At 73.0% G+C, this 44,176-nt stretch carries 31 protein-coding genes; 18 read left to right on the forward strand and 13 right to left on the reverse strand.

Translation table 11 applies throughout. The features are described 5' to 3' along the window. Nucleotides 1-1,396: NF041680 family putative transposase (locus ACZ53N_RS07520; RefSeq protein WP_469139988.1), on the forward strand; the 1,396-nt coding region annotated here is incomplete at its 5' end. A 46-nt stretch (nucleotides 1,397-1,442) separates the two neighbouring features. Continuing rightward, nucleotides 1,443-2,123 (forward strand): hypothetical protein, encoded by a 681-nt coding sequence (locus tag ACZ53N_RS07525; protein ID WP_469139989.1) that lies wholly within the window; start codon nucleotides 1,443-1,445, stop codon nucleotides 2,121-2,123. A gap of 41 nt (nucleotides 2,124-2,164) precedes the next feature. Here the strand turns inward: ACZ53N_RS07525 and ACZ53N_RS07530 are convergent, their stop codons facing one another. Both ACZ53N_RS07530 and ACZ53N_RS07535 read right to left on the reverse strand, forming a co-directional pair. Continuing rightward, nucleotides 2,165-3,223 (reverse strand): polyprenyl synthetase family protein, encoded by a 1,059-nt coding sequence (locus ACZ53N_RS07530; protein WP_469139990.1) that lies wholly within the window; start codon nucleotides 3,221-3,223, stop codon nucleotides 2,165-2,167. 47 nt (nucleotides 3,224-3,270) lie between these two features. Then, the gene (locus tag ACZ53N_RS07535) at nucleotides 3,271-4,317 is read right to left on the reverse strand and encodes a tetratricopeptide repeat protein (RefSeq protein ID WP_469139991.1); all 1,047 of its coding nucleotides are present in this window, start codon (nucleotides 4,315-4,317) and stop codon (nucleotides 3,271-3,273) included. Nucleotides 4,318-4,828: 511 nt separating this feature from the next. Between ACZ53N_RS07535 and ACZ53N_RS07540 the strand changes: the two genes are divergently transcribed. From ACZ53N_RS07540 to ACZ53N_RS07570, 7 genes are all read left to right on the forward strand, one after another. Then, a complete protein-coding gene (locus ACZ53N_RS07540) occupies nucleotides 4,829-5,533 on the forward strand; it encodes an SDR family NAD(P)-dependent oxidoreductase (protein WP_469139992.1) in 705 nt (234 codons plus the stop codon). A gap of 289 nt (nucleotides 5,534-5,822) precedes the next feature. Then, entirely contained in the window at nucleotides 5,823-7,088 is a 1,266-nt protein-coding gene (locus ACZ53N_RS07545; protein ID WP_469139993.1) for an MFS transporter, read from the forward strand. Continuing rightward, a complete protein-coding gene (locus ACZ53N_RS07550; RefSeq protein WP_469139994.1) occupies nucleotides 7,085-8,902 on the forward strand; it encodes a S9 family peptidase in 1,818 nt (605 codons plus the stop codon). The genes ACZ53N_RS07545 and ACZ53N_RS07550 overlap by 4 nt, the downstream gene beginning before the upstream one ends. 264 nt (nucleotides 8,903-9,166) lie before the next feature. After that, nucleotides 9,167-11,092 (forward strand): RiPP maturation radical SAM C-methyltransferase, encoded by a 1,926-nt coding sequence (locus ACZ53N_RS07555; protein WP_469139995.1) that lies wholly within the window; start codon nucleotides 9,167-9,169, stop codon nucleotides 11,090-11,092. Between the two features lie 88 nt (nucleotides 11,093-11,180). After that, nucleotides 11,181-11,855, forward strand: a complete 675-nt coding sequence (locus ACZ53N_RS07560) for a DUF5825 family protein (RefSeq protein WP_469139996.1) — start codon at nucleotides 11,181-11,183, stop codon at nucleotides 11,853-11,855. A gap of 243 nt (nucleotides 11,856-12,098) precedes the next feature. After that, nucleotides 12,099-13,712 (forward strand): phospholipase D-like domain-containing protein, encoded by a 1,614-nt coding sequence (locus tag ACZ53N_RS07565; protein WP_469139997.1) that lies wholly within the window; start codon nucleotides 12,099-12,101, stop codon nucleotides 13,710-13,712. 243 nt (nucleotides 13,713-13,955) lie between these two features. Beyond that, nucleotides 13,956-14,879: a D-alanyl-D-alanine carboxypeptidase family protein gene (locus ACZ53N_RS07570; protein WP_469139998.1), complete on the forward strand. Its 924-nt coding sequence runs from the start codon at nucleotides 13,956-13,958 to the stop codon at nucleotides 14,877-14,879. On the opposite strand, the gene ACZ53N_RS07575 is transcribed toward ACZ53N_RS07570, so the two are convergent. The 5 genes from ACZ53N_RS07575 to ACZ53N_RS07595 all read right to left on the reverse strand — a co-directional run bounded on the left by ACZ53N_RS07575 (nucleotide 14,849) and on the right by ACZ53N_RS07595 (nucleotide 21,363). Continuing rightward, nucleotides 14,849-15,808, reverse strand: a complete 960-nt coding sequence (locus ACZ53N_RS07575) for an alpha/beta fold hydrolase (RefSeq protein WP_469139999.1) — start codon at nucleotides 15,806-15,808, stop codon at nucleotides 14,849-14,851. The two genes, ACZ53N_RS07570 and ACZ53N_RS07575, sit on opposite strands and share 31 nt — an antisense overlap. 197 nt (nucleotides 15,809-16,005) lie before the next feature. Further along, nucleotides 16,006-17,361, reverse strand: a complete 1,356-nt coding sequence (locus ACZ53N_RS07580; RefSeq protein WP_469140000.1) for a wax ester/triacylglycerol synthase domain-containing protein — start codon at nucleotides 17,359-17,361, stop codon at nucleotides 16,006-16,008. A gap of 95 nt (nucleotides 17,362-17,456) precedes the next feature. After that, nucleotides 17,457-18,701 (reverse strand): glycosyltransferase, encoded by a 1,245-nt coding sequence (locus tag ACZ53N_RS07585; RefSeq protein ID WP_469140001.1) that lies wholly within the window; start codon nucleotides 18,699-18,701, stop codon nucleotides 17,457-17,459. A gap of 139 nt (nucleotides 18,702-18,840) precedes the next feature. Continuing rightward, nucleotides 18,841-20,004 (reverse strand): amidohydrolase family protein, encoded by a 1,164-nt coding sequence (locus ACZ53N_RS07590; RefSeq protein ID WP_469140002.1) that lies wholly within the window; start codon nucleotides 20,002-20,004, stop codon nucleotides 18,841-18,843. Further along, nucleotides 20,005-21,363, reverse strand: coding sequence for a glutamine synthetase family protein (locus ACZ53N_RS07595; RefSeq protein WP_469140003.1), 1,359 nt, complete (start codon nucleotides 21,361-21,363; stop codon nucleotides 20,005-20,007). 230 nt (nucleotides 21,364-21,593) lie between these two features. Here ACZ53N_RS07595 and ACZ53N_RS07600 point away from each other — a divergent pair, with 230 nt between their 5' ends. The 4 genes from ACZ53N_RS07600 to ACZ53N_RS07615 all read left to right on the forward strand — a co-directional run bounded on the left by ACZ53N_RS07600 (nucleotide 21,594) and on the right by ACZ53N_RS07615 (nucleotide 24,316). After that, nucleotides 21,594-22,616, forward strand: a complete 1,023-nt coding sequence (locus ACZ53N_RS07600) for a TIGR04222 domain-containing membrane protein (protein ID WP_469140004.1) — start codon at nucleotides 21,594-21,596, stop codon at nucleotides 22,614-22,616. Nucleotides 22,617-22,720: 104 nt separating this feature from the next. Then, nucleotides 22,721-23,389, forward strand: coding sequence for a lysophospholipid acyltransferase family protein (locus ACZ53N_RS07605; protein ID WP_469140005.1), 669 nt, complete (start codon nucleotides 22,721-22,723; stop codon nucleotides 23,387-23,389). Nucleotides 23,390-23,506: 117 nt separating this feature from the next. Beyond that, a complete protein-coding gene (locus tag ACZ53N_RS07610) occupies nucleotides 23,507-23,875 on the forward strand; it encodes a hypothetical protein (RefSeq protein WP_469140006.1) in 369 nt (122 codons plus the stop codon). A gap of 93 nt (nucleotides 23,876-23,968) precedes the next feature. Continuing rightward, nucleotides 23,969-24,316 (forward strand): hypothetical protein, encoded by a 348-nt coding sequence (locus ACZ53N_RS07615; RefSeq protein WP_469140007.1) that lies wholly within the window; start codon nucleotides 23,969-23,971, stop codon nucleotides 24,314-24,316. 29 nt (nucleotides 24,317-24,345) lie between these two features. Here ACZ53N_RS07615 and ACZ53N_RS07620 read toward each other — a convergent pair whose 3' ends face one another. Beyond that, nucleotides 24,346-25,158 carry an ABC transporter ATP-binding protein gene (locus ACZ53N_RS07620; protein WP_469140008.1) on the reverse strand — a complete coding sequence of 271 codons (813 nt, stop codon included), beginning with the start codon at nucleotides 25,156-25,158 and terminating at the stop codon, nucleotides 24,346-24,348. Nucleotides 25,159-25,338: 180 nt separating this feature from the next. Here ACZ53N_RS07620 and ACZ53N_RS07625 point away from each other — a divergent pair, with 180 nt between their 5' ends. Beyond that, complete coding sequence (locus ACZ53N_RS07625) at nucleotides 25,339-26,340, forward strand: ABC transporter substrate-binding protein (RefSeq protein WP_469140009.1); 1,002 nt, start codon at nucleotides 25,339-25,341, stop codon at nucleotides 26,338-26,340. A 122-nt stretch (nucleotides 26,341-26,462) separates the two neighbouring features. Here ACZ53N_RS07625 and ACZ53N_RS07630 read toward each other — a convergent pair whose 3' ends face one another. Further along, on the reverse strand, nucleotides 26,463-27,608 hold the full coding sequence (locus ACZ53N_RS07630) for a M20 family metallopeptidase (RefSeq protein ID WP_469140010.1): 1,146 nt from the start codon (nucleotides 27,606-27,608) through the stop codon (nucleotides 26,463-26,465). Nucleotides 27,609-27,776: 168 nt separating this feature from the next. On the opposite strand from ACZ53N_RS07630, the gene ACZ53N_RS07635 reads away from it, so the two are divergent. Genes ACZ53N_RS07635 through ACZ53N_RS07645 form a run of 3 tightly spaced genes read left to right on the forward strand, consistent with a single transcriptional unit; the run spans nucleotide 27,777 to nucleotide 36,644 of the window. Continuing rightward, on the forward strand, nucleotides 27,777-35,012 hold the full coding sequence (locus ACZ53N_RS07635; RefSeq protein ID WP_469140011.1) for an amino acid adenylation domain-containing protein: 7,236 nt from the start codon (nucleotides 27,777-27,779) through the stop codon (nucleotides 35,010-35,012). A 4-nt stretch (nucleotides 35,013-35,016) separates the two neighbouring features. Next, nucleotides 35,017-35,217: an MbtH family protein gene (locus ACZ53N_RS07640; RefSeq protein ID WP_469140012.1), complete on the forward strand. Its 201-nt coding sequence runs from the start codon at nucleotides 35,017-35,019 to the stop codon at nucleotides 35,215-35,217. Beyond that, nucleotides 35,214-36,644: a DHA2 family efflux MFS transporter permease subunit gene (locus ACZ53N_RS07645; RefSeq protein WP_469140013.1), complete on the forward strand. Its 1,431-nt coding sequence runs from the start codon at nucleotides 35,214-35,216 to the stop codon at nucleotides 36,642-36,644. The genes ACZ53N_RS07640 and ACZ53N_RS07645 overlap by 4 nt, the downstream gene beginning before the upstream one ends. 224 nt (nucleotides 36,645-36,868) lie before the next feature. Here ACZ53N_RS07645 and fes read toward each other — a convergent pair whose 3' ends face one another. Further along, nucleotides 36,869-38,092: an enterochelin esterase gene (fes, locus tag ACZ53N_RS07650; RefSeq protein WP_469140014.1), complete on the reverse strand. Its 1,224-nt coding sequence runs from the start codon at nucleotides 38,090-38,092 to the stop codon at nucleotides 36,869-36,871. A 182-nt stretch (nucleotides 38,093-38,274) separates the two neighbouring features. Further along, nucleotides 38,275-40,542, reverse strand: a complete 2,268-nt coding sequence (gene fhuB, locus ACZ53N_RS07655) for a Fe(3+)-hydroxamate ABC transporter permease FhuB (protein WP_469140015.1) — start codon at nucleotides 40,540-40,542, stop codon at nucleotides 38,275-38,277. 337 nt (nucleotides 40,543-40,879) lie between these two features. Here fhuB and ACZ53N_RS07660 point away from each other — a divergent pair, with 337 nt between their 5' ends. Continuing rightward, nucleotides 40,880-41,812, forward strand: coding sequence for an esterase/lipase family protein (locus ACZ53N_RS07660; protein ID WP_469140016.1), 933 nt, complete (start codon nucleotides 40,880-40,882; stop codon nucleotides 41,810-41,812). A 71-nt stretch (nucleotides 41,813-41,883) separates the two neighbouring features. On the opposite strand, the gene ACZ53N_RS07665 is transcribed toward ACZ53N_RS07660, so the two are convergent. After that, nucleotides 41,884-42,540: a hypothetical protein gene (locus ACZ53N_RS07665; RefSeq protein ID WP_469140173.1), complete on the reverse strand. Its 657-nt coding sequence runs from the start codon at nucleotides 42,538-42,540 to the stop codon at nucleotides 41,884-41,886. Nucleotides 42,541-42,591: 51 nt separating this feature from the next. Then, complete coding sequence (locus tag ACZ53N_RS07670; RefSeq protein WP_469140017.1) at nucleotides 42,592-44,034, reverse strand: APC family permease; 1,443 nt, start codon at nucleotides 44,032-44,034, stop codon at nucleotides 42,592-42,594. Between the last annotated feature and the right edge of the window lie 142 nt (nucleotides 44,035-44,176).

The following is a 44,176-nucleotide window of genomic DNA, read 5'->3' on the forward strand; positions in this document are numbered from 1 at the left end:
GTACGCGTCGCTGCCCGCGCGTGCGGACGCGCTGTTCGAGCTTACCGACGCGATGCTGTGTGCCGACGGACCGGTGAAGACACTCGTCGGGCTAGCCCTGGCTCCCGAACACCGCCGCGGTCACGGCGCCCTGTACGCAGGGCTGAACCAAGGCAGGGTGGATGTAGTCCGGCTGCGGCGAGCCCTGGTCTCCGTGGCGTTACCGAGGGCGGCCGACGGCCGCCTGGTCCTGGCGGTCGACGTCTCGCCGTGGCTCCGCCCGGATGCCGACACTGCTCCTGACCGGTGCTTCTGCCACACCTACGGCTACGGCGACAACAAGCATCTGATGATCCCCGGCTGGCCGTACTCGATCGTGGCCGCGCTGGAGACCGGCCGGACCTCGTGGACCGCGATCCTCGACGCCGTCCGGCTCCAGCCCGGCGCCGACGTCGCTGCGGTCACCACCGCGCAGATCCGCGAGGTCGTCGAGCGGCTGATCGCCGCCGGCCAGTGGAACGACGGCGACCCGGATGTCCTGGTCGTGGTCGACGCCGGATACGATGCCCCGCGGCTCGCGCACCTGCTGGCCGACCTACCCGTCGAGATCCTCGGCCGGACCCGCTCGGACCGGGTGATGCGCCGGCCGACACCACCACGCGCCTACGACCCCAAAGGCGGTCGACCGCCCAAGCACGGCAGCGAGTTCGTCTTCGGCCAGCCCGACACCTGGGGCACCGAACACGTGCTGACCGTCACCGACACACGCCGCTACGGGAAGGCCATCGCCCGGGCCTGGGACCGGCTCCACCCGCGGCTCACCCGCCGAGCCGCCTGGATCGACCACACAGCCGAACTGCCTCTTATCGAGGGCACCGTGATCCGGCTGAAGGTTTCCTGCCTGCCGTCCGGCGCCGACCCGAAACCGTTGTGGCTGTGGTGGTCCAAGACCGGTGCCACCGCCCTGGACATCGACCGCTGCTGGCAGGCGTTCCTGCGGCGTTTCGACGTCGAGCACACGTTCCGCATGATGAAGCAGACCCTGGGCTGGACCGCCCCCAGGTTCCGCAGCCCCGAGGCCGCCGACCGATGGACGTGGCTCGTCATCGCCGCCCACACCCAACTTCGGCTCGCCCGCCCCCTCGTCCAGGACCTCCGTCACCCCTGGGAGAAACCGGCCCCGCCCGAACGACTCACCCCCGCTCGGGTCCGGCGGGGGTTCAGGAACATCCGTGCGGCAGCGGACTCTCCAGCCAGCGCACCGAAACCCTCCCGGCCTGGCCCCGGCCGGCCGCCGGGGGCCACGAACCGACAGCGGGCACCTCGTCACGACGTGGGCAGAGTCCTCGCCACCGGCCAACCGTTCCAACGGCCCACCCACCACAAAGTCGGCACCAAGCCCCGGCGAATCGGTTAAAAGACAAGCTCAAGCCGTCGCCGGGCAGGCGCAGCATGCTGGGGGCATGGTCACGTCTCCTCCCGTCGGCCCGCCGCCGTATCCGCCCGGCCCCGCCCACCTGTCGCCCGGCCCCGCCGCACCGGCGCGCAATCGCCGGGCGGTGGTGGCCGGGGTCATCGCGGTGTTGGTTCTCGCGCTGGTGTGCGGGACCGCCGTGGCGTGGGTCATGACGCGGGAGGACGGTGGCCCGCTGGCAGGACGGCCGCGGGTGCGGGACGGTGCGGCAGGCATCTCGTACGCGATCCCGGAGGGCTGGGAGCGTAACGACAAGGGCGGCCTGATCAATGCCTTCACCTCATCGGTGGCCGTGAAGCGCACGGCCTCCGACACCCGGACCGGCGCGGAGGAAGGGGGCCGGACCGTCCTCGCCGGTCGGGCGGGCGGCATACCGCAGCCCTCCCTGCGGCCTCAGACGGAGCGCGCCGCCCGGTCGAACGCGGAGTTCTTCTATCCGGACGGGCGGTCGACGATCGAGGAGTCCCGGGCGACGACGGTGAGCGACCGCCCCGCGCATACCGTGGTGCTGAAGGTGAAGGATCGTCAGGGGCACACGGTTCACCTGCGTATGACCCTCGTCTCGGTGGACGACAGCCGCTCGGCCTTCCTCCTCGGCATCACCCAGCCGGCCGGGCCGGCCGAGCGGCGGGAAGTCGACTCGGTGCTGGAGAGCGCTTCCCTGTTGTAACGGTCATCAGAAGCGGACATCCGGTGACGCGCGGCCCGTCGCTACAGCCGACGGTCGATCAGGAATTCCGACAGGGCGCGGAGTTCGGCCGCCGCGCACGGTACGAGCGGCACGCTGTCGAGGCAGTCGTGTGCGGCCGCCACATGGCGGCGGGCCTCCGCCAAGGTGAAGGCGCGGCCGCCTGCCTCCTCGACGAGTCCGGCCGCGCAGTACGCGTCCGCGGCGTCCAAAGGCGCGTCGGAGTCGAGCAGCAACGCCAGCCGACGGCCCGCCGTGGTGTCCGAGGCGAGGGCCGCGAGGACGGGCAGTGTCTTCTTCCTGCGGTGCAGATCGTTGTGGACGGGCTTGCCGGTGGACCCGGGGTCGCCCCAGATCCCCAGCAGGTCGTCGACGGCCTGGAAGGCGGCGCCCAGCTGCCGGCCCGCCTCCGCGAGCGCCCCCGACAGCAGTGGCGAGGCGCCGGCCAGCACGGGTCCCACCGCCATGGCGCAGCCGAGCAGCGACCCCGTCTTGCGCAGGGCCATGGCCCGGTAGGCGGGTATGTCCACCGCTTGCGGACCCGTCCACGGGCGGTTCTCGAAGAGGAGGTCGTCGGCCTGGCCGTGCACCAGCTCCCGCAGGGCGCCGGACAGATGACGGACGGCCTCGGCCCCGCTCTCGCCCCCGGCGCCGGCCAGCGTCTCGACCGCGAGGGCGAACAGGGCGTCGCCGGCCAGGACCGCAGGCCCCGTACCGAACGCCTTCCACGCGCTGTCCCGGTGCCGGCGCCGCTCGTCGCCGTCCATGATGTCGTCGTGCACCAGCGAGAAGGTGTGCACCAGCTCGACGGCGACCGCACCCGCGACGGCGGCCTCGCCGGGCGCGCCCACGGCCTCGGCGCCGAGGACGGCCAGCGCCTGGCGGACGCCCTTGCCGCCGCTGTTCCCCGGGCCGGGGTCGGGCAGACCGTCGGCGTCGCACCAGCCGAGGGAGAACGAGGCCATCCGCCGCGGCCAGGGGTGCAGCGTCCGCACGGCCGCTCTCAGCGCCGGTTCGACCAGCTCCCGGCAGCGGTCCAGGGCGGGCGGCGGGGGTGCCTGGAGGCCGGTACGAGACGTCATGGGTTTCTCTCTTCGTTCGGGGAGCGTGCGGGGTACGGCGGCCGGGGTCAGCCGGTCGGCACCGCCCCGGCGGTCACGATTCCCAGCTCGGTCCGCGCCTTGTCGACCATGTCCCGGGCGTGCAGCAGCCCGATCCGGCCGAGGGTGTCGTGCAGCTCGTCGAGGTCGGCGGCGGTTTCCGCGAGGTCCCGTCCCAGACGGGCGCGTGACTTGACCAGACCGAGCCGGGAGAGCGCCTCGCCCCGGGGCTCGCCCATGGCCCGGAACTCCTCCAGGGCGCCGCTGTAGCACGCGCGGGCCTCCTCGTAACGGGCGGCGCGGAAGAGGACGTTGCCGCGCATCTTGTGGTTGTACGCCAACGCCCCGGCCAGCCGCATCTCCCGGCAGGCGCCCTCCGCCTCGGAGAGCAGCTCCAGCGCCCGCTCGGTATCGCCCCGCACGGACAGCACGTCGGCTATGCCGCGCAGGGCCCAGGCGCGGCCGCGGTCGTCGTCCGCCTTCCCGGCTATCTCCGCCGCCTCCTCGAAGAGGGCGAGGGCGGTGTCGTACGAGCCGGAGTTGCGGTGCATCTGCGCGATGCCCTCCAGCGCCCACACCGTGTGCCGGGCCTCACCGCGCCGTCTGGCCTCGGCGAGCAGTTTCTCGTGCAGCTCCCCGACCGCCTCGTAATCCCCTTGGATCCGTCCGGTCTCGGCCAATCCGGCGAGCGAGTAGCCGCGGGCGACGATGTCCCCACCGCGCTCGGCGAGTTGGGCCGCCGCGGCCAGCCAGCGCCGGGCCAGGGCGAGGTCACCCCGCTGCCGGGCCAGGGTGCCGCCGCTCCACACCGCCCATGCCATCGCCCCCTCGTCCTCGGCCTGCCGCGCGGCCCGGTAGCTCGCCTTCCAGGCCTGTTCGGCCTCCTCCACCCGGCCCAGACGCCGGCTCGCCTCGGCGACGGCGAGCCCCGCGTGGGCCGATTCCAGCGCACTGCCCGAGAGTTCGGCCCGCCGCCGCTGTTCCAGCGCCTGCTCGAGAACGTCCTCGAGGGAGGAGTTCACCGAGAGCGCGCCGAGAGCACCCCGGTACTCCGGGGCGAATGCCTTGCCGTACATGCATGCCTCACTTCACGACCGATCGGCGGGCATGGCGTCGCACCACCGATGATCAAGAAACTAGGCCCTCGCCCAGGCGCCTGGAATCCACCCGTGAGGCGGCTTTCCGTACATCTGCAGACCGGCTCGCGAGGCCGATGTCATCCCGAAGTTGTACGGGACAGGCACCTGGGCCGGTGTGGAACCGGGGCCCCTTGCGCGCGTGCCGGGCGCCGGCGGGCCCCGGCCTCACGGGGGAGTCGGCGGGCCGGAGACCCGCGTCGGACGGACAACCGCGCAGGCCCCTGGCCGGAAACGATCGGGGCCACGCCTCCACGCGGCGTAGTCACCGGAGGTGGGACGGCAGACGCCTTCCTCGGCGCCCACGACCTCAATTCTTCATACGAGTCCCGGGGCCGGGCGCGGGTGTCGGCCTGGGAGCATGGGGCGACCGCCGAAAGTCCTCTCTTCACCCTGCCCGCACTCCGACGGCATCCGTCGGAGTGCTTCGCGACGCGAAGGACGGATCGACATGCTGTTGGAGAACAAGGTCGCCGTGATCTACGGGGCGGGTGGTCGGGTCGGCCGCGCCGTGGCCCGTACCTTCGCCCGTGAGGGAGCCGAGGTCTTCCTGGTCGGCCGTACGCGCGCCACGCTCGACGCCGTCGCCGACGAGATCCGCGCGACGGGCGGGACGGCCGTGACGACGCGGCTCGACGCCCGCGACGAGAACGACGTCAACGCCTTCGTCGACGGGGTGGCAGGGCGGGCCGGGCGGGTCGACATCTCGTTCAACCTCATCGGTTACGACGCCGCCCGGACGCTTCCGAAGCCGTCGGCGGGCCTCCCCGCGCAGGGGTGCGCGCGGCCGGTCCCCACGGCCGCGACGTGGAGTCACTTCCTGACCACCGGTGCGGCCGCGCGGCACATGGCCGCGCGCGGGTCCGGGGTGATCCTGGGGTTGGGAGGCCCGAGCACCGGCTCGCCCGCCGGGGCCGTTGGGTTCGATGTCGCCCTGGACGCGTTGGAGGGGCTTCGCCGGCAGTGGGCCTGCGAACTGGGCCGGTACGGCATCCGCGTCGTCACGCTCAAAGCGGCCGCCGGGGAGACGCGGGCGCCGATCCGCACGGCGACGCCGGCCGACCTCGCCGCCGCCGCAGCCCTCGTGGCGTCGGAGCACGCCCGCGCGATGGCTTCCACCGTGAACGTCTCCCGCGGTGCGCTGGTGGACTTCTAGGGCTTTTCCGTGTGCACCCGGTGCGTTCCGCACCGGATATGGAACCGGCCGCTTCCATTCCATCACCGGGCCATTGCGGCCGAACGGCCCTACCGCCCCGGAATCATTGGTGGAAGCGTTGCGCACCGTGAATCCCTCGGTTACGCTCCCCCTCGCTCACCGAATTGCTCGCACGTCCTCCCTTCCGTACCTCTCGCGGCGAAGGAAGTAGGTCGTCCATGCCCGTGTGCCCGCTCCCGAAGTGTGCGTACCGGAATTCCCCGTCCGGGAAATCCGAGGCTGTGGAGAGATGAGTGGCAAGGAGAGCGAATTACGCACGACCGATGTCCGAACAGGCGCCGCACCAAGAGATTTTCTGTATTTCTGGACGGCCGGTGCTGTCGACGGACTCGGCACCTACGCGTCCGCGCTCTTCCTCCCGCTGATTCTCCTGGCGTCGGGCAGCTCACCGGGGGCCGTCGGGCTCGTGGCCTCCGTCTCCCTCGTCGGCGGGCTTCTCGCCTCGCCGTTCGCCGGGGTGCTGGCGGACCGCGGGTGCCGCCGCACCCTGATGGTCCGGTCCGCCCTCGTGGCCGCCGGGGCCATGGGCTCGGTCTTCGCCGCGGTGGCCTGGGACCGGCTCACCCCCGCCCATGTACTGCTCGCCGCGCTCGTCGAACGCGTCGCCTGCTCCCTCTACGCCGCGGCGGCGCAGGGCACGGTCCGGGCCCTCGTGCCACCCGAGCGGTACACGACCGCCATCAGCCGCCTGCAATCGCGTGACCAGGCCGTACAAATCGTCGGCCCGTCCCTGGGCGGTGCCCTGTTCCAACTCGCCCGCTGGGTGCCCGTACTCGCCGACGCGCTCTCCTTCCTCTGCGTCGCCGCCCTCACCCGCGCGATCCGCGCCGACCTGACCCCCTCGCGCCCCGCGCGCCGCGAACGCTTCACCCGCGAACTGGCCGAAGGGCTCACGTTCGTCCGCCACCAGCCGTTCCTGCGGTTCGTGACGCTGTGGACCGCGGGGCTCAACGCCGTGCTCGGCGTGCTGTACTTCCACGCCGTACTCGCCTCCCACGGCCGCGGCGCCGGGGCGGCCGCCATCGGGCTGATCCTCACCGTCAGCGGCCTGTGCGGGCTGGTCGGCGCGCTGACCGGCCCCTGGGTGATCCGACGGCTGGGACCGGCCCGTGTCGTCGTGGCCGCTTCCTGGCTCATGGTCCCGGCCGCGGCCGGGCTCGGGTTCGTGACGCACACCTGGGCGTACGGGCTGCTCCTCGGCACCGTGAGCCTCGCCGCACCCGCCGTGGGCATCGTGCTCCACGCGCGCGTGGTGTTCCTGACCCCCGACCGGCTCCAGGGCCGGGTGGGCACCGTCCTCGGCACGGCGGGCGAGACCGTGGCCGCGCTCGCCCCGGCGGCCGCGGGCGCCCTCGTGGCCTGGACGGGCGGCCGGGCGGTCGCCTTCGGCAGCGCCGGCGCGCTGGTGGGGCTGGCCGGTTACTGCACCGCGCGGCGCGGCCTCGTACACGGGGCCGGTGACACGGCGCGGCGGCCCGAGGGTGTGATCGGGTGACCGCCACGCGCGCGTGGGGCGTCTACCGGCCGGTCCTGCCGGAGGTGTGCCCCACCCGGCCCGACCGGATGGTGTACGTCGGCGACGCCGGCGGCCGCTGCGAGGTGTTCACCTGGGACCGGGCCACCGGGCGCTCCCGGCAGGTGACCACGAGCCCCCACGGCACCCTGCTCTGCGCCGTGGACGCCGACTGCGTCGTCTGGTGGTTCGCGGAGGAACAGGACGGGAGCGGCGTCTGGTACACCCAGGGCTTCGACGGCGGCCCGCGCACTCCCGCGTTCCCGGACGTGCCGCCCGGGCACTTCGCCGGGCTGGCCTTCGCCGAGGACGGCACGGTCGCACTGGGCCTGCGACGGCCCGACGGCACGACCGTCCACCTCGGCCGACGCGGCGACCGACCGCGCGCCCTGCCGGGCCACGAGGGAGCCGTCCGGCTGTGCGACGTGGCCCCGGGCGGTGGCCTGCTGGCCCTGGCCCGGTCGGCCCGCGCGCCCGAGGCCGTCACCGTCGTCTCGGCCGACGGCACTTCGGTGGCCGCCCTGGCGGGCGGGGAGAGACCGCTGTGGGCGCGGGGCTTCGCGCCCGGCGACGGTGCGCCGCGCCTGTTGCTGATCCAGCAGTACGAGAGCCACTACCGCCTCGCCACCTGGACGGCTGCCCAGGGCCTGTGCCCGCACCCCTGGTCGGCGCGCGACACCGAATTCACCGCCCGCTGGTTCCCCGACGGCGAACGGGTCCTGGTCCGGCAGGAACGGCACGGCCGGACGCTCGTAGCCGTCGCCGACCTCGTTCGAGGGACGCTCAGCCCGCTGGCCACCCCGCCCGGCAGCCTCCTCGACGCCGCGCCCGCCCCCGACGGCGACATCCACTTCGTCTTCACGGACGCGGTGACCCCCGCCCGGCCCATGACCCTCTCCGGGGCACCACTGCCCGGGGGCGACGCCACCCGGCTGCCCAGCTTCGGCACCAGCGAGGAGCTGTGGACGGACGGCGGCCCCGACGGACCGGTGCACACCTTCCTCTCCCGCCCCACCGGCAGCCGTGGCGCCCAGCCGCTGGTCCTGCTCGTCCATGGCGGACCGGCCGACCACGACCGCGATGTCTACGACCCCATGGTGCAGTCCCTGGTCGGTTCGGGGCTGGCCGTGGCCCGGGTCAACTACCGCGGTTCCACGGGGTACGGGGCCCGCTGGCGCTCGGCGTGGAGCGAGGGCGTCGGGCACACCCAGGTGGCCGACCTGGTCCGGGTGCGGGCCGACCTCGTACGCCGCGGCGTCGCCCGGCCGGACGCGGTCGGGCTGTGCGGCACCTCCTGGGGCGGCTATCTGACCCTGCTGGCCGCGGGCACGCACCCCGGCCTGTGGGCGGCCGCGGTGGCGGTCAAGCCGCTCGCGGACTGCGCCACCGCCTACCACCACTCCACCCCGGCCCTGCAGGCGTTGGACCGGGCACTGTTCGGGGGCACACCCGAGCAGGTGCCGGAGCGCTACGCGCACTCCTCGCCGCTCACCCACGCCACGGCCATCCGTGCCCCGCTTCTGCTGGTGGCCGCCCGGCACGACACCAAGTGCCCGCCTCAGCAGGTCGAGGTGTTCCTGGCGGCGCTGGAGGCGGCCGGGGTCCCGCACGACGTCGGCTGGCTGGACTCCGGCCACGACGGCTATGACGGCGCCGAGCACGCCGCCGTCACGGAACGGTCGGTGCGCTTCCTCCTGCGGAGGCTGACGCGCCCGGCCGCTCCGCCCACAGACGCCCGGACGCCGCACGGTGTCCGGTCGGCCCCATCGGCACCTGCCACCACACCGAGGAGGTGAACGCCATGCAGAAGGACGTCATCAACAACGACCCGCTCGAGGGCGACGAGGAGAGCCGCAAGCCCAGCGTGGGCATCAGCATCACCGTGCCCTTCCGTTCCGCCGAGGAGCCCGAGGAGTAGCCGCACCCGGGGGCCGGGCCGCCGCGGCGGCCCGGCCCTTCGCGCCGACGGCCCTGACGGCGCTGAATTCGGGATTCCCGCAGCGGTGACGAAGGCCCGGCGGATGAGAAGTTCGGACGGGATCCGATAAGAGAGGCCAATTGTGCGCGTAACCCTGGTCAACATGCCCTGGGCCCCCATCGATCTGCCCTCGCTGGCTCTGGGAATCCTGAAACGCAGCATCGACGAAGGAGTGCCGGGGGCGCACGCCGAGGTGCTGCACGCGAATATCGACTATGTCGACTGGATCGCCGAACGGCGCGACGATTTCTCGCTCGCCGACTATGAATACTATTCACTGGCCTCCTACTTCCTCGGCTGCGGCGACTGGGTGTTCTCCTCCGCGCTCTACGACGACGACACCTGGCGGGTGACGGAGTTCGCGGACGCGATGGGCGGGAAGATCGGCGCCCGGCGCCTGGAGACCACCGTGGAGCTCCACGCGAGCGCGACCGCGTTCATACGGACCGTCGCCGAGCGCATCGTGGCGGCGGAACCCGATGTCGTCGGCTTCACCTCGACGTTCCAGCAGAACACCGCCGCCCTGGCCGCCGCCAAATACGTCAAGCGGCTCAATCCGGCCATCAAGACCGTCATGGGCGGCGCCAACTGCGACGGCAAGCAGGGCGAGGCCGTCCACCGCAACTTCCCCTTCGTGGACTACGTCGTCCGCGGTGAGGGCGAGGAGTCCTTCCCCGCGCTGGTCACCGCGCTGCGCGACGGCTCGGACCTCGACGCCGTCACCGGGCTGTGCCGACGTGACGCGGACGGCGCCTCGCACGCCAATCCGATGAGTACGAGGCCCCTGCCGCCCGCGGCGATCCTGCCGCCCGACTACACGGGCTACTTCGAGCGGCTGGCGGCCTCCGCGGCCCACGCGTGGGTCGAGCCCAAGCTGGTGGTGGAGGGCGCGCGGGGCTGCTGGTGGGGGGAGAAGCACCACTGCACCTTCTGCGGGCTCAACGGGTCGTTCATGCAGTTCCGCAGCAAGAGCCCCACGGTGTTCTTCGAGGAGATCATCGCTCTCGCGGCCCGGCACCGGGTGCTCGACATGTACGTCGTCGACAACATCCTCGACATGGGATACGTGAAGTCGCTGCTGCCCCGCATCATCGACAGCGGCTACGACCTGCGACTGCACTACGAGATCAAGGCGAACATGCGCAGCGGCCAATTGCAGACCCTCGCCGACGCCGGTCTCATCTACGTCCAGCCGGGCATCGAGAGCCTCAGCAGCAAGGTCCTCGGCCTCATGGACAAGGGCGTCACCGGCTGCCAGAACGTCCGCATGCTCCGCGACGGCGCGGCCGCCGGGCTCTCGGTGGCCTGGAACTACCTGCACGGGTTCCCCGGCGAGGAAGCGGCGGACTACGACGACATCACCTCCCAGCTGCCCGCCCTCGAGCACCTCAACCCGCCCGTCGACCAGTCCGCGCGCATCGCCATCGAGCGGTTCAGCCCGTACTTCAACAACCCCGGCATGGGCTTTTCCGACCTGCGGCCCGCCGAGCCGTACCGCATCACCTACGACCTGCCGGAAGCGGAGATGTTCGACCTGGCGTATGTCTTCGACGTACCGCCGCGCGGCGTCGGCGACGAGGTGGTGCGCAGGCTCAACGACGCCCTGACGGCATGGAAGGGGACCTTCGCCACCAGCCGGCTGACGCACTGCGACCTGGGCGAGCGGATCGTGCTGGTGAGCCGCCGCCGGGGCTTCGACTGGCGGACGCTGGAGCTGACCGACCCCGTGGACGTAGCGCTCTTCCGGCTGCTCGACCAGCCGCACACCCTCGTCGCGGCGGCGCGCAAACTGCGCGAGCAGCACCCCGGCTCGGACGCGGGCACGATCGAGGCGACCCTGCGCCGCTGGCGGGAGCTCGGTCTGGTCTTCGCGGACGGCGGCCAGTACGTGCACGTGGCGCCGCCCGCGGTGAACGAGGAACTGCTGCGGCTGGACCACATGCGGCGGACCGAGGCGGAAGACGCCGCGGCGGAGACGGAACCGGCGCTGCAGAGCACGGGAGCCTGATCCGCGGGCCGGGCCTGCCCGGCGCCGGCCCAGTACGCACGTCGGCACCGGGCCGGCACTCGACTCGGCACTCACAAAGGGGATTTCCATGACGGCAGCCGCCGCGTCCACGACGCCGGACGCTCTGACGGTGACGCTGTGGCGCGATTACGACCGGGCCGCCTGTGCCGTGCCCGGCATGCTGATCGGTACAGCCCACCTCGACGGGCCGGGCGCGGGGCACGCGCGCCGCCTCTTCGACGCGGGCGCCCGACGGGTGGTCGTGGCGGACCCCGTCGATCTGACCGGCCCGATGGACGATGCGCGAGCCGCCCGGACGGTCCGGACGCTGAGCCTCATCGGTGATCTCACCAGCCTCGCCCTCGCCGTCGACTGGACCGTGCGGCCGGGGCCCGACCCGCACGACTGGCGCCGGCTCGGCCATCTGTACCCGCCCACCGCCGTCCTCGGCGTCCCGGACCCCCAAGGCGTGCTGAGCGAGTGGCGTCGGGGGTACTACATCTGCAAGTGCGTGTACCGGCGCGGGCCGGGCTTCCTCCAGGTACGGGACCGGCGCTACCGCGAGCTGCGGCGCTTCACCATCGACGAGCCCCATTACCAGGAGGCCATCGAGGCGCTGGCGGACGGCGCCCACGCCGAGGACCTGCCGGCCGACGCGGTGGAGGACTTCCTGCGGGAGGACCTCGCGGTGCGGTTCGGCGATCACCTCTGGTGGGCACCGTACCGGGTGGGCCGCTGGCCGCACGCCCAGATGGTCATCTGACCGCCCACCCCGGGGCTCGCGCCTACCTGTCGGGCCGTCAGCGACGCGCTGGTCCTCTGCGTCCGCGCTGTCCGGAACCCGTCGGTCCGGGGGTGGACCCGGACACCGGACGAGTCATTCACCTGGTAGCTTCCAAGAGTTGATCATCTGTACACCTTGTCATGGGATGTACATGGGCCATGCATGGTCCAAATGTGTTATGTCGTTCAACTCTTTACTTCGCACTTTGTTAAGGAAGCAACAGTGGTCAGACTCAGCCGTGTCCGTCGTCTCGCGGGCTCCGTCACGGTCTCGGCGGTGGCCCTCGCCGTCCTGCCCGCCACCCCGGCCTTCGCCGCCGACCCGGCCACCCCGCACCTCGACGCCATCGAGCAGACGCTGCGTCAGGTCTCGCCCGGCCTCGAAGGCGATGTGTGGGAGCGCACCAGCGGCAACGCGCTGGACGGCTCGACCGCGGACCCCGCCGACTGGCTGCTCCAGACCCCCGGCTGCTGGGGCGACGACAAGTGCGCCGACCGCGTCGGCACCAAGCGGCTGCTCGCGAAGATGACCGAGAACATAGGGAAGGCGACGCGCACGGTCGACATATCCACCCTCGCGCCCTTCCCGAACGGCGGGTTCCAGGACGCGATCGTCGCCGGGCTCAAGGAGTCGGTCGGCAAGGGCAACAAGCTGAAGGTCCGCATCCTCGTCGGGGCCGCGCCGGTCTACCACATGAACGTGATCCCGTCGAAGTACCGCGACGAGCTGACGGCCAAGCTCGGCAAGGCCGCCGAGAACATCACGCTGAACGTCGCGTCGATGACCACGTCGAAGACCGCGTTCTCCTGGAACCACTCCAAGATCCTCGTCGTCGACGGCCAGTCGGCCATCACCGGCGGCATCAACAGCTGGAAGGACGACTACCTCGACACCGCGCACCCGGTGTCGGACGTCGACCTCGCCCTGACCGGCCCCGCCGCCGGCTCGGCGGGCCGCTACCTGGACACGCTCTGGACCTGGACGTGCCAGAACAAGAGCAACATCGCCAGCGTCTGGTTCGCCGCCTCGGGCAACGCCGGCTGCATGCCGACGATGCACAAGGACACCAACCCCAAGGCGTCCCCGGCCACCGGCAACGTACCGGTGATCGCCGTCGGCGGGCTGGGCGTCGGCATCAAGGACGTCGACCCGAAGTCGACGTTCCGCCCCGACCTGCCGACCGCCTCCGACACCAAGTGCGGGGTGGGACTGCACGACAACACCAACACCGACCGTGACTACGACACGGTCAACCCCGAGGAGAGCGCGCTGCGGGCGCTGGTCGCCAGCGCGAAGGGCCACATCGAGATCTCCCAGCAGGACCTCAACGCCACCTGCCCGCCGCTTCCCCGGTACGACATCCGGCTCTACGACGCCCTCGCCGCCAAGATGGCCGCGGGCGTGAAGGTCCGCATCGTCGTCAGCGACCCGGCCAACCGCGGCGCGGTGGGCAGCGGCGGCTACTCGCAGATCAAGTCGCTGTCCGAGATCAGTGACACGCTCCGCAACCGCCTCGCGAACATCACCGGCGGCCAGCAGGCCGCCAGGACGGCGATGTGCTCCACCCTCCAGCTCGCGACCTTCCGCAGCTCCCCGAACGGCAAGTGGGCCGACGGGCACCCGTACGCGCAGCACCACAAGCTGGTCTCCGTCGACAGCTCCACGTTCTACATCGGCTCCAAGAACCTGTACCCCTCGTGGCTGCAGGACTTCGGCTACATCGTGGAGAGCCCGGAGGCGGCCGAACAGCTCGACGCGAAGCTGCTCGACCCGCAGTGGAAGTACTCGCAGGAGACCGCCACGTTCGACTACGCGCGCGGGATCTGCAACGCCTGATCCTTCGCCCGGCTCCCCACGGGGGCACCCCGCACCACTCCCGGTGCGGGGTGCCCCCGCGGCGTTCTCCGGGCGGTGCCCGGCCATGCGCCACAGCAGCATGGCACGGCCGCGGGGGCCACCCGATGCCGTCCCGGCACGGTCACCCATTAGTGATCTGCGATTTCGCCGCCCCCGGCACCGGGTGCGAGCATGCGGCCCGCGACCCGACCCCGGGTCCCAACGCGAGGAATTGGAGCGTCAATGCAGCGATGTGGGGGAAGCCCGGCCCGTCGGTGGACCGTGGCCCTGACCGCGACGACGGCTGCCTTCGCCGTCGCACTTCCGACGGCCACCGCCGAGGCGGCGGGCGGCCCGAAGGGGATCGGTGCGAAGGGCGCCTATCTGCTCGACGGCAGCGGCGGCAAGCTCTGGGAGGGCAAGGCCGCGGACATCGAACGACAGATGGCCAGCACGACCAAGGTCATGACCGCCGTCGTGGTCCTGGAGACGCCGGGCGTCGACCTGAACAAGCCCGTCGCCATCAAGCAGTCCTACCGCGACTACGTCGCACGGACGGGCGCCAGCACCGCGGACCTGCGCGTCGGCGACAAACTGACCGTGCGCCAACTGCTGTACGGACTGATGCTGCCGTCCGGGTGCGACGCCGCGTACGCGCTCGCGGACACCGTCGGCAGCGGTGGCAGCGAGAAGGCGCGCACGGCGTCCTTCATCGGGAAGATGAACGCCAAGGCGGCCCGGCTCGGGCTGCGTGGCACGCACTACGACTCGTTCGACGGCATCTCCGCCCACGGCCGCAACCACACCACCCCGCGCGACCTGGCCGAGCTCGCCCGGCACGCCCTGCGCAACGCCACCTTCGACGCGGTCACCCGGTCGACCAGCACCCGGCAGAAGGCGACCAACGTCAACCGGACCTACACCTGGTACAACACCAACCAGCTGCTCGGCGCGTACCCCGGCGTGATCGGCATCAAGACCGGCACCGGCAGCGCCGCCGGACCCTGCCTGGTCTTCGCCGCGAAGCGCGGCAAGCGGACCGTCGTGGGTGTCCTGCTCAACGACGCCAACCGCTACCCGGACGCCTGGAAGATGCTGGACTACGCCTATCACACACGCACCCCGATGAAGCTGCGTCAACTCCCCTCGGGCGCACACGAGGACTGACGCTTCCCGCCCGCCCGGGGCGCCGGGACGGGGCTCCGGCGGCCGATGTGCTCCACGGGATGGCAGTAGTCCAGCCCGCCGAGGGACTCGCCGGCGAAGAACCGGGTCAACAGGTCCACGATCTCCGCCGGCCGCTCCAGGTGCACGAGGTGGTCCGCGTCCTTGAGCGTCGTGAAGCGGGCGTCGGCGCACTGGTACGCGGCCTCCCGGCTCAGGGCCGGGGTGGTCAGCGGATCGTGCTCACCGGTCGCGACGAGGACCGGCACCCGCACCGTCGGGCCCCCGGGCGTGCCCGGGTGGTCGAGCAGCCGCCGGGTGTTGTCGAGGAACTTGGTGATGTCGTGCGCGGACAGCTCGCTCAGCGCACGGGACAGGGCCCTGATGACGGTGGGCCGGCGGGTGACCGTGACGAGCGGGGAGGAACACACCATGGAATCCAGGACCCCGCTCTCGAACTCGGCGCGCCGGCCCTGTTCCCCCAGCCTCAGCAGACGCTCCACCCGCGACCGGACGTGATCGGTCAGATGCGCCATGGTGCCGACGAGCGCCAGCCGCTCGACCCGCTCGGGGTGTGTTTGCACCCACTGGTAGGCGATGGCGCTGCCGTACGAGGTGCCCAGGATGTTGACCGGTGCCGGGGCGACCTCGGACAGGAAGCGGTCGAGGGCGCGGGTGAGGAAGTCGAAGCCGTAGCGGGCCGGCAGCGGGTCGGCGGCTCCCCAGCCCGGGAGATCCACCGTGATCACGCTGGCTGCCTCCAGGAAGGACTGTTCCACCCGCCCCCAGGCGTCCTGGTGTTGGAACGCCCCGCCGACGAGGACGATGGGCGCCATCCGCGCGTTGGGCTGGTGCACGATGCGCCCGCTGTACGCGTAGCCGTCGCAGCTGAGCGGAATGACCTCTTCGCGGAAGGCGGTGTGCGTCGTCACGGCGATCTCCGTTTCACGGTCGGGCGTCGCGTCCGGACGCTGCTCGCGGCAGCTCGCGGCAATGCGTACGACCGGGAATCTCGTGGGGGGTTTCACCAGGGGCAACGAGAGGTCATGCCCGCGCGTTACTGGCCGCCCGCCCGACAGGCGCGAGCGGTCACCCAACGTCGCCCCGTGCGCCCCGGGAGCCCGACGCCTCACAACCGCAACGCGTGGATCTCGTCGTGGATGAGGCCGGACAGCCGCGGGGCCAGATTCCGGTGCTGGTGGTCGGTCACGACCGTCACCACCGCGTTCGCGTCGTGCAGGGACAGAGTCACCGCCACGGGGTGGCCGGCGCTGAGCGTGGGCAGGGCCGACACGGCCACCAGCGGCGCGGCACCCAGAGCGAGCGGACCGGCGTAGGTCGCCAGGCTGCTGCACAGCAGGGAGGAATAGAGGGGGGAGGCCACATAACGGCCGAGGGCGTCGGTCAGGCGGCCGGACCGGTGCCGGGTCCGGGACACCAGCAGAGCCTGCGCCTGCGCCCGGCCCTGCAGCGCGGCACGCCGGGTGAAGCTGTCCACCGCCGCGAGCCGCCGCGCGGGACGCCGGTGGGTGGGGAGCGGGACTCTGATTGTGGCGTAGTGGTTCCCGAGGACGTCGGCGTCCTCGGGAGTGCGCACGTCGACGGGGACCATCGCGCAGACCCCCGGGAGCCGCGGCCAGCGCCCGGCCAGGCCGGCGGTCCGCAGGGCGGCGGCGGTCGCGGCGAGGAAGACGGCGTTGGTGGAGGCCCGGCCCGAGGGCAGGGCGTCGCGGGCGGCGCTCAGGGTCGCCCGCGGCACCCGCTCGAAGGACAGCACCCGCCGGGCGTCCACGGGCCCGTGGAACGGCAGCGGGCGGGCCTTGGGCAGCACATCGGTGAGCGCCCGGGTCAGTGCGCGGCGCGTCGGCGCGTCGGACGGCGCGTGCGCGGCCCGCCGCGCCCCGCTCCCCGGCAGCGGCGCCGCCGGCGCGTCGAGCAGGGTCCGCAACAGCGTGACCATCGACTTGCCGTCGAGCAGGGCGTGGTGGACGCGGATCAGGAGCGCGAAGCCGCCGGGCGAGGGCAGCAGATGAAGCTGCCACGGCGGCCGTACGGGCGCGAACGGGCGGGCCAGCAACAGCGCCGTGTCCGCCTCCGGCGTCGTGCGTCCGCCTTCCGGCCCGGCGGTCACGTGCGTCGCGGTGTCGAACTCCGGGCCGGGCGTCCACCGCGGCCACGCCGACGCCGGGGCGGCCGCGGGCGGCATGAGCCGCAGCCGGGGGAACGCCCCCCAGCGCCGACGGGCCCGCTCCCGCAGCTCCGACAGCGGCGGCGGAGGGCCTTGGAACCAGGCGAGCAGCCCGGCCGTCATGCAGAGGTGTTCGGTGCTCTGCTGCCCGTGGAACCAGGCGTCCAGCGGCGGCATGGCGATGCCCGCCGCATACGGCGTCGGTTGCGGGCCACTGGTGTCGCGGCGCGGCCGTGGCAGATCGGTGGTGTGGTCGGCGAGGGCGTCCGGGGAGGTGTCCTGGGTGCGTTCCGTCACGAGGGGTCCTGATTCTGACTGGGCGTCGACGTCGTGGGTGCGTGGCCGTCGGACCGGCGGCGAGGAAACCGGCGGGGGAGGAGAGCGGGGCGTGGTCAGGAGGCCAGTGCGGCGGCCGCCCGGGCGACGGCTCCCGCGCCGTCCTCCTGTGCCAGCCGCTTGGCGAACGCGGTGGCCCGCTCGGCGAAGCCCGGCTCCCCGGTCGCCCGCCGCATCGCGTCCGCCAGCCGGCTCGCGGTCAGCTCCCGGTGCGGCAACACCCGTGGACTCACGCCCAGTTGCACCAGCCGGGCGGCCCACCAGGGCTGGTCGGTCAGCACCGGCACCGGCACGGCGGGCACCCCCGCACGCAGCCCCGCTCCCGTGGTGCCCGCCCCGGCGTGGTGCACGACGGCGGCCGTGCGCGGCAGCAGCCAGCCGTGCGGCACCACGCCCACCGTGATGACGTCGTCGTTCACCACGGACAGCCCCGCCCACCCGGACTGGACGATGCCCCGCGCCCCCGCCTGCCGCAGCGCACGGGCGGTGATGGCGCTCAGCCGCTCGGGGGCGTCGGGCATATTGCTGCCGAAGCTGACGAGCACCGGCGGCGGCCCGGCGGCCAGGAAGTCCGTGAGCAGCGCGGGCGGTGTCCACAGCGGGCACTCGTGCGGCCACCAGTACCCGGCGACGCGCAGCTCGGGCCGCCAGTCCGACGGGCGCGGGACGACAGACGGGCTGTACCCGTGCCAGATGGGCCAGCGGCTCGCCTCCCGCGCCCTGCGCAGCCGGTGACCGCTGCGGTACGGCAGCCCCAGCCGGGCGTGCAGCCGCCGGTAGGCCGCGGCGTACAGGGCGTCCATCGCGACGTTCACCGCTCGGCCCCGGAGCCGGTTGGCGTACCCCGGCTCCCGCCACGACAGCGCGCACGGCGAGAAGGCCGCCGTGGGGGCGTCGGGTTGGAGGAAGACCCCCATGCTCGGGATGTCGTGGTAGCGGGCGACCACCCTGCCCACCGGCGCGGCGATCGTCGACAGCAGGACCAGGTCCGCCGACGGGTCCACCGCCGTGATGATGCCGTCCACGAGCCCCGCCGCGGCCCGCTCGGTGGCGTGCGCGAGCCGCTGGACCGCCCGCAGCGAACGGCCCCCGTGCCGGAAGCGGGTATGCGCGCCGATCAGCTCCTCGAACGGGTCGGCGGGCAGCGGCCGCATGCGCAGGCCGCAACAGGTCACCAGTTCCTCGAACTTCGCGTGGGTGACGATCTCCACGTCGTGCCCCTCGGCCACGAGACGGTGCCCGAGACCGGTGTACGGGGCCACCGAACCCATGGTGCCCGCCGTGATGATTTGGATGCGCATGACCCGGCCCTCCCGCCCGCCGGGACACGGCCGGCGTCCGACGAACTGCCTCACCGACCCAACGAGGAGGAACCGGCCCGGATACGGCGGCGGGGCAGAGCGAGGGCCCACCGGTGGGCCGCACGGCCGGTGACGGCCGTCAGGCGCGCGGGCCCTGGTCGTCCGCCCCGGCGGCCCCGCCCGTCCCGAGCCGGTAGACCCGCCGCGCGTTGCCCGCCCCGATCAGCCCGGCGATCCGCCGCGCGTCGTCCGGCGACCACGCCCCGTCGTTCACCCAGCCGGTCAGCAGCCCGGCCAGGGCCCGGCGGAAGAGCTGGGCGCCCACGACATAGAGCTCCGGCAGCCCGTAGGCGTCACTGGAAAACATGATCTTGCCGAACGGGGCCAGTTCCAGCATCTCGCCGAGGACCACCTCGGCCCGCGCCCCCGTGTGGGTCAGGGACAGGCCGACATCGGTGTAGACGTGCGGGAAGGCGTGGGCGAGGTAGCCGGCACCCCGGTGATACGGATAGCCGTGCAGCAGGACCAGTGAACAGCCCGTGGGACGCACGGCGCGTACGAAGTCGGTGAGCAGGAGCGGGTCGCAGCGGTCCAGGCGCAGGTCCGGGTCGCCGAAGCCGGTGTGCAGTTGGAGCGGCAGGCCCGTCCGGGCGGCGGACCACAGCAGGTGGCGCAGCAGCACCGGGTCGGCCAGCCGCCCGCCCGGCGCCCGGTCGCCGAGCCAGCGGGCGGCCGCCGCCCGGACCTCGGCCGGTTCCGGCGGGGCGGGGGCGAAGTCGAGTCCGTACCGGTAGGCGACCACCGATTTGAAGCCCGCGGCGGTCCGGGCGGCGTCCCTGACGGCGGTGGCGAGGCCGTGGAGAAAGCCTTCGGCGGCCGCGGGCGGGCCGACGCCGTCGGCAATGCGCTCGGCAAGGGTCTCCAGGCGCACGATCTCGTGCGCGGTCGCGTTTCCGGCTGTCGCCAGCTCTTGAGGGCTCGTCAGGTCACCCGGGAGCCCGGTGTCCACCAGGTAGTCGGTGATCCCGGCGGCCCGCAGCAACCGCCCGGTGACCTCCCGCGCGCCGAGCTCGCGCCGGCGGGCGAGATAGCGGGCCGGTGGACAGTGCGCCGGGAGGTCCAGGAGCGGCGGGCACCAGCGGCGCACCGCGAAGCCGAGCTGGGTGTCGAAGAAGGTGGTGCCGGGCGCGGCGGGTGCGTCGGACTCGGTGAGGAAGGACGCGAAGTCCTCCGGGCCGAGATCGGCGCGGGCCACGCCGTGGCAGTGGTGGTCCACCAGCGGCGACGCCACCGGGGGACGCACTCAGAACCGCCTGCGGGTGGCGTCCGCGATGTCCTGCGGCGCGGCGCCGTCGAACCGCGCCGCCTCCCCGCGGCGCACCGCGACAACGGCCTCGAACAGCGGATCACCGAGCGCGGTGCGCAGCAGCGCCGACCGGTCGAAGTGCTCCAGCGCCTCCGGCAGCGAGGCCGGCAGCCGGGTCTCCCGGCCGGTGGCGACGGGGTCGCCCGCGACGGGAGGCGGCAGCGTCAGCCCGGCCTCGATCCCGGCGAGCCCGGCGGCGATGACCGCACCGACCACCAGATACGGATTGGCCGCCGCGTCGAAGCACTTGATCTCGGCGTTGGCGCCCGAGGCGTCATCGGGAGCGCCGGTGATGAAACGCAGCGCCGCCTCCCGGTTCTCCAGGCCCCAGCACTGGAAGGCCCCCGCCCACTGCGAGGGTGCGAGCCGCAGATAGCCGGCCGGGGTGGGGGCGCCCAGCGCGAGCAGGGCGGGCAGCTCCCGGAGCACCCCGGCGAGGAAGGCCTCGCAGACCTCCGTCATGCCGTACGGCCCGTCGCCGCCCCGGCACAGATTCCCGTCCTCGTCCCAGAGGCTCAGATGCAGATGCGCACCGTTGCCGACGCTCCCGGCCTCCACGACCGGCGCGAACGAGGCGGTCAGCCCGTGCCGCGCCGACACCGCGCGGATCGTCTCGCGGACCAGCACGGCGAGATCAGCGGCGCCGACCGGGTCCGCCGGGGCCACCGACACCTCGAACTGCCCGGGCGAGTACTCCGGGTGGATCTGCAGGACTTCGATGTCCTGTGCGGCGAGCGCTTCGAGGACATCGCGCAGATAGTCCGACAGCTCGACCAGGCGGGTCATCCCGTACGCCGGGCCCGCGCAGGGATACCGGATCTCCGTCTCGGTGAGATCGCCCCGGGTGACGACCCATTCCGTCTCGAAGCCCATCCGCAGCCGCAGGCCGCGTGCCGCGGCGTGCTCGGTCATCCGTCGGGCGAACTGCCGCTGGCAGGCGCTGTACGGGTCGCCGCTCTGTTCGTACCGGTCGACGGGCGCCCAGGCCCAGCCGGGCTGCGCGGCCAGCACGGTCAGCCGGTCCAGATCGGGGAAGAGCCGCAGATCGCCGTCCGGCCCGCCGATGTGGGGGCTGGCGACGGCGGAGTCGTCCGTGAGATAGACGTCGAAGGAGGGCGACATGCCCACGCCGCGCCGCGCGGCGTGCGGGAGCCGGGCGGTGGGAACGGCCTTGACCCGGGTGAGGCCCGCGACGTCCACCCAGGTGAGGGCGACGCCGTGGATGTCCATCGCCGTGAGCCGCGCCGCTTCCTGCCGCGCAGCCGACGCCGCCCGCTCCCGATCCGGCCTGTCCATGGCTGCATTACACACCATCAGGTGGGACACATGGGGGAGTTGTGCGGATCGCCCCCGGTCGGCGCGCGTCGACGCGGAGGCCCCGCCGTACGGGCCCGGGACCGCGGCGTGCGTCGGCAGGGGTGCCTGTGACGGGTGGAAGGGGGCAAAAGGTGGCGCGAACGACTCGGTCCACCGGTTAGCGTGTCCCCAATAGTTGATCTTGTCGTTGTTCGGGGGGTTGGTCGGACGTGGATGTGCCGCTGTTCTTTCTGGCGTACGCCTACCTTGCCGTCGCGCTCTGTGCGGCCCTCGGCGGTGCGGCTCGTCTGGAGGCCGCTCAACGGCGTCGGGGGAGCGGGGACCCGGCCGACCCCGCGCCGCTTGCCGCGGACGGGGCCGGGGGCGGCGCCGGCCGCGAGGTGCTGGAGGTCGCGTGGCTGAGCGGAGGCCCCCTGCGCGTGGTCGACACCGCGCTGGTCGCCATGGAACGCGACGGGCTGCTCCGGATATCCACCCAGCTCTCCGCCGGCGGCCGGGTTCACCTGACGTGGGGGCGCAGCCCGCGGACGGCCGTCGAGGAGGCCATCGTGCGCACGCACGGGGAAGCGAGGGCGCGAGGGACGTCCGTGCCCGAGGTGCGGCCCTTGCGCCGGCTGTGCGGGCGCGCCCCCGAAATCCTCGCCGTCGGGCGCTCCCTGAGGGACCGGGGGCTGGATTACGGCCTCACGTGGCGGTGGCTGTTCCGCGCCTGCGACCGTGTGCTGAGGGTTCTCACCTACCTCTGCTTCGGCTTCATGGCGGTCGTGACGGTGGTGGGGTTCGTGAACTTCGCCCACGACCCGGCCTGGGGGCCCCACATCCTGCTCTGCGACGCGCTGGCGGCGGTGGCCGCGCTGCTGTGCGGGCTGGTGCGCCACCACGCGCTGCCCGGGCCCGGTGACCGGACGCGGGCGGGCGCCGATCTCGCGCGGGGGGTCCGGCGCGGCGGTTCGGGAGGAAGCGGTGCGACCGCCTCGTCGACGGTGCTGATGCTGGGGGTGGCGCTCGACGGTGCGGGGTGTCTGCCGGACGCCCCGCTGCGGGAGCTGCTGACGGAGTGCGGGTCCGGGTCCGACGGCGACGCGTCGTGGAGCGACTTCTTCTCCGGCGGCGGCTCGGACGCGGGCTCCGGCGGTGACAGCGGTGACAGCGGTGGCAGCGGCGGGGACAGCGGTTCGAGCAGCTGTGGAAGCAGTTGCGGGAGCAGTTGCGGAAGCAGCTCCAGCGACTGAACGGTTCCTCCGCTCCCACGGCCCCGCCCCTTGAGTACCCGTACTCAGGTGGCCGGGCGTTCCGCCGGGAGAGCATGGGGGCACGGATCGTCAAGGAGTAGCACGTGCTCAGCACCTTCGCGCACGCGGTCGTACCCGCTCTCGGCCGCTTCGGCGTCAGCACCGACGTGGCGACGGAGATCGCGCCGGGAAGCATCGTCGCCCCCAACCACACGTCGCTGGTCGACCCCGGACTGGTCCTCGCGGCGGTCCGCCGGCTCGGGGCCGAGCCCGTCTTCCTGGCGGCCGCCGGTCTGTGGCGGATCCCCGTCCTGGGTCATGTGCTCGCCCGCGAGGGCCATGTGCCCGTCCGGCGGGGCACCGACGCGGCCGCCGGAGCTCTCGACGCCGCGGCCGAGGCCCTGGCCGACGGGCGTGTCGTGGTCCTCTATCCCGAGGGGCGTCTTCCCCGCCGCCCGGACTCCGGCGAGGCCGAGCCCGGCCCGTTCCGCACCGGGCTCGCCCGTCTCGCGCTGGCGACCTCGGCCCCCGTGGTCCCGGTGGGGCAGGCAGGGGCCCGCCGGGCCACCTCCGGTTCGCACGCCAAACAGATCACCGGACTGCTGACGGCGCCGTTGCGCAGGCCCGCCCTGCACGTCCACGTCGGCGCGCCCGTTCATCTCGCCGGTGACGTGGCCGCCGCCACGGCCCACGCCCGCGCGGCCGTGACCGGGGCCTGGCGGAAGGCGGTCGGACGGCTCGGCCCGCACGCCGCCGCTTCCCGCGAGGGTTGACTCGCAGGTCACCGCCGGGATTCGAGGGCCGGACGGTGACGGGCCGTACCCAACATCGAAATCTTCACTCGTTCGACTGGGTGCACCCAGGGTGATCGGCCAACTACTCTGGGTGTCATGAGTGTGTGGGGTCGCGCTGTCCTGAGGTCCGCGTTGCGGGCCCTGGTCGTCGCGCTGATCTCCCTGCTGCTGGCGCTCTCCGGATCGGCCGCGGAAGGCCTCGCCGTCAGTGTCGGCCGGGAGGAGACCTCCGGCTCGTCGTCGGCCGCGGCCTCCGAGGAGTACGCCGCCTGCGCCTCCGAGCAGCGCGGCTCGCGCTCCGGGCGGCGGTCGGGCCGTCCGCCCGGAAGGCTCGGCGGTGCGTTGCCGCCCGCCGTGTCCACGGGAGTGGACGCCGGGCAGACCCTGAGTGAGCGGGCCGTGCCCCGCTCCGACACCTCCGCTGTCGCCGCCGCCCACGCGCGGCACGCCGTCCTGCGCTGCTGAGCGGAACCGCGCCCGTCGCCTCCTTGCCGGAGGCCGCGGCGCCGCGCGTTCACCTTTCCGCTCACCCCGTAGTGCGACAGCAGGAGAGACGTCATGCCCCTCGACCCCGCGCGCGCCATGGACGCGTATCTGCGCGCCCAGGCCTACCGCACCCACCGCCCCGAGCCCGAGCCCGCCCCCATCGTCGTCGAGGAGTGTTACGACGTCCAGGACGCGCGGGAACCCCGGGAGGACGAGAAGGACGGCCACGAGACCGGCGCGGGCCGCCGCGCCGACGGAGAACCGGCCGAGCCGGCCGCGGAGGTGGCCACCCGGTCCGGGCCGGCGCCGAACGCTCCGCCCGCCGCCCCCCGCCGACCGGGGGTGCTCGCCCGGCTGCTGTCCCTGCGTCAGGGGGCGGGCCCGGTGGGCGACCACGGCAGGCCCGAGCCTTCCCCCTGAGCCGGTTCGCCGGGCCCGGCCCGGTGGGCTCAGGCAGTGGCGGAACCCCGTGCGCCGGCCTCGGCCGGCGTACGGGTGGTGGGCACCACCACGGGGGAGCCGTCACCCGGTGCCCGCAGGATGTCGGCCTCGATGCCGTACAACTCGCGCACCAAGGCCGCGTCCACCACGTCGCGGGGCGGGCCCTGGGCGACGACGGTGCCGTCCTTCATGGCGATGACGGTGTCCGCGTACCGCGCGGCGCTCGCCAGGTCGTGCAGGACCATGACGACGGTCCGGCCCGCGGTGGCGACCTGCTTCACGAGGTCGAGCACCTCCACCGCGTGGCCGATGTCGAGCGCGCTGGTCGGCTCGTCGAGGAGCACGATCGGTGTCTCCTGCGCGAGGACCATCGCGAGCCAGCAGCGCTGTCGTTGGCCGCCGGAGAGCTGGTCGAGGCGGCGGTCCGCGAGGGCGGACACCCCGGTGGCGAGCAGGGCCTCGTGCACGGCCCGCTCGTCGTCGCGGGACCACTGGCGGAAGAGGCCCTGGTGAGGGTGGCGCCCGTACCGTACGAGCCCGGCCACCGTCACGGCCTCGGGGGCCAGGGGGGACTGGGGGAGCAGGGCGATGCGGTGGGCCGCCTGGCGCTGCTTCAGCTTCCAGATGTCGGCGTCGCCCGCGTGGACGTGGCCCGACTCGGGCTGGTGCAACCGGGCGACGCAGCGCAGCAGGGTCGACTTGCCGCAGCCGTTGGGGCCGACGATCGCTGCGACCTGACCTGAGGGGATCGTCAGGTCGACGCCCGCCACGGCACGGTGGCCGGGGTAGCCGGCGGTGAGCTGTTCAACGCGGAGCTCCACAGGTGGCAGGCCCTTCCAAGACGTTCGCCGCAAGGTGGACCCTCCCGGCGGAGGGCCTTAAGGTAAGGCTAACCTAATGACTCATGGGTCCCGCGTGGGGGTGATCTCCCACGCGGAACGCTGTCCCCTTTTCTGTTTTTCTGCCTTGTTCCTTTCCTCTTTTGACGCCCGGAGCACTCGATGACCTCGACCCACCGCCCTCTTCTGCCCGCCTCGCGCCGCGCGGCTCAGGTCCTCGCCGCCGTGGGGGCGGCCGCGTTGCTGGTGACCGGCTGCGGCTCCGACAGCGGCTCGGACGACAAGGGCTCGGAGTCGACGTCGCAGGGTGCCGGGGGCGGTCAGACGCGTGAGATCAAGGACGCGACCGGCAAGCTCGTCAAGGTCCCGGCCCAGCCCAAGCGGATCGTGACGCTCACGCAGGAGGACCTCGACGCGGTGCTCGCCCTCGGCCTCAAGCCGGTCGGCATCACCAACGGGCAGGGCCTGAGCAAGCCGCCGGCCTACCTCGAGGACAAGGTCAAGGACATCAAGGTCGTCGGCAACCTGCTCCAGCCGGTGATGGACAAGGTCATCGCGGCCAAGCCCGACCTCATCCTGGCCGGTGACCTGCAGGACGAGCAGGTCCTCAAGCAGCTCCGCGAGATCACCCCGGCCACGCTGGTCACCATGGCCCCCACCGACGACTGGAAGCTGTCCTTCCGGGGCATCGGCAACGCGCTCAACAGCATGGACAAGGCCAACAAGGTCATCGCCGACTACGAGGCCAAGGCCAAGAAGGCCGGCAGCGAGCTGGGCGACAACAAGGGCGCCGAGGTCAGCATCGTCCGCTGGAACCCGGACGGCCCGAGCTGGATGGAAAAGAAGCAGTTCGCGAGCGGTGTCGCCCTGGACATGGGCCTCAAGCGCCCCAAGGCCCAGGACAAGGACGGCAACGCCCACACCCCGGCGCTGAGCCTGGAGAAGATCAACGAGATCGACGGCGACTGGCTCTTCCTGTCCACCCTCACCTCCGACGGTGAGAAGGCGCTGAAGGACGTGCAGAGCAAGCCCGCGTACAAGGACCTGAACGCGGTGAAGAAGGACCACGCTGTGACGGTGAACGGCTCAGTCTGGTCCACCCGGGGCGGCCCGCTGGCCAGCCAGGTCGTCATCGACGACATCGTGAAGGCGCTCAAGAAGTAACCGGGGCTCCGCCCCGGACCCCGGTCCTCAATCGCCGGACGGGCTTGAGAATCAAGCCCGTCCGGCGATTGAGGACACCGCCGCGCAGCGGTGGTGCGGACGACTCGGCCCGCGGAGACCCCTTACCCGGCCCGCCGGGCACGGCGAGCCGTCGCGAAGTCCGCCGCGGTCCAGGCCATGCCGATCGCCCCGTCCAGCAGCGCCCGCTCACCCATCGGTGACACCGCCGCCGCCACGAACTCCGCCTCGTGCGGCCCGCACGAGCCGCCGGTGATGTCGAGCACGGGGTGGATCGAGGGGACGGCGTGCGAGACGTTGCCCATGTCCGTGCAGGCGAACGCGTCGCGCTGCTGCGGCTCCGGGCGGCCCAGCGCACGGGCGTTGTCGCGCCACAGGGCGATCAGCTCCGCGTCGGTGCGGAAGTCCAGGTAGTCGGGCTCGGGGCGGGTCAGCTCCACCTCGCACCCGGTGGCCAGCGCACCGGCCCGGAAGCAGGCCTCGACCCGCTCCCGCAGCTCCCGCAGGTCCTCGGCGGCCGAAGCGCGGATCTCGTACTCGGCGGTCGCCCGGTCGGGAATCGCGTTCGGCGCGGTGCCCGCGGCCGTCGTCACGCCGTGCACCTTCCAGTGCGGCGGCAGTTGCTGGCGCAGCAGCCCGAGGGCGACCTGGGCGACGGTGAGGGCATCGGCGGCGTTGCGGCCCTCGTGCGGGTTGAGGCTGGGGTGCGCGGCCTTCCCGGTGTACGCGACGGAGAGGGTGCCGAGCGCGAACGAGCGGAACTCGGCCACGTCGAACGGGCAGGGGTGCACCATCATCGCGGCGTCCACCCCGTCGAACGCGCCGGCTTCCAGCAGCAGTGCCTTGCCCGCCCCGCGCTCCTCGGCGGGGGTGCCCAGGACCCGTACGGTCAGCCCGAGTTCGTCGGCGAACGGGGCGAGGCCGAGGGCCGCGCCGAGACCCGCCGCGGCGATCAGATTGTGGCCGCAGGCGTGCCCGAGCCCGGGCAGGGCGTCGTACTCGCAGGCGAGCGCCACGGTGACGGGCCCGGAGCCGAAGGTCGCGGAGAAGGCGGTGTCGAGGCCGTACGCCGGGGCCGTGACGTCGAAGCCGTGCTCACGCAGGAGTTCGGCGCACCAGGCGGCGGCGCGGTGCTCGGCGAAGGCCGTCTCGGGGTGCGCGTGGATGCGGCGGCTGAGCGCCAGCAGGCTCTCGCGGTGCGCGAGGACACGCTCCTGTATGGCGGTCTTGAGGCCTTGGGCCGCGGTCATGTCCAGCTCCTGTCCGTCCGGCTGACGCGCCGGCTGTTCGTCCCTTCCGCGTGAGCGGGGGGTCACACTCACAAGGGATCAAAAAATAGCTTAGGCTTACCTAAGCTGACACGCCGGGGTATACGCGGCGTGCCCGGAACGAAGCCAGATATCGGGAGTCCCCACGTCATGCGTCACCCTCAGGTCGAGACTGCTCCTGCCGAACTGCCGCTGCTCGCCGCGCAGTCCGGAATCCTGTACGCCCAGGTGCTCGACCCCGGCAACCCGGTCTACAACACGGGTGACTGCGTGGAGATCGACGGACACCTGGACGAGGAGCTGTTCGAGCGTGCCCTGCGGCAGACGGTCGACGAGGCGCAGACACTGTCCCTGATCGTGGCATCGGAGCACGGCGGCAGCGGCACCGACGGGGACACCGCGCCCACGCAGCGCGTCGAGACCGGCCGGGAATGGCCCCTGCACCGGCTCGACCTGCGCACTGCCGACGCCCCGTCGGGGGAAGCGGACGCCTGGATGCGCGCGGACCTCGCCCGTCCCGTCGACCTGACCGAGGGGCCGCTGGTCACCCAGGCCCTCATCCGCGTCGCCGACGACCGCTACTACTGGTACCAGCGCGTCCACCATTTCGCCGTCGACGCCTATGCCCTGACCCTCATCGGACGCCGCGTCGCCGAGCTGTACACCGCGCTCACCACGGGCGAGGAGCCCTCCGGGAACCCCTTCGGCACGATCCGGGAACTCGTCGAGGACGAGGCCGAGTACACGGCGAGCGAACGCCACACCGCCGACCGGGACTTCTGGCGTACGCGGTTCGCCGACCGGCCCGAGCCCGTCTCCCTCGCCGGTGACCCGGCGGCCTCCACGGTCTCCGCCGACTCCACCGGTCCCTCCGGTGCCGTGCTGCGGCACGCCGCCGAACTCCCGCCCGGCACCATGACCCGCCTGGAGGAGGCCGCCCGCGCGGTCAAGGCCACCTGGGCCGAGCTCCTCATCGCCGCCACCGCCGGATATCTGCACCGGACGACGGGCACCCAGGACGTCGTGCTCGGCCTGCCCCTGATGAACCGCCGCAGCTCCGTCGCCCTGCGCACCCCCGCCATGGCCGTCAACGTCATGCCGCTGCGCATCGCCGTCAGCCCGTACGACACCGGCGCCGAACTGCTGCGCCGCGTCGTCCTGGAGGTGCGCGCCGTCCGCCGCCACCAGCGCTACCGGCAGGAGGACCTGCGCCGCGACCTCGGGCTGAGCGGCGCGGAGCAGACGCTGTTCGGACCGATGGTCAACATCAAGGCGTTCGAGGGCGACCTGGAGTTCGGTACTCTGCCCGGCAGGGTACGCAACCTCGCGGCCGGTCCCGTCGACGATCTGGCTCTCGCCATCACCCCCGCGCCGGACGGTTCCGTCGGCTTCGGCCTCGACGGCAACGCCGCGCGGTACGACGGCCCGTCGCTCGCCGGACACGAGCGCGGCCTGCGCCGCTACCTCGACGCGCTGACCGCGCTGCTCCTGGACGACCCCCAGCGCGCCGTCGGCGGCATCGACCTCCTGGACGAAGCGGAGATCCACCGCGCCACGGCGGGCCGCGCCGAGGAGAGAGTCCGCCGGACCCTGCCCGAGCTGTTCGCCGAGCAGGCGGCCCGCACCCCGGACGCCGTCGCCGTCCGTAGCGGCCGAGCCGCCCTCACCTTCGCCGAACTGGACGGTGCCGCCAACCGGCTCGCCCGTGAACTGGCCGACGCGGGCGTCACGTCCGGCGCTCCCGTCGCGCTCGCCCTGCCCCGCGGTGTCGACACCGTCGTCGCCATGTTCGCCGTGCTCAAGGCGGGCGGCGTCTGCCAGCCGCTCGACCTCGGCCACCCCGAGCAGCGCATGACCGCGGTCCTGGAGGACACCCGGCCCCGGTGCGTCATCGGCACCGCCGACGCCGTGGCCGGTCTGCCCCCGCTCGGCGTGCCCGCCCTGCTCCTGGACGACCCGGCGACCCGGGCCCGGATCGACGCGCGGCCGGACACCGCCCTCGCCGCACCGGACCTCGGCCAGGACGCCTACATCATCCACACGTCCGGCTCCACCGGCCGTCCCAAGGGTGTCGTCGTCACCCACGCCTCCCTCGCCAACCTGCACGCCGGACACGGCACCGACCACATCGCCCCCGCCGTGGCGCGCGCGGGCCGTGACCGGCTGCGGATCGGGCACAGCGCCTCGTTCGCCTTCGACGCCTCATGGGACCCGGTCATCTGGATGGTCCACGGCCACGAGCTGCACCTTCTGGACGATGCCGCCTACCGTGACCCGGCCGCGCTCACCGCGTACATAGCCGAGCACCGGCTCGACTACCTCGACGTCACCCCCTCGTACGCCGAAGCGCTCCTCGCGGAGGGCCTCCTGGACGAGGGCCGGCACCACCCGGCCATGGTCGTCGTCGGCGGCGAGACCGTGCCCGAACCCCTGTGGCACCGGCTGGCCACCACCGAGGGCCTCACTCCCCTCAACCTCTACGGCCCCACCGAGACCACCGTCGACGCCTACTACTGGGTGCCGGGTGAGAACGGCTCGGCCCACGGCAGCCCCGTGCGCGGCTCCCGCGCGTACGTCCTCGACAACTCCCTGCGACCCACCGCCCCCGGCGTCACCGGAGAGCTCTATATCGCCGGCGCCTGCCTGGCCCGCGGCTACCTCGGCCGCCCCGACCTCACCGCCGAGCGCTTCACCGCCGATCCCTTCGGTGCCCTGCACGGCGAGCCCGGGGCCCGGATGTACCGCACCGGCGACCTGGTCCGCCGCCGCCCGGACGGCACCCTGGAGTTCCTCGGCCGCGCCGACGACCAGGTGAAGATCCGCGGCTTCCGCATCGAACTCGGCGAGATCCAGGCCGCGCTGGCCGGGCACCCCGACGTCGCGCAGGCCGCCGTGATCGCCCGCGACACCGCCACCGGCAAGCGGCTCCTCGGCTACGTCGTGGCCGCCGAAGGCGCCGGCGCCGCCCCCGAGGCGCTGCGCGCCCACCTCGCGGAGCGGCTGCCCGAGCACATGGTGCCCAGCGCGATCCTCGCCCTGGACGCCCTGCCCCGCACCGCCAACGACAAGCTCGACGTCCGGGCCCTGCCCGACCCCGACCCGGCCGTCGTGGGCGGCGCCACCGGCCACAGCGGCCCCCGCACCGCCCATGAAGAGATCCTGTGCGGCATCTTCGCCGCCACCCTCGGCCTGGACGCCACCCCCGCCCCGCAGGCCGGCCTCTTCGACCTCGGCGGCCACTCGCTCACCGCCGGCCGTATCGCCGCCCGCATCCGCGAGAGCTTCGGCGCGACCGTCACCCTCGCCGACGTCTTCCGCAACCCCACCCCGGCCGCACTCGCCGCCCTTCTGCGCGAAGCCCCCGCGGCCGAGGGCGAGGAGCGCCCCGCGCTGGTGCCCGTACCCCGCACGGACCGCATGCCGCTCTCCCCGGCGCAGAAGCGGCTGTGGTTCATGTACCGCCTCGAAGGACTCAGCCCCACTTACAACATCCCCCTCGTGCTGACCTTGACCGGACCGCTCGACCACGACGCGCTGCAGCTCGCCCTGAACGACCTGACGCACGCCCACGAGACACTCAGAACCGTGTATCCGGCCGCTGACAACGAGCCCTACCAGCGGATCCTCACCGCCGACGAGGCAAGCCCGCGCCTGCACACCGCGCCCGCGGGGGCCGAGTTGACCGAGGCCGTCCGCCACTGCTTCGACCTGGCCACCGAACCGCCGCTCAAGGCGACGCTGTTCAGCGACGGCGGTGACCGCCACACCCTGCTCCTCCTCCTGCACCACATCGCCGGCGACGGTGCCTCCACCACCCCGCTGGCCCGCGACCTCGCCACCGCCTACACCGCCCGCGCCGCCGGCCGCGCCCCCGAACTGCCGCACCGCCCCGTGCAGTACGCCGACCACACCGCCTGGCAGCAGCGCCTCCTGGGCACCGCCGACCAGCCGACCGCGCTCGCCGACCGCCAGCTCGGCCACTGGAAGCAGGCCCTCGCCGGCCTGCCCGACCAGCTCGAACTGCCCACCGACCGGCCGCGCCCCGCCGTCGCGTCCTACGAAGGCGACACCGTCCCCTTCCACCTCGACGCGCGCGCGCACGCCGCCCTCGAACAGCTCACCCGCACCACCGGCACCAGCGTCTTCATGGCTGTCCAGGCCGCCCTCGCCACCCTCCTCACCCGCTACGGTTGCGGCACCGACATCCCGCTCGGCACCCCCGTCGCCGGGCGCGACGACGACACGACCGCCGACCTCGTCGGCTTCTTCGTCAACACCCTGGTCCTGCGCACCGACACTTCCGGCGCCCCCACCTTCCGCACCCTCCTCGACCGCGTCCGCGCCACGACGATCGCCGCGTACGAACACGCCGACGTGCCCTTCGACCGGCTCGTCGAGGAGCTCAACCCGCCCCGCTCGCTGGCCCGGCACCCGCTCTTCCAAGTGATGCTCGCCTGGCAGTCGCTGCCCGACGCCGAGTTCGCCATGGGACCGGGTTTGAGCGCCCGCATGGACGCCGTCCCCTCCGGCACCGCCAAGTTCGACCTCACCCTGAACGCGGGCGAGCGGCCCGGCGGCGGCATATCCGGCTTCCTCGAATACCGCACCGACCTCTTCGACGCCGAAACGGCGAAACGTCTCTGCACCCACCTCGCCGGACTGCTCACCGCGGCCGTCGCCGACCCGGACACCCCCATCGGCCGGCTGCCCCTGCTCGACGACGAGGAGCTCCACCGCTCCGTGGTCGCGTGGAACACCGGCACCACCACGCCCACCCCCTCCAAGCAGTCCCTCGTCGAGCTGTACGAGGACGCCGCCCGCCGGCACCCCGGCCGCACGGCCGTCACCTGTGAGGGCGCCTCCCTCACCTACGCGCAGCTGTCCGCCCGCGCCAACCGCCTGGCCCGGCTGCTGGCCGCGCGCGGCATCGGGCCGGGGTCGATCGTGGCGCTGGCGCTGCCCCGCTCGCCGGAGCTGGTCGTGGGCCTGCTGGCGGTGGCGAAGGCGGGCGCGGCGTATCTGCCGATGGACCCGGACTACCCGGCCGACCGCCTGGCCTACATGCTCCAGGACGCCGCCCCCGCCGCCGTCGTCACCGACACCGCGACCGCCGCGCGCATCCCGGCGCACGACCTTCCGGTCGTGCTCGTCGACGGCGCCGAGGCCGACGCGTACGCGCCCACGGACCTGACCGACGACGACCGCACCCGTGCCCAGCGCCCCACCGACGTCGCCTACGTCATCTACACCTCCGGCTCCACCGGCCGCCCCAAGGGCGTCCCCGTCACCCACCACAACGTGGCCCGGCTGTTCTCCGCCACCGACCACTGGTTCGGCTTCGACGAGAGCGACGTGTGGACCCTCTTCCACTCCTACGCCTTCGACTTCTCGGTGTGGGAGCTGTGGGGGGCGCTGCTGCACGGCGGCCGGCTCGTCGTGGTGCCCCACCTGGTCAGCCGCGACCCGGCGGCCTTCCTGGGACTGCTCGCCGACGAGGGCGTGACCGTTCTGAATCAGACACCGTCCGCCTTCTACCAGCTCAGCGCCGCCGACCGGGAGAACCCCGGCCGCGAACTGGCCCTGCGCTACGTCGTCTTCGGGGGAGAGGCCCTCGAACTGGGCCGCTTGGATGACTGGTACGAGCGGCACGCCGACGACGCGCCCACCCTCGTCAACATGTACGGCATCACCGAGACCACCGTCCACGTCTCCTACATCGCGCTCGACCGGGAGAGCGCCGCCGCCGGATCCTCCAGCACCATCGGCGTCAACATCCCCGACCTGCGCGTCTACGTCCTCGACGGATACCTCCAGCCCGTGCCGCCCGGCGTCACCGGCGAGATGTACGTCGCGGGCGAGGGGCTGGCCCGTGGCTACCTCGGCCGGCACGCCCTGACGGCGGAACGATTCGTCGCCGATCCCTTCGCCCACCTCTTCGGCGAGCGCGGCAGTCGGATGTACCGCTCCGGCGACCTCGCCCGCCGCCGCCCCGACGGCACCCTGGAGTACTTCGGCCGCGCCGACCACCAGGTGAAGATCCGCGGCTTCCGCATCGAACTCGGCGAGATCGAGGCCGTACTCGCCGAGCACCCGGACGTCGCCGACGCCGCCGTGATCGTCCGCGAGGACACCCCCGGCGACAAGCGCCTCGTCGGCTACGCCGTGCCCGCCCGCGAGACCACCCCGGCCCTGCTGCGCGAGCACACCGCGACCGAACTGCCCGTCCACATGGTGCCCTCGGCCGTCGTCCTCCTGGACCGGCTGCCGCTGACCGCCAACGGCAAGCTCGACCGCAAGGCCCTGCCCGCCCCCGACCTCACCGCCGCCGTCACCGAGGGCCGCGCCCCACGCGGACCCCGCGAGGAACAGCTCTGCGCGATCTTCGCCGACGTCCTCGGCCTGCCCCGGGTCGGCGTGGACGACAACTTCTTCGACCTCGGCGGCCACTCCCTCCTCGCCGTGCGCCTCGCCGGCCGGATCAAGGACGCGCTCGGCGCCGAGGTCGGCATCGGCACGATCTTCCAGGCTCCCACCGTCGCCGCCCTCGACACCGCGCTGGACGCGGCCGAAGGCACCGACGCCCTCGACGTACTGCTGCCGCTGCGCCCGGCGAAGGACGGCGACAAGGCGCCGCTGTACTGCGTGCACCCGGCCGGCGGCCTCAGCTGGTGCTACGCCGGTCTGATCCGTCACCTCCCCGCCGACGTCCCGATCTACGGCATGCAGGCCCAGGGCGTCGGCCCGGCCACCGCCGACGACCCGCTGCCGCGGACGATGGAGGAGCTCACCGCCCACTACGTCGACCGGCTCCGCGAGGTGCAGCCGCACGGCCCGTACCGGCTCATGGGTTGGTCCACCGGCGGCATCATCGCCCAGGGCATGGCCACCCGGCTCCAGGACCTCGGCCACCAGGTCGAGCTGCTCGCGATCCTCGACGCCTACCCGGCCGAGGGCTTCCGCACGCTGCCCGTGCCCGACCAGGCCGAGGCCCTCGAAGCCCTGCTCGCCATGGGCGGCTACGGCCCCGACAGCCTGGAGGGCAAGCCTTTCGAACTCGCCCACGTCACCGAGGTGCTGCGCCGCGAGGGCTCCCCGCTGGCCAGCCTCGACGACACCACCATCGAGGCCCTCAACACCACCTACCTCAACACCAACCACCTGGTCCGCGGCTTCGACCACCGTGTCTTCGACGGCGACGTGCTCTTCTTCCGCGCCACCGTCGACACCATCGACGACGAGCTCACCCCCGACACCTGGGCCCCCTATGTGACCGGCCGCATCGACAACACCGACGTCGCCTGCTCGCACAAGGACATGACCCTGCCCGAACCGATCGCGCACATCGCGAGCGTCATCGCCGACCGACTGCAGAACCTGGAGAACTGACCCCATGAGCGACGCACCCGCCAACCCCTTCGACGGTGACGGAGACTTCTTCGTCCTCGTCAACGCCGAGGGGCAGCACAGCCTCTGGCCGGGCTTCGCCGCCGTGCCGGAGGGCTGGAACACCGCCCACGGGCCGTGCGCCCGGCAGGACGCCCTCGACTGGATCACCGAGCACTGGACCGACCTGGCCCCGGCGGCCCGGTGAGCCGGCTCTCCCCGCGCGTCGCCGTCGTGATCGTGTACACGGCGGCGATGTGCATGAACGGTCTCGACTCCACCATCGTCAACCCGGCGCTGCTGACCATCGCCCGGGACTTCGGCGAGCCCGTGTCGGCGGCCAACACCGTCGAGATCGCCTTCCTGGTGGCCCTCGCCGTGGCCCTGCCCGTCGCGGGCTGGCTCGGCGACCGCCACGGCACCAAGCGGGTCTTCCTCGGCGCGCTCGCCGTCTTCACCGCGGCGTCCGCGGCCTGCGGACTCGCCCAGAACCTGCAGACCCTGGTCCTCGCCCGCGTCGTCCAGGGGCTGGCGGGCGGACTGCTCACCCCGGTCGGCATGACGCTGCTCTTCCGCGCCTTCCCGCCGCACGAGCGGATGAAGCTGTCGAAGGTGCTGATCGTGCCGACGGCCCTGATGCCCGCGCTGGGGCCGCCGCTCGGGGGCTTCCTCACCGAGCACCTCTCCTGGCACTGGCTGTTCTTCGTGAACGTGCCGATCGGCGCCGCCGCCGTGCTGCTCGGCGTCCTCGGCGTGCGCGAGCACGTGGAGGGCACCGAGGGCCGCTTCGACCGCCGGGGCTTCCTGCTGGCCACCCCCGCGCTCGGGTTGCTCACCTACGCGCTGGGCTTCGGCCCCTCGCACGGCTGGACCTCACCGGCCATCGCGGTCAGCGCGCTGCTCGGCCTCGCCCTCCTCGTCGCGGCGTGCGCGCACCTGCTCAGGACCGCGACGCCGCTGCTGGACCTGAAGCTCCTCGGCGACAAGGTCTTCGGGTCCGCCACCGTCCTCGCCCTGGTCACCTCGGCCGGTCTGATGGGCGTCCTCTTCGCCTTCCCGCTGCTCTACCAGGCGGCCCTCGGGGCCTCCGCCCTGGACGCGGGGCTCAGCGTCTTCCCCGAGGCGCTGGGCCTGATGCTCGCCTCCCAGGCCGTCGACCGACTGCTGCCGAAGCTCGGCCCCCGGCTGCTCGCCGCCCCCGCGCTGGTCCTCGCCACGGCGGTCTTCGCGGCACTGGCGGTGCCGGGCGTGGCGGAGAACGCCTGGGCCGTGCGGGCGCTGATGTTCTGCGTCGGCCTTGTGCTGGGCACGGCCGTACTCACCGTCCAGATCGCCGGGTTCGCGGACATCCCGCCCCCGGCCATGGGCCAGGCGATGGGGCTGTTCACCATCGTGCGGACCCTCGGCGGGGCACTGGGCATCGCGGCCACCGCCGCGGTGATCGGCGCGTCCGGCGGCTCGGGCACGCACGACGCCGCCCCGGGCCCGTACCGGGCGGCGATCCTCACGACCGCGGGACTGGTCGCCCTCGGCACGCTGTTCGCGCTGCGCCTGCCCAAGGACGCCCCCGCGCCGCCGCCCTTCGACGACGAGCCGCCGGCGCGGCCGGAGGAAGGCGCGGAAGCTGTGGCGTGACGGGCCCGGGCGTGACAGGCCCGGCCTGTCCGGCGGATCTTCGGCTGCGGGCCGTCGTTGCCGCCTGCGGCGGCGAGCGCCCTGCGGGCGCGTCCTCAAGCGCCGGACGGGCTGATATCAGCCCGTCCGGCGCTTGAGGACACAGCACAGCAGCCCGTCCGGCGCTTGAGGACACAGCACAGCAGCCCGTCCGGCGCTTGAGGACACCGCCGCGCGGCGGCGGGTCAGCCCCGGTCGGCCAGCAACTCGGCGAGTCCGGCGGCGAGGCCGCCGCGCCAGCAGGCGTAGTCGTGGCCGCCGTTGAACTCCCGGTACGTCACGTCATAGCCGCGGGCTTCCAGCACGTTGCGCAGGTGCCGGTTCTGCGGGAGCAGCATCCACTCCTGCAGGCCCACCTCCACGTGGAAGCGGACCGGCAGCTTCTCGCACGTCGCGAACTGCCGGGTCAGCCACTCGCTGCCGGCGTCGAACTCGGTCCCGTCCGGCCACCAGAAGGAACCCGACTGGGACAGGGCGTTTCCGAACCGCTCCGGCCTGCGGAAGGCGGCGAAGGCCGCCGTCAGGCCCCCCGCGCTCTGTCCGGCCACGACGGTGCGCGCCGGGTCGTCCGTCGCCCCGTACGCGCGCGCGGCCCAGGGCAGCAGCACGTCCGCCAGCCAGTCGACGAACTCCTCGCTGCAGCTGAGGTCGGCCACGCGCCGGTCGCGGCCCATGGTCTCGACGAACAGGGTCACGGTCGGCGGTACCCGGCCGTCGGCGTGCAGATTGTCCAGGGTCGCGCCGAAGTCAAGCACGGGGCCCCACATCTCGCCGTCCAGCAGGACGGCGACGGCGTACGGGCCGCCATCGGCGGTGTGCCCGGCGGGCAGATGGACGCCCACGGCCCGGCGGTCGACCACACAGTCGAACCACTCCCCGCGCGGCACGGACTCCCGGCGACGGACCCACCGCTGGGCGGGCGCATCGGGAAGCTCCATCACGGAGGACGGGTTGCGGCCGTCCCGGGCCGTGAGAGCGGGGCCCGCGGCGAGCGGGTCGGGCACGGCCGTGTCCAGGACCCGCAGCCACGACCGGCGGTCCGTCCGCAGGGCCTCCTCGCGGGGGCCGCGCGCCACGGAGAACTGGTACGAGGCCCGGTGGTCGGCGCGCAGCCGATGGCTGATCGCCCACACGTCCGTGCCGGGCACCTTCTCCATCAGATGCGGCGACAGATCGTGCGCGTGCCGGTCCTTGTCCGTGACGGTGTGCAGCAGCGCCAGGACGTCGGAGGCCGGTTCCCGCGCGTCGTCCCGCCAGACGAACGTGACGAGCCGGTACGCGGGGTCGGTGGCGTCGGCCTCGACGAGCGGAGTGCCGGTGGCCGCCGCGTACTGCCAGAAGGCTTCGACGGCGTCGGGCTTGCCGGCCTGGACGGCCGCGGCCAGTTCGCGAAGTACCGGACTCTTCATTTCCATGGGCTTCCTTTGCGATGGCAGGTGGGGCTGCGCCCCGGACCGCGCTGCGCGCGGTGGCCTCAAACGCCGGCCGGGCTGGATTTCCGCCGGTTCGGGGCAATGAACCAGCCCGCTGGGGGCACCTCCCAGCGGTAGCTGGGGGAAATTGAGGACCTCGGGGAGGGACCGCCGCGGCACTACACCCGCGCGGCAGCCGACCGTCCCAGCAGCACCCAGAGCAGGAACGGTCCGCCGAGAACGGTCGTGACGATGCCGACCGGCACCTCCGTGCCGTCGAAGACGATCCGGCCGACCGTGTCGGCGAGGACGATCAGAACGGCGCCCGTCAGCATCGACCCCAGCACGGGCACCCGCAGGGGCCCGGCGAGCCGTCCGGCGATGACCGGGGAGGCGAGGGCGACGAAGCCGACCGGCCCGCAGATGCCGACGGCCAGGCCGGCCAGGCCCACCGCGAGGAGCAGACAGATCAGCCGCACCCGGGCGGGGTTCGCGCCGAGGGACGAGGCGGTGGAGTCGTCGAAGCGCAGCACGTTCAGCTGGCGGGCGACGACGAGGGCGAGCGGCACCAGCACGGCCAGGCCGATGAGCACGGGCACGGCGACGGAGTAGCCGCGGCCGTTGAGGCTGCCGGAGGTCCAGACGTACAGCGAGCTCGCCGAGTTCAGCGAGCGCCGGGAGAGCACGACCTGGGTGACGGCGGAGGCGAGCGCCGACATGGCCAGGCCCACGACGAGGACCCGGTAGCCGCGCTGTCCGAGGCCGCCGGAGACGGCGGTGACGACGAGCACCGCGGCGAGCGCGCCGAGCGGCCCCGCCCACCAGGCGCCGAAGGTGCCGGTGGCGCTGAGGGTCACGGACAGCAGCACGGCCGCTGTGGCGCCGTCGTTGACGCCGAGCAGCTCGGGGGTGGCGAGCCGGTTGCGGGCGAGGGTCTGGGTCAGCAGGCCGGCGAGCCCGAGGGCGGCTCCGGCTGCGAGACCGGCGACGATCCGGCCGAGCCGGAACTTCTGCACCAGCAGCACGTCGAAGCGGTCGCCCGAACCGAAGACCGCGTTGAAGGTGCGGCCGATGCCCATCTCGCTCTGCCCGGCGTACGCGGAGAGCACCACGGCCGCCACCAGCAGGGCCGTCAGGAACAGCGCGGCGAGCGTCGCCCGGCGCGGCACCAGTACCGACAGGGACCCGCGGCGCACGACGAAGCTCTCGCCGCGGTGCCGCTCCGGCAGCCGCTCGATCAGCCGCCGCACGACGGAGGCGCGTCCGGCGCGCTGCCCGCCCTCGGTGGTGGCCGGGTCCGTCATGCCCATCGCGCCCAGCCGCTTGGAGCGGACGATGGCGATGAGGACGGGGGCGCCGAACAGCGCGATGATCACGGCGACCGGTGCCTCGAAGGGCCGCGAGACGACCCGGGCCAGCACGTCGGCGCCGGTCAGGACACCGGCGCCGATGAGCCCGGCGAGCAGGATCTGCGCCGTGAGCCGGGGTCCGGTGACGGCCCGTGCGAGAAACCCGGCGAGCAGGCCCAGGAAGGAGATGGGGCCGACGAGCGCCACCGACGAGGCGGTGAGGAGGGTGACCGCCAGGGCGACGACGACGCGGATGACGGAGGGCCGGTGGCCGAGGCCCCGGGCGAGGTCGTCGCCGAGCGCCAGGGCGGACAGGGGGCGGGCGACGAGCAGCGCCACGACGAAGCCGACGGCGAGCACGGGGACGAGACGGCCGAGTTCGCCGAAGCCCTCGACGCCGGCCAGCGAGCCCAGCACCCAGAAGCGGAAGCGGTCGTACGTCTCTGCGGAGTTGACGATCAGCACACTGGTGACGCCGCCGAACGTGGCGCCCAGGGCGGAGCCGGCGAGGACCAGCCGCATGGGTGACCCGCCACCCCGGCTGCCGGCGATGAGCAGGACGAGCGCGCTGGCGAGGACGGCGCCGCCGAAGGCCCACAACAGATAGCTGTAGCTGCTCTGCGCGCCCAGGAAGGTGATGCCGAAGACGACACCCAGCGAGGCTCCCGCGTTCACTCCGAGCAGTCCGGTCTCGGCGAGGGGGTTGCGGGTGACGGCCTGCAGGAGGCAGCCGGCGGTGCCGAGCGCCGCGCCGACGAGCAGGGCGGTGAGGGTGCGGGGGATGCGCAGGTCCCCCACCACGAGGGAGAGACGGGAGCTGTCGCGCGCGCCGTCACGCCCCAGGAGGTAGTCCAGGACGTCACCGGGGCCGACCTCGCCGGCGCCGATGGACAGCGAGAGCGCGGCGACCACCAGGACGGCCAGGACGAGTGCGGCGGACACGAGCAGGAGGGTCCGCCGCCCGTGCGGACGGCCGGGCAGCGTCTCCTGGCTGACGGGGCGGTGTATCTCCGGGGTGCCCGCGGTCTCCTCGGACCGCGGTTCCGCGGGGGCCTCCGGGGGGCCCGAGGTCGGGGGGCCCACGTGCGACAGAGTCATAAGGTAAGGCTAGCCTAAGAAGATTTACGGCTTGACGTCCGGTACCCGTTGGCTTCCGTTCCGCTCCACGGCCGGTCAACGGGTGGGATAAACATCACTCTTGAGCCGATCAACCATGATCGTCGATGGCTGGAAATCAGGCCACGGCCCCGCATCTCGACCCGGCCCGGAGGTGCCCGGCTCACCTGTGGTCCCTTATCGGTGCGGATCCGATCCGGAGGGAAATGTTCCGATTTAGCGGAAATGGTGGGTGAGGCAACCCGGGTGCGGGGACCGCTGTCTAGGGCGTTGAAGATCATCTGTTCTTGATGAAGTCAACGGGGTTCACATGTCTTTGATGCGTCCTTTGCGTTCCCTCCTGCTGGCCGCCACCGCGGCCTGTGCCGTGGCCGGGCTCACCACCGCTCCCGCAGCCGCGGCGCCCAGACCCACCGGTGCGATCGGCCTGGACCCGCAGACCCTCGCCGCCGTGGCCACCTCCCTGCTCACCCCGGACGCCGCCCCGGAAGGAGCCAACGACTGGGACTGCAAGCCCTCGGCCGAGCACCCCCGTCCCGTCGTCCTGGTCCACGGCACCTGGGCGAACGCGCTCAACACCTGGGCCTCGCTGTCGCCCAGGCTCAAGAAGGCCGGCTACTGCGTCTACGCCGTCAACTTCGGCGCCCCCGCGGGGTCCGTGATCAAGGCCAGCGGACCGGTCCCGGAGTCGGCCAAGGAAATCGCCGCCTTCGTCGACAAGGTGCTCAGCCGGACCGGTGCCGACAAGGTGGACATGGTCGGCCACTCGCAGGGCGGCGGCCTGCTGCCGCGCTGGTACCTGAAGTTCGAGGGCGGCGCGCAGAAGGTCAACCACCTCGTCGGTGTCGCCCCCAGCAACCACGGCACCGACTTGAGCAGCCTCCTCAACCTCGGTGAGTCGCTGAACCTCATGGGGATCGTCGGCAAGTTCGCCGGCCAGGCCGCCATCGACCAGACCCGTGGCTCGGAGGTCACGCGCACGCTGGACGAGGGCGGCGACACCGTGCACGGGGTCACGTACACGACGATCGTCACGACCAACGACCGGGTGGTCACCCCGCACACCAACCAGTACCTCACCGCCGGCGCGGGCGCGACGGTCACCAACCACACCATCCAGGACCACTGCCCGCGCAGCTGGGTCGGTCACGCGGGCATGACCCTCCACCCCGCCGCCGCGCAGCTGGTCCTCTCGGCCCTGGACCCCAACGACAAGGGCAAGCCCGAGTGCGGCGTCTCGCTGCCGTTCTGACCCGGGAAGCAGCCCTCTGACCGCTGAACGAGGAGGCGGGAACGGCCCTGGCCGGTCCCGCCTCCGGTGTGTTACGGGCGGTCGGCTCCGTCCGTCGGTACCGGAGGCGGGCGCAAGGGCTCGCTGATGGACAGGTCCTCGTCGAGCTTGGCCGCCAGCTCGGCGCCGAGGGCCGGGGCGTACCGCTCGCCCCACCGCTCCACGACGGTCAGGAAGCCGGTCAGATCGGCCTGCACGGACCGCAACAGGGCGGGCAGCCCCTCCTTGGCGACCTCGACGGGCTGCCCGGGGGGCGGGGCCGGGGCATCGCGGCCGTCGGGCCACAACCGGACGACCGGGCCTGCGTGCTCGACGCGCGGCGACGGGTCGTGCCCCAGCCACAGCTCGTCGCCGTGCAACAGGCCGAGCCACTCGCGCCAGTTCTCCAGGCCGCAACAGCAGCCGGAGGCGACCGATACCCCGCCGGCGGTGTCCCGCACCCGCAGACCGCCCGGCAGGAGGGTGCAGTCGGCCGCGATCGTACGGCGGATCAGCGCGGGCCCGTCGGGCGCGCGGGCGTCCTCGTCCGCGAGGGCCGCGCCGTTGTACCCGGTCCACACCGCGATCGCGGTACCGACCTCCAGGGGGGACAGCCGCCCGGACAGCGGGAGAGCCGCGCCGGCCGACGGATCGGCCACGGGCCACAGGGTGAAGTCGGCGGAGTCGTAGGTCTCCAGGACGGCGTCCATGATCAGCACGGACACAGTGTCACCCCGAACGGCGGTGCGCGCCTCCCCATTTCACGACAAGCCGAAACTCTCTCCGGAGCCTCCGCCGTCCTCCCGCGGCCCGTCTTCCCGGTCCCGGCCGGTGCGCCGCGCACCACCGAGCGCGATCCTGTTCACCCCCCACAGCGCGACACCGATCACGAGCAGCACTCCCGCCCGCACGTAGACGTCCGCCGGGCGGTCGGCCAGCGGGCTCGCCAGGACGAGGGCGGTGATCGCCCCCAGCACCGGCAGCGCGGTGGGGGCGCGGAAGTGACGGTGTGCCACGTGGTCCTTGCGCAGGACCAGTACCGCCACATTGACCAGCGCGAAGACGCACAGCAGCAGGAACGCCGCCGTGTCGCCGAGCCCGGCGATCTCGCCCGTCGACGCCAGGGCGACGGTGAGCACGGTCGTGAAGAGGATGCCGACGACCGGCGTGCGGCGGCGCGGCAGCACGCGGGCCAGAGCGCGCGGCAGGATGCGCTCGTTCGCCATCCCGTAGCAGAGCCGGGACGCCATCATCAGGTTGATCAACGCGGAGTTGGTGACGGCGAAGAGTGCGATCAGCGCGAACAGCCTCGGTGGGAAACCGGCCCAGCCCACCCGCACGACCTCCAGGAGCGGCCCGGAGGAGCCCTGGAGCGTGTGATGGTCGACGAGCAACGAGGAGACGAGCGCGACCAGGACGTACACCGTGCCGGTGACGGCCACGCCCAGGAAGATCGCGCGGGGAAAGGTGCGGGCCGGATCCCGGGTCTCCTCGGCCATGTTGACGGAGTCCTCGAAGCCGAGGAACGCGAAGAAGCCCAGCGCCGTCGCGCCGAGCACCCCGGTGAGCGCCGCGTATCCGGAACCGCCGGTATCGAACTCGCCGAGGCGCGCCGGCTGCCCGTCGCCCGCGAGCACGGCGAACACGCCGATGCCGATGACGAGCAGCAGCCCGGACAGCTCGACGACGGTCAGCACGACGTTGGCCCGCACCGACTCCGAGACGCCGCGCAGATTGAGCACCGCCAGCGCGAGCACGAAGACGACCGCGACCAGGGTCGGCGGCAGGTCCACGAACTCCGCCATGTAGTCACCGCCGAACGCGCGGGCCGCGGCACTCGCGGACGCCAGGCCCGAACACATCACCATGAAGGCGGTGATGAACGTCAGAAAGGGGGCCTTGAACGCCTTGTGGGTGTAGAGAGCCGCTCCGGCGGCCCTGGGGTATTTGCCGACGAGCTCGGCGTACGACGCGGCGCTCAGGATCGCCACGAGGAAGCCGATGACGAACGGCAGCCACAGCGCGCCGCCGATCTTCCCCGCCACCTTGCCGGTGGTCGCGTAGATGCCGGTGCCGAGGATGTCGCCGACGACGAAGAGGAGCAGAAGCTTCGGGCCGATGACCCGCTTGAGCGGTGAGCCGTCCCCGTCGGCCGGAACCGGGGGAGGGGCACCGGGTGCCCCGGAGGGTCGAGGTATCCGCATGGCCCACGGCCTACCCGCCGCGGCGCGTGCCGTACCGCCCGTGCGAGGCAGCGCTGCGCGGCGGTGTCCTCAATCGCCGGACGGGCTGAAATCAGCCCGTCCGGCGATTGAGGACGCGCCCACAGGGCGCTCGCCGCCGTAG

This window comes from Streptomyces sp. NPDC033229 (genome assembly GCF_055576875.1).

Coding starts and splice junctions, on each gene's coding strand:
- ACZ53N_RS07525 (WP_469139989.1), top strand. CDS start 1,443: ATGGTCACGTCTCCTCCCGTCGGCCCGCCGCCGTATCCGCCCGGCCCC.
- ACZ53N_RS07530 (WP_469139990.1), bottom strand. CDS start 3,223: ATGACGTCTCGTACCGGCCTCCAGGCACCCCCGCCGCCCGCCCTGGAC.
- ACZ53N_RS07535 (WP_469139991.1), bottom strand. CDS start 4,317: ATGTACGGCAAGGCATTCGCCCCGGAGTACCGGGGTGCTCTCGGCGCG.
- ACZ53N_RS07540 (WP_469139992.1), top strand. CDS start 4,829: ATGCTGTTGGAGAACAAGGTCGCCGTGATCTACGGGGCGGGTGGTCGG.
- ACZ53N_RS07545 (WP_469139993.1), top strand. CDS start 5,823: ATGAGTGGCAAGGAGAGCGAATTACGCACGACCGATGTCCGAACAGGC.
- ACZ53N_RS07560 (WP_469139996.1), top strand. CDS start 11,181: ATGACGGCAGCCGCCGCGTCCACGACGCCGGACGCTCTGACGGTGACG.
- ACZ53N_RS07570 (WP_469139998.1), top strand. CDS start 13,956: ATGCAGCGATGTGGGGGAAGCCCGGCCCGTCGGTGGACCGTGGCCCTG.
- ACZ53N_RS07585 (WP_469140001.1), bottom strand. CDS start 18,701: ATGCGCATCCAAATCATCACGGCGGGCACCATGGGTTCGGTGGCCCCG.
- ACZ53N_RS07595 (WP_469140003.1), bottom strand. CDS start 21,363: ATGGACAGGCCGGATCGGGAGCGGGCGGCGTCGGCTGCGCGGCAGGAA.
- ACZ53N_RS07610 (WP_469140006.1), top strand. CDS start 23,507: ATGAGTGTGTGGGGTCGCGCTGTCCTGAGGTCCGCGTTGCGGGCCCTG.
- ACZ53N_RS07615 (WP_469140007.1), top strand. CDS start 23,969: ATGCCCCTCGACCCCGCGCGCGCCATGGACGCGTATCTGCGCGCCCAG.
- ACZ53N_RS07625 (WP_469140009.1), top strand. CDS start 25,339: ATGACCTCGACCCACCGCCCTCTTCTGCCCGCCTCGCGCCGCGCGGCT.
- ACZ53N_RS07630 (WP_469140010.1), bottom strand. CDS start 27,608: ATGACCGCGGCCCAAGGCCTCAAGACCGCCATACAGGAGCGTGTCCTC.
- ACZ53N_RS07635 (WP_469140011.1), top strand. CDS start 27,777: ATGCGTCACCCTCAGGTCGAGACTGCTCCTGCCGAACTGCCGCTGCTC.
- ACZ53N_RS07640 (WP_469140012.1), top strand. CDS start 35,017: ATGAGCGACGCACCCGCCAACCCCTTCGACGGTGACGGAGACTTCTTC.
- fes (WP_469140014.1), bottom strand. CDS start 38,092: ATGAAGAGTCCGGTACTTCGCGAACTGGCCGCGGCCGTCCAGGCCGGC.
- fhuB (WP_469140015.1), bottom strand. CDS start 40,542: ATGACTCTGTCGCACGTGGGCCCCCCGACCTCGGGCCCCCCGGAGGCC.
- ACZ53N_RS07660 (WP_469140016.1), top strand. CDS start 40,880: ATGCGTCCTTTGCGTTCCCTCCTGCTGGCCGCCACCGCGGCCTGTGCC.
- ACZ53N_RS07665 (WP_469140173.1), bottom strand. CDS start 42,540: ATGGACGCCGTCCTGGAGACCTACGACTCCGCCGACTTCACCCTGTGG.
- ACZ53N_RS07670 (WP_469140017.1), bottom strand. CDS start 44,034: ATGCGGATACCTCGACCCTCCGGGGCACCCGGTGCCCCTCCCCCGGTT.